Origin of the sequence: Nocardia sp. NPDC052566 (assembly GCF_044547285.1) — a bacterium.
Classification (GTDB): domain Bacteria; phylum Actinomycetota; class Actinomycetes; order Mycobacteriales; family Mycobacteriaceae; genus Nocardia.
Genome location: NZ_JBIUAF010000006.1, coordinates 876138 through 933167 on the forward strand (window position 1 = coordinate 876138; position 57030 = coordinate 933167).

The 57030-nt window shown below is 67.5% G+C and carries 52 protein-coding genes, 1 tRNA gene and 1 pseudogene; 20 read left to right on the forward strand and 34 right to left on the reverse strand.

Annotated features, from left to right (window positions below):
• Positions 1 to 32: 32 nt before the first annotated feature.
• Entirely contained in the window at positions 33 to 884 is an 852-nt protein-coding gene (locus ACIG5A_RS33955) for a hypothetical protein (protein ID WP_397247655.1), read from the reverse strand.
• A 510-nt stretch (positions 885 to 1394) separates the two neighbouring features.
• Between ACIG5A_RS33955 and ACIG5A_RS33960 the strand changes: the two genes are divergently transcribed.
• Positions 1395 to 2621 (forward strand): KasA/KasB family beta-ketoacyl-ACP synthase, encoded by a 1227-nt coding sequence (locus ACIG5A_RS33960; protein WP_397248015.1) that lies wholly within the window; start codon positions 1395 to 1397, stop codon positions 2619 to 2621.
• Here the strand turns inward: ACIG5A_RS33960 and ACIG5A_RS33965 are convergent.
• The gene (locus tag ACIG5A_RS33965) at positions 2615 to 4036 is read right to left on the reverse strand and encodes a zinc-dependent metalloprotease (RefSeq protein ID WP_397247657.1); all 1422 of its coding nucleotides are present in this window, start codon (positions 4034 to 4036) and stop codon (positions 2615 to 2617) included. The two genes, ACIG5A_RS33960 and ACIG5A_RS33965, sit on opposite strands and share 7 nt — an antisense overlap.
• A gap of 153 nt (positions 4037 to 4189) precedes the next feature.
• Between ACIG5A_RS33965 and ACIG5A_RS33970 the strand changes: the two genes are divergently transcribed.
• Positions 4190 to 5236 (forward strand): PDZ domain-containing protein, encoded by a 1047-nt coding sequence (locus ACIG5A_RS33970; RefSeq protein WP_397247659.1) that lies wholly within the window; start codon positions 4190 to 4192, stop codon positions 5234 to 5236.
• A 3-nt stretch (positions 5237 to 5239) separates the two neighbouring features.
• Here the strand turns inward: ACIG5A_RS33970 and ACIG5A_RS33975 are convergent, their stop codons facing one another.
• Positions 5240 to 5821 carry a PPA1309 family protein gene (locus tag ACIG5A_RS33975; protein WP_397247661.1) on the reverse strand — a complete coding sequence of 194 codons (582 nt, stop codon included), beginning with the start codon at positions 5819 to 5821 and terminating at the stop codon, positions 5240 to 5242.
• Between the two features lie 214 nt (positions 5822 to 6035).
• Here ACIG5A_RS33975 and ACIG5A_RS33980 point away from each other — a divergent pair, with 214 nt between their 5' ends.
• Positions 6036 to 9038, forward strand: a complete 3003-nt coding sequence (locus ACIG5A_RS33980) for a UPF0182 family protein (protein WP_397247663.1) — start codon at positions 6036 to 6038, stop codon at positions 9036 to 9038.
• A gap of 77 nt (positions 9039 to 9115) precedes the next feature.
• Here the strand turns inward: ACIG5A_RS33980 and ACIG5A_RS33985 are convergent, their stop codons facing one another.
• Entirely contained in the window at positions 9116 to 9667 is a 552-nt protein-coding gene (locus ACIG5A_RS33985) for a transglycosylase family protein (protein WP_397247665.1), read from the reverse strand.
• A 547-nt stretch (positions 9668 to 10214) separates the two neighbouring features.
• Between ACIG5A_RS33985 and ACIG5A_RS33990 the strand changes: the two genes are divergently transcribed.
• The 5 genes from ACIG5A_RS33990 (at position 10215) to ACIG5A_RS34010 (ending at position 13593) form a co-directional block, all read left to right on the forward strand.
• Positions 10215 to 10288: transfer RNA gene (locus tag ACIG5A_RS33990), tRNA-Met, on the forward strand.
• A gap of 219 nt (positions 10289 to 10507) precedes the next feature.
• On the forward strand, positions 10508 to 11044 hold the full coding sequence (locus ACIG5A_RS33995) for a Uma2 family endonuclease (RefSeq protein WP_397247667.1): 537 nt from the start codon (positions 10508 to 10510) through the stop codon (positions 11042 to 11044).
• A gap of 301 nt (positions 11045 to 11345) precedes the next feature.
• On the forward strand, positions 11346 to 11852 hold the full coding sequence (locus tag ACIG5A_RS34000) for an MspA family porin (protein WP_397247669.1): 507 nt from the start codon (positions 11346 to 11348) through the stop codon (positions 11850 to 11852).
• Positions 11853 to 11856: 4 nt separating this feature from the next.
• A complete protein-coding gene (locus ACIG5A_RS34005) occupies positions 11857 to 12177 on the forward strand; it encodes a hypothetical protein (protein WP_397247671.1) in 321 nt (106 codons plus the stop codon).
• A gap of 282 nt (positions 12178 to 12459) precedes the next feature.
• Positions 12460 to 13593, forward strand: coding sequence for a lipase family protein (locus ACIG5A_RS34010; protein WP_397247673.1), 1134 nt, complete (start codon positions 12460 to 12462; stop codon positions 13591 to 13593).
• Between the two features lie 118 nt (positions 13594 to 13711).
• On the opposite strand, the gene ACIG5A_RS34015 is transcribed toward ACIG5A_RS34010, so the two are convergent.
• Together ACIG5A_RS34015 and ACIG5A_RS34020 are read right to left on the reverse strand one after the other, a co-directional pair.
• Positions 13712 to 14254, reverse strand: a complete 543-nt coding sequence (locus ACIG5A_RS34015; protein ID WP_397247675.1) for a LysR family transcriptional regulator — start codon at positions 14252 to 14254, stop codon at positions 13712 to 13714.
• Between the two features lie 392 nt (positions 14255 to 14646).
• Positions 14647 to 15285: a TetR/AcrR family transcriptional regulator gene (locus tag ACIG5A_RS34020; RefSeq protein ID WP_397247677.1), complete on the reverse strand. Its 639-nt coding sequence runs from the start codon at positions 15283 to 15285 to the stop codon at positions 14647 to 14649.
• A 90-nt stretch (positions 15286 to 15375) separates the two neighbouring features.
• Here ACIG5A_RS34020 and ACIG5A_RS34025 point away from each other — a divergent pair, with 90 nt between their 5' ends.
• Complete coding sequence (locus ACIG5A_RS34025) at positions 15376 to 16572, forward strand: FAD-dependent oxidoreductase (RefSeq protein WP_397247679.1); 1197 nt, start codon at positions 15376 to 15378, stop codon at positions 16570 to 16572.
• A gap of 92 nt (positions 16573 to 16664) precedes the next feature.
• Positions 16665 to 17501 (forward strand): SAM-dependent methyltransferase, encoded by an 837-nt coding sequence (locus tag ACIG5A_RS34030; protein WP_397247681.1) that lies wholly within the window; start codon positions 16665 to 16667, stop codon positions 17499 to 17501.
• Here the strand turns inward: ACIG5A_RS34030 and ACIG5A_RS34035 are convergent.
• Together ACIG5A_RS34035 and ACIG5A_RS34040 are read right to left on the reverse strand one after the other, a co-directional pair.
• Positions 17482 to 18438 (reverse strand): hypothetical protein, encoded by a 957-nt coding sequence (locus tag ACIG5A_RS34035; protein WP_397247683.1) that lies wholly within the window; start codon positions 18436 to 18438, stop codon positions 17482 to 17484. The genes ACIG5A_RS34030 and ACIG5A_RS34035 overlap by 20 nt on opposite strands.
• Positions 18439 to 18552: 114 nt before the next feature.
• Positions 18553 to 20151 carry a beta-N-acetylhexosaminidase gene (locus ACIG5A_RS34040; RefSeq protein ID WP_397247685.1) on the reverse strand — a complete coding sequence of 533 codons (1599 nt, stop codon included), beginning with the start codon at positions 20149 to 20151 and terminating at the stop codon, positions 18553 to 18555.
• A 201-nt stretch (positions 20152 to 20352) separates the two neighbouring features.
• Between ACIG5A_RS34040 and ACIG5A_RS34045 the strand changes: the two genes are divergently transcribed.
• Genes ACIG5A_RS34045 through ACIG5A_RS34060 form a run of 4 tightly spaced genes read left to right on the forward strand, consistent with a single transcriptional unit; the run spans position 20353 to position 23280 of the window.
• Positions 20353 to 21090: a maleylpyruvate isomerase family mycothiol-dependent enzyme gene (locus tag ACIG5A_RS34045; protein WP_397247687.1), complete on the forward strand. Its 738-nt coding sequence runs from the start codon at positions 20353 to 20355 to the stop codon at positions 21088 to 21090.
• A gap of 47 nt (positions 21091 to 21137) precedes the next feature.
• The gene (locus ACIG5A_RS34050; protein WP_397247689.1) at positions 21138 to 21404 is read left to right on the forward strand and encodes a hypothetical protein; all 267 of its coding nucleotides are present in this window, start codon (positions 21138 to 21140) and stop codon (positions 21402 to 21404) included.
• A gap of 17 nt (positions 21405 to 21421) precedes the next feature.
• On the forward strand, positions 21422 to 22090 hold the full coding sequence (locus ACIG5A_RS34055; RefSeq protein WP_397247691.1) for a response regulator transcription factor: 669 nt from the start codon (positions 21422 to 21424) through the stop codon (positions 22088 to 22090).
• A gap of 2 nt (positions 22091 to 22092) precedes the next feature.
• Positions 22093 to 23280, forward strand: a complete 1188-nt coding sequence (locus ACIG5A_RS34060; protein WP_397247693.1) for a sensor histidine kinase — start codon at positions 22093 to 22095, stop codon at positions 23278 to 23280.
• A gap of 231 nt (positions 23281 to 23511) precedes the next feature.
• On the opposite strand, the gene ACIG5A_RS34065 is transcribed toward ACIG5A_RS34060, so the two are convergent.
• The 3 genes from ACIG5A_RS34065 to ACIG5A_RS34075 are packed head-to-tail and all read right to left on the reverse strand — an operon-like array spanning position 23512 to position 26558.
• A complete protein-coding gene (locus ACIG5A_RS34065) occupies positions 23512 to 24198 on the reverse strand; it encodes a response regulator (RefSeq protein WP_397247695.1) in 687 nt (228 codons plus the stop codon).
• Complete coding sequence (locus ACIG5A_RS34070; RefSeq protein ID WP_397247697.1) at positions 24195 to 25370, reverse strand: sensor histidine kinase; 1176 nt, start codon at positions 25368 to 25370, stop codon at positions 24195 to 24197. Before ACIG5A_RS34070 ends, ACIG5A_RS34065 begins: the two co-directional genes overlap by 4 nt.
• Positions 25371 to 25412: 42 nt before the next feature.
• Positions 25413 to 26558, reverse strand: coding sequence for an alpha/beta hydrolase family protein (locus ACIG5A_RS34075; protein WP_397247699.1), 1146 nt, complete (start codon positions 26556 to 26558; stop codon positions 25413 to 25415).
• 231 nt (positions 26559 to 26789) lie between these two features.
• Between ACIG5A_RS34075 and ACIG5A_RS34080 the strand changes: the two genes are divergently transcribed.
• Entirely contained in the window at positions 26790 to 27686 is an 897-nt protein-coding gene (locus tag ACIG5A_RS34080) for a sterol desaturase family protein (RefSeq protein ID WP_397247701.1), read from the forward strand.
• A 34-nt stretch (positions 27687 to 27720) separates the two neighbouring features.
• Here ACIG5A_RS34080 and ACIG5A_RS34085 read toward each other — a convergent pair whose 3' ends face one another.
• The 11 genes and pseudogenes from ACIG5A_RS34085 to ACIG5A_RS34135 all read right to left on the reverse strand — a co-directional run bounded on the left by ACIG5A_RS34085 (position 27721) and on the right by ACIG5A_RS34135 (position 40410).
• Complete coding sequence (locus ACIG5A_RS34085; RefSeq protein WP_397247703.1) at positions 27721 to 28575, reverse strand: nuclear transport factor 2 family protein; 855 nt, start codon at positions 28573 to 28575, stop codon at positions 27721 to 27723.
• Between the two features lie 126 nt (positions 28576 to 28701).
• On the reverse strand, positions 28702 to 30099 hold the full coding sequence (locus ACIG5A_RS34090; RefSeq protein WP_397247705.1) for a three-helix bundle dimerization domain-containing protein: 1398 nt from the start codon (positions 30097 to 30099) through the stop codon (positions 28702 to 28704).
• 284 nt (positions 30100 to 30383) lie between these two features.
• Positions 30384 to 31013, reverse strand: coding sequence for an SAM-dependent methyltransferase (locus tag ACIG5A_RS34095; RefSeq protein ID WP_397248017.1), 630 nt, complete (start codon positions 31011 to 31013; stop codon positions 30384 to 30386).
• 95 nt (positions 31014 to 31108) lie between these two features.
• Complete coding sequence (gene ctaD, locus ACIG5A_RS34100) at positions 31109 to 32863, reverse strand: cytochrome c oxidase subunit I (protein ID WP_397247707.1); 1755 nt, start codon at positions 32861 to 32863, stop codon at positions 31109 to 31111.
• Between the two features lie 57 nt (positions 32864 to 32920).
• Positions 32921 to 33625, reverse strand: coding sequence for a DoxX family protein (locus tag ACIG5A_RS34105; protein ID WP_397247709.1), 705 nt, complete (start codon positions 33623 to 33625; stop codon positions 32921 to 32923).
• 87 nt (positions 33626 to 33712) lie between these two features.
• Positions 33713 to 34585, reverse strand: a complete 873-nt coding sequence (locus ACIG5A_RS34110) for an alpha/beta fold hydrolase (RefSeq protein WP_397247711.1) — start codon at positions 34583 to 34585, stop codon at positions 33713 to 33715.
• Positions 34586 to 34683: 98 nt separating this feature from the next.
• Positions 34684 to 35025, reverse strand: a pseudogene (locus ACIG5A_RS34115) (hypothetical protein).
• 6 nt (positions 35026 to 35031) lie between these two features.
• Positions 35032 to 36720, reverse strand: a complete 1689-nt coding sequence (locus ACIG5A_RS34120; RefSeq protein ID WP_397247713.1) for a class I adenylate-forming enzyme family protein — start codon at positions 36718 to 36720, stop codon at positions 35032 to 35034.
• Between the two features lie 133 nt (positions 36721 to 36853).
• Positions 36854 to 37894, reverse strand: a complete 1041-nt coding sequence (locus ACIG5A_RS34125) for an NAD(P)-dependent alcohol dehydrogenase (protein WP_397247715.1) — start codon at positions 37892 to 37894, stop codon at positions 36854 to 36856.
• The gene (locus tag ACIG5A_RS34130) at positions 37894 to 39030 is read right to left on the reverse strand and encodes a serine hydrolase domain-containing protein (protein ID WP_397247717.1); all 1137 of its coding nucleotides are present in this window, start codon (positions 39028 to 39030) and stop codon (positions 37894 to 37896) included. The genes ACIG5A_RS34125 and ACIG5A_RS34130 overlap by 1 nt, the downstream gene beginning before the upstream one ends.
• Before the next feature lie 12 nt (positions 39031 to 39042).
• The gene (locus tag ACIG5A_RS34135) at positions 39043 to 40410 is read right to left on the reverse strand and encodes a flavin-containing monooxygenase (RefSeq protein WP_397247719.1); all 1368 of its coding nucleotides are present in this window, start codon (positions 40408 to 40410) and stop codon (positions 39043 to 39045) included.
• 159 nt (positions 40411 to 40569) lie between these two features.
• Here ACIG5A_RS34135 and ACIG5A_RS34140 point away from each other — a divergent pair, with 159 nt between their 5' ends.
• Positions 40570 to 41202 (forward strand): TetR/AcrR family transcriptional regulator, encoded by a 633-nt coding sequence (locus ACIG5A_RS34140; RefSeq protein ID WP_397247721.1) that lies wholly within the window; start codon positions 40570 to 40572, stop codon positions 41200 to 41202.
• On the opposite strand, the gene ACIG5A_RS34145 is transcribed toward ACIG5A_RS34140, so the two are convergent.
• Positions 41184 to 41573: a hypothetical protein gene (locus tag ACIG5A_RS34145; protein WP_397247723.1), complete on the reverse strand. Its 390-nt coding sequence runs from the start codon at positions 41571 to 41573 to the stop codon at positions 41184 to 41186. The genes ACIG5A_RS34140 and ACIG5A_RS34145 overlap by 19 nt on opposite strands.
• A 205-nt stretch (positions 41574 to 41778) precedes the next feature.
• On the opposite strand from ACIG5A_RS34145, the gene ACIG5A_RS34150 reads away from it, so the two are divergent.
• Positions 41779 to 42501: a DUF6319 family protein gene (locus ACIG5A_RS34150; protein ID WP_397247725.1), complete on the forward strand. Its 723-nt coding sequence runs from the start codon at positions 41779 to 41781 to the stop codon at positions 42499 to 42501.
• 15 nt (positions 42502 to 42516) lie between these two features.
• Here ACIG5A_RS34150 and ACIG5A_RS34155 read toward each other — a convergent pair whose 3' ends face one another.
• From ACIG5A_RS34155 to ACIG5A_RS34165, 3 genes are read right to left on the reverse strand one after another with little or no spacing between them, the layout of a single operon-like run.
• Positions 42517 to 44001, reverse strand: coding sequence for a diguanylate cyclase domain-containing protein (locus ACIG5A_RS34155; RefSeq protein WP_397247727.1), 1485 nt, complete (start codon positions 43999 to 44001; stop codon positions 42517 to 42519).
• Positions 44001 to 44570, reverse strand: a complete 570-nt coding sequence (locus tag ACIG5A_RS34160; RefSeq protein ID WP_397247729.1) for a hypothetical protein — start codon at positions 44568 to 44570, stop codon at positions 44001 to 44003. Before ACIG5A_RS34160 ends, ACIG5A_RS34155 begins: the two co-directional genes overlap by 1 nt.
• Positions 44567 to 45166: a pyruvoyl-dependent arginine decarboxylase gene (locus ACIG5A_RS34165; RefSeq protein WP_397247731.1), complete on the reverse strand. Its 600-nt coding sequence runs from the start codon at positions 45164 to 45166 to the stop codon at positions 44567 to 44569. Before ACIG5A_RS34165 ends, ACIG5A_RS34160 begins: the two co-directional genes overlap by 4 nt.
• 180 nt (positions 45167 to 45346) lie before the next feature.
• Here ACIG5A_RS34165 and galK point away from each other — a divergent pair, with 180 nt between their 5' ends.
• The 3 genes from galK (at position 45347) to ACIG5A_RS34180 (ending at position 48528) form a co-directional block, all read left to right on the forward strand.
• The gene (gene galK, locus ACIG5A_RS34170) at positions 45347 to 46441 is read left to right on the forward strand and encodes a galactokinase (protein WP_397247733.1); all 1095 of its coding nucleotides are present in this window, start codon (positions 45347 to 45349) and stop codon (positions 46439 to 46441) included.
• 104 nt (positions 46442 to 46545) lie between these two features.
• Positions 46546 to 48270, forward strand: a complete 1725-nt coding sequence (locus ACIG5A_RS34175) for a sodium:solute symporter family protein (protein WP_397247735.1) — start codon at positions 46546 to 46548, stop codon at positions 48268 to 48270.
• Between the two features lie 12 nt (positions 48271 to 48282).
• Entirely contained in the window at positions 48283 to 48528 is a 246-nt protein-coding gene (locus ACIG5A_RS34180; RefSeq protein WP_397247737.1) for a hypothetical protein, read from the forward strand.
• Positions 48529 to 48559: 31 nt separating this feature from the next.
• Here ACIG5A_RS34180 and ACIG5A_RS34185 read toward each other — a convergent pair whose 3' ends face one another.
• The 8 genes from ACIG5A_RS34185 to ACIG5A_RS34220 form a co-directional block, all read right to left on the reverse strand.
• On the reverse strand, positions 48560 to 49261 hold the full coding sequence (locus tag ACIG5A_RS34185) for a hypothetical protein (RefSeq protein ID WP_397247739.1): 702 nt from the start codon (positions 49259 to 49261) through the stop codon (positions 48560 to 48562).
• A 115-nt stretch (positions 49262 to 49376) separates the two neighbouring features.
• Positions 49377 to 49826 (reverse strand): type II toxin-antitoxin system VapC family toxin, encoded by a 450-nt coding sequence (locus tag ACIG5A_RS34190; protein WP_397247741.1) that lies wholly within the window; start codon positions 49824 to 49826, stop codon positions 49377 to 49379.
• Positions 49816 to 50043, reverse strand: a complete 228-nt coding sequence (locus tag ACIG5A_RS34195) for an AbrB/MazE/SpoVT family DNA-binding domain-containing protein (RefSeq protein ID WP_397247743.1) — start codon at positions 50041 to 50043, stop codon at positions 49816 to 49818. The genes ACIG5A_RS34190 and ACIG5A_RS34195 overlap by 11 nt, the downstream gene beginning before the upstream one ends.
• Positions 50044 to 50220: 177 nt before the next feature.
• Positions 50221 to 50931, reverse strand: coding sequence for a hypothetical protein (locus tag ACIG5A_RS34200; protein ID WP_397247745.1), 711 nt, complete (start codon positions 50929 to 50931; stop codon positions 50221 to 50223).
• 109 nt (positions 50932 to 51040) lie between these two features.
• The gene (locus ACIG5A_RS34205) at positions 51041 to 52531 is read right to left on the reverse strand and encodes a PepSY-associated TM helix domain-containing protein (protein WP_397247747.1); all 1491 of its coding nucleotides are present in this window, start codon (positions 52529 to 52531) and stop codon (positions 51041 to 51043) included.
• A 400-nt stretch (positions 52532 to 52931) separates the two neighbouring features.
• Positions 52932 to 53495: a hypothetical protein gene (locus ACIG5A_RS34210; RefSeq protein WP_397247749.1), complete on the reverse strand. Its 564-nt coding sequence runs from the start codon at positions 53493 to 53495 to the stop codon at positions 52932 to 52934.
• A gap of 62 nt (positions 53496 to 53557) precedes the next feature.
• Positions 53558 to 55216 carry an acyl-CoA synthetase gene (locus ACIG5A_RS34215; protein ID WP_397247751.1) on the reverse strand — a complete coding sequence of 553 codons (1659 nt, stop codon included), beginning with the start codon at positions 55214 to 55216 and terminating at the stop codon, positions 53558 to 53560.
• Between the two features lie 137 nt (positions 55217 to 55353).
• Entirely contained in the window at positions 55354 to 56976 is a 1623-nt protein-coding gene (locus ACIG5A_RS34220) for an acyl-CoA synthetase (RefSeq protein WP_397247753.1), read from the reverse strand.
• Positions 56977 to 57030 lie beyond the last annotated feature (54 nt).

Below are 57030 nucleotides of genomic sequence, written 5' to 3' on the forward strand. Positions count from 1 at the left end.
GCCCTCGGCAGTGGCAGCGCCCTTGACAGTGATCATGGCTCGCGGCGCCGAGTGAGGTGCTCGCAGCCGCAGGCGGGGTGCCGCGGCCAGCGGCGCAGTTCGATGAGGTGGGAGTCGAGGTGGAGTTCGACGGTGGTGTTCAGCGTGGTCGGTTCCCGCGCGGTGGAGCAGGCGGCGATGGTTTCGAGCTGGGTGAGGGCCAGCGCGGAGGTGGCGGCGATCCCGGCGGGGGAGGCGTAGCCGACGCGGTCGAGCAGCTGGGCGGCGAGGTGGGGCCAGGCGGCGTCGTAGTCGGCGCGGGTGAGGTCGGTGCAGCGCAGGCAGCTGGTTTCACCGGGCAGTACCAGCGGGCCGACCATGCCCTTGTTGTTGCGGATGCGCACCGGCAGGTGCGGGATCCGGTGCAGCAGTAGCTCGTTCACCAGGCGCGGATCGGGGACGAGTGCGTCGGTGAGCACGACGAGATCCGCTTTGCCCGCGGCCACGTCGGCGCCGCGCGAGCGGATCGGGCGCAATCCGGTGCGGCGCAAGCCTGCCGCGACCGCATCGGACAGCGGCCCGAATCCGTGCACCCGGACCGCGCGCAGCCCGCGCGGCGGATCGTCCGGATATTCCAGCAGCCCGGCGGCGCCGATCTCGACGAGCAGCGCGTGGGCCCGCACCGGGTCGATGTGGAATTCACCGGCCCGCCAGATGATCTGCGGCACGGTTTGCAGTCCGTCGAGCAAGCGCAGGAACGCCAGCACGGTTTCGGTGCTCAGGCCTGCGGGCCGTAGCAGCAGCGCGTCGTCGGGATCCCAGCCGAGTTGTACCTCCCCGGATGGGCGGACGAGCACGGTGACCCGCGGCTGCAGCATCGGACCCAGTAGTCGGGATGTCGCCATGCGCCGAGTATGCGCACCGCTCCGCCGGTGCCTGCCCGCGAATTCCCTGGTTATCCACAGGAATTCAGCGGACATATCGGCAGGACTTACCGCTGTCCGCACCGAGGTCCCGGCACGGGGCATGGTGTCCTGCGCGCTCGGCCGTCCGCGAACTTCGAGCCCGGCTCGGGGCAGGTCGTGGCCCGGTGTCCGCATGTTCCCGGCCCGTTTGGGGGGATCCCACAAAAACCGTTTCCGAGGTTCGTAGCTGTTGCTATCTCGCCGCTGCGCGGCGTCACTATGCTCTTCATGGTGGCGACTGGTACGAAAGACCCCCGTTTGCAGCGGATTTGGGGATCTGAAAACCGACTTACCCACCCGGAGCAGTGCTTTTGGGGTGGTGTGGTCCGGCCGGATGCGCCGTACCGTCAGTTGTGGGTTCGTACCTAGCGGACGCGGGGGAGCCCCGCGATGGCAGCGAAAACCCAGTTCGAAACAGCAACCGCCGAGCAGGCGAGTAAGGCCGAGATCATGAACTTCCCCAATGTTGTCGTCACGAGCCTGGCGGCGACCACGTCGATCGCGGGTGACGTGGATGCGACATGGAAGGGACTACTCAACGGCGAGAGCGGTATCGACACACTGCACGATTCCTTCATCGAGGAATACGACCTACCCGTCCGCATCGGCGGCAAGCTCAAGGTCAACCCCGACACCCTGCTGACCCGGGTCGAGATGCGGCGCATGGCCTATGTCGAACGCCTCGCCACCGTGCTCGGCCGTGAGGTGTGGCGCAACGCGGGCAGCCCCGAGGTCGATCCCGAGCGCCTCGGCGTCGCCATCGGCACCGGTCTCGGCGGCGGCGACGCGCTGATCGATTCGGTCGACAAGCTGAAAAGCGGTGGCTACCGCAAGATTTCGCCGCTGGCCGTGCAGATGGTCATGCCCAACGGCCCGTCCGCGGTCGTCGGCCTGGAACTGAAGGCGCGTGCGGGCGTCATCACGCCGGTCTCGGCCTGCTCGTCCGGCTCCGAGGCGATCGCCAACGCCTGGCGGATGATCGTCATGGGCGATGCCGACATGGTCGTCACCGGTGGTGTGGAGAACTACATCGACGCGGTGCCGATCGCGGCGTTCGCGATGATGCGCGCGACCAGCACCCGCAACGACGATCCCCGTGGCGCGTCGCGCCCGTTCGACAAGGATCGCGACGGCTTCGTCTTCGGCGAGGCGGGCGCGCTGATGACCATCGAGACCGAGGAGCACGCCAAGGCGCGCGGCGCCACCATCCACGCCAGGCTGCTGGGCGCAGGCGTCACCTCCGACGGCTACCACCTGGTCGCGCCGCACCCGGAGGGTAACGGCGCCGCCCGCGCCATCACCAGGGCGATGCAGACCGCGGGCCTGACCGCGAAGGACATCACCCACGTCAACGCCCACGCGACCGCCACCTCGGTCGGCGATATCGCCGAGGCCAACGCGATCACCAAGGCGCTCGGCAACCACCCCTCGGTGTACGCGCCGAAATCCGCGCTCGGTCACCCGGTCGGTGCGGCGGGCGCGCTCGAATCGATCCTCACCGTGCTCAGCATCCGCGACGGCATGGTGCCGCCGACGCTGAACCTGGACAACCAGGATCCGGAGATCGACCTCGACGTGGTGCACGGCGAAGCCAGGAATCAGGAGATCGAGTACGCGATCAACAACTCCTTCGGCTTCGGCGGGCACAACGTCGCGCTCGCCTTCGGCCGCTACTGATCGGCGCTGTCGTCCTCGGAGCCGTTGTCGCCTTCGGACGCCTGCTTGGCGGCATCGCGCTCGCGCGCTTCGGTTTCCGCGAGCTGAGCCAGCGGATCGTCGAATGCCGTTGTGCCGCCGCCGATCACCGAATCGATGAAGCCGGCGGGGGAGTCCAGGTCGGCCGAATCGGGCAGTAGATCCGGATGGGCCCATACGCCGTCGCGGGCGTCCATGCCCGCGTCGGCGGTGAGCCTGCGCCACAGCGCCGCCGCCTCGCGCAGCTTGCGCGGGCGCAGCTCCAGGCCGACCAGGGTGGCGAAGGTCTGCTCCGCGGGGCCGCCGGTGGCACGGCGGCGGCGCAGCGTCTCGGCGAGCGCACCCGCACCGGGCAGCCGGTCGCCGATCGCTTCGGTGACCACCACCTCGACCCAGCCCTCGATCAGTGCCAGCAGCATTTCCAGCCGCTCCAGCGCCTGCTTCTGCTCCGGCGTCGTCTGCGGTTCGAACGCGCCCTGGGACAGGATCTCCTCGAGCTTCGACGGATCGCTCAGCGCCATCGGATCGATGCCCTGGGCCGCCTGCTCCAGTGCGGAGAAGTCCATCTTGATGCCGCGCGCGTAATCCTCGACCGCGCCGAGCACCTGCTGGCGCAGCCACGGCACATGCCCGAACAACCGCTGATGCGCGGCCTCGCGAGCGGCCAGGAACACCATGATCTCGCTCTCCGGCTGCTCCAGCCCGGCGCTGAACTCCGAGATGGCCGCTGGCAGCAGCGCCGCGGTGCCGGTCGGGCCGAGCGGCAGGCCGATATCGGTGGAGGTCAGCACCTCCTTGGCGAGCTGGCCGAGCGCCTGGCCGAGCTGCGAGCCGAAGGCGAGCCCGCCCATCTGGCCGAGCATGCCCATCATCGGGGCCGCCATGTCCCTCGCCTCGTCCGGCAGCGTCGCGGTCCACATGCCCGAAATCTGCTGAGCCACCGGATCGCACAGGCGCTTCCAGGTCGGCAGCGTCTCCTCGATCCAATCGTTGGCGGTCCACGCCACCGTCTTGGTCGCGCCCGCGGGCAGCGTCGTCGCGCTGTCGAGCCACAGCTCGGCCAGGTGCGCGGCATCGGCGACGGCGCTCGTCGTGCTCGCGGACACCGGGGTCACGCTGGAGCCGAGCTGCTGGCGAGCCAGCCGCTTGGCCACGTCGTAGTTCACCGGACCGGCCTGCGGCCCACCGGGCTGGCCCATACCGCTGAGCATCTGGCCGAGCGAGGTCAGCATCTGGCCGAGTTGCGCGGGATCGAAACCACCGGCGCCCGGCCCGCCGAAGCCGAACGGATTGTTCGCATCGGGACCGTTCGCCTCGCCGCCCTGGCGCTCCGCGTCCTCGCGCCGCTTGCGCTCGTCGTCGTCGCGGCTCGAGAATCCGAACGGGAAGTCAGTCATATTGTCAACGTTACGCGGCAGGTGCTGTACCACTGAGCGCGGTGGGCACGAGATCGCCGGTTCGCGGGCCGTTTACGCGCAGGGCGAAATCCCTGTCCGCCAAATGCGCGCCTGGGCCGCCGACCACCGGTGCCGATCACTACTGTGGTCCAGGTGAATCGTCGGATCCTCACCTTGCTGGCCGCTCTGATCCCGGTCGTCGTGCTCGGCGTGACGGGAAGTGTGCTCACTGTGCCGTTCGTCGCACTCGGTCCCGGCCCCACCGTGAACACGCTCGGCGAGGCACGCGGCAAGCAGGTGGTCGACGTGCGCGGCGTCCAGGTGGACCCGACGACCGGCAACCTCAACATGACCACGGTGTCGGTGCGCGACGGGCTGAACATCTTCGAGGCCTTCGGTTTCTGGGCCAGCGGCAAGTACGGGCTGGTGCCGAGGGCCGAGGTGTACCCGCCCGACAAATCGCGCGAGCAGGTCGACAAGGACAACCAGCAGGACTTCCAGAACTCCGAGGGCAACGCCGAACTCGCGGTGATGCGGTACCTGAAACTGCCGACGGCGGTGCTGGTCCGCGAGGTCAGCGAGCAGGGTCCGGCCAATGACGTGCTGCGCGAAGGCGACGAATTCGTCAGCGTCGACGGCACACCGATCACCACGCCGAAGGACGTCGTCACGGCGGTGGCGGCCAAGTCGCCGGGCGATCGGCTCACTGTCGTGTTCAAGCGCGACAACATCGAGCAGACCGCGACCGTCACCCTCGGCAAGGTGCCGCGCCAGGCGGACGACAAGAAGCCGGAGGAGACCAGGGGATTCCTCGGCGTCTCGGCGGGACTCGGCGCGCGCCAGCCGATGCAGGTCTCGTTCAACCTCGCCGATATCGGCGGACCGTCGGCGGGCCTGATGTTCAGCCTCGCGCTCATCGATAAGCTCACCCCCGGTGAGCTGGATGGCGGCAAGTTCGTCGCGGGCACCGGCACCATCGACCCGGAGGGCAAGGTCGGCCCGATCGGCGGCATCCAGTACAAGATGATGGCCGCGCGCGAGGCGGGTGCGCAGACGTTCCTGGTGCCCGCGCTCAACTGCAACGAGGCCAAGCAGCGCACGCCCGAGGGGCTGCGCCTGGTGAAGGTCGAAAACCTCAGCGGCGCAGTGCAATCCCTCGACGATCTGAACGCGGGCCGGGACACCCCGAGCTGCGGGTGAGCATCACTCCAGCGTGTTGTGCAGTGCCTCGATGAGGTTCGGCGCCAGGTTGGGGTAGGTGCGCAGGTCCAGATCGCCGAATTCGTCGGAGTCGTCCTCCGGCTTCACCTGCAGCAGGCACAGCGACGCGCCCTCGCGCAGCACCGCGGCGAACAGCCGGGCCGTCCTGCGCTCCGGATGCGCCTCGGCGGCGGCGCGTGCGGCCGAATCGGCGGCGTCGTGGTCGGCCAGCAGCGGGGCGAGCGCGTCGTCGAGGGTGCTCTCCGCATCCGGCGGCAGCACCACGATCTCCTGCACCAGCACGCAGCCCTCGACCGCGGGCGGCCAGCTCGTCGTCGCGAGGAATTCGTCGAGCGCCATGGATCCGCCGGTGATGTCGTCCGGGAACGCTTCCTGGGCAATGGGAGTCAGCTCGCTGCCGTCCTCCAGCTCATCGAGCAGTCCGGGCTCGGCCGCGACCAGGTCGGCGGTCGGCACCAGGGCGAACATCTGCGGCGGACGGCCCCAGCCTTCGGCGTCGACGAACTCCGCCACCTCACGGACGCAACGGGCGAGGACGAGTTCGGCGTGCAGGTCTGCGGTCACGGGGACATCCAATCAAACGCGGGCACGCGCGCCGCACCGAGTCCGCGTCGAGCGCATTGCGCGCTGAGCGAATCGGACACGAGGGCGGCGAGGTAAATCAGACACACGCCGTAGAGTGGGCGCCAAACGGTCCGCAAGGACCTTCCCGCAACATCGGACTGCGGCGCGTCGGCAAATGAGCTCGGCGTGTCGCCGGACCCTGGAGAGTGGCATCGTGGGCATGCGGCCCCCCACCGGCTTACCTTCGCTGTCCCGACGCAGTCGCGTGCTGCTGGTGGCAGCCATCGTCCTGGCGGCGTTGCTGCTGCTCGGGCCTCGATTGACCGATACCTATACGAACTGGCTGTGGTTCGGCGAAGTCGGTTTCCGCAGCGTGTATCTCACCGTGTTGCGCACCAGGATTCTGCTGTTCCTCGCGGTCGCCGTCTTCGTCGGCGTGATCGTCTGGCTCGCGCTGCTGCTCGCCTACCGGACCAGGCCGGTGTTCGTGCCGGTCGCCGGGCCCAACGATCCGATCGCCCGCTACCGCACCACCGTGATGAGCAGGCTGCGGCTGTTCGGCATCGGCATCCCGCTGCTGCTCGGCGTGCTGTCCGGGCTGGTGGCGCAGTCGAATTGGGTGACGGTGCAGCTGTTCCTCAACGGCGGCTCGTTCGGCGAACAGGATCCACAGTTCCATCTCGACGTCGGTTTCTACGCCTTCGATCTGCCGTTCTACCGGATGGTGCTGAACTGGCTGTTCGTCACCGTGGTGATCGCGTTCTTCGCGAACCTGGTGACGCACTACGTCTTCGGCGGGCTTCGCCTGTCCGGCAGGGAAGGCACGCTCACCAGGCCCGCGCGGGTGCAGCTCGCGGTGATCGCCGGATTGTTCGTGCTGCTCAAGGCGGTCGCGTACTGGTTCGACCGCTATGAGCTGCTGTCGAGCAGTCGTAAGGAGCCCACCTTCACCGGTGGTTCGTTCACCGATATCAACGCGGTGCTGCCCGCCAAGCTGATCCTGCTGTCCATCGCGGTGATCTGCGCCATCGCCTTCTTCGCAGGCATCGTGCTTCGCGATCTGCGGGTGCCCGCGATGGCGGCGGCGCTGCTCGTGCTCTCCTCGGTCCTGGTCGGCGCGGTGTGGCCGCTTGTCGTCGAACAGTTCTCGGTGAAACCGAACGCGCAGGTCAAGGAGGCCGATTACATCGAGCGCAATATCGCCGCGACCAGGCAGGCGTTCGGCATCACCCCGGACAAGATCGACTACCAGAACTACAAGGGTGACGGCACCAAGAACCCGCGCGATGTGCCAGCGGACAAGCAGACCATCGCCAACATCCGGCTGCTCGACCCGAATGTGCTGTCCCCGACGTTCACTCAGCTGCAGCAGCTGAAGAACTTCTACGGCTTCCCCAACCCGCTCGACATCGACCGGTACTCCATCAAGGGCGAGGTCCAGGACTACATCGTCGCGGCCCGCGAGCTGGAACCGACCAGCCTGAAGGACAACCAGACCGACTGGATCAACAAGCACACCGTCTACACCCACGGCAACGGCTTCGTCGCCGCGCCCGCGAACCGGGTCAACAAGGCGGCGGCCAAGGATGCCGCCGCGGCGGCGGCATCCGGCGGTGACAGCGGCTACCCGGTGTTCGCCGACGGCCAGCTGAGCTTCATCAGCGACCTGTTCACCCCGCAGGATCGGCAGGCCATCAAGGTCGACCAGCCGCGCATCTACTTCGGCGAGCTGATCTCACAGTCCGATGCCGACTACGCCGTCGTCGGCCCGGTCAGCGGCCAGCCCGCGCGCGAGTACGACACCGACTCGGCGCAGTTCACCTACGACGGCTCCGGCGGCGTACCCATCGGATCGTGGTTCAACCGGCTGGCCTTCGCGGCCAAGTACGCCGAGCGCAACATCCTGTTCTCCGGCGCCATCGGCAAGGATTCGAAGATCATCTACAACCGCAATCCGCGCGATCGGGTGCAGAAGGTGGCGCCGTGGCTGACCACCGACGGCAATGCCTACCCGGCGGTGGTGCAGGGCCGGATCGTCTGGATCGTCGACGCGTACACCTCGCTGGACAACTATCCGTACGCGCAGAAGACCTCGCTCGAGGGTGCGGTCGAGGACAGCATCGACAAGAAGACCGGAAGGCTGTTGCCCCGCAAGGAGGTCAGCTACATCCGCAACTCGGTGAAGGCCACCGTCGACGCCTACGACGGCACGGTGACCCTGTACGAGACGGATTCGAAGGATCCGGTGCTGAAGGCGTGGCGCGGCGTGTTCCCCGGTGCGGTCAAGCCGGAGAGCGAGATCACCGCGGAGCTGCGCTCGCACTTCCGCTACCCGGAGGATCTGTTCAAGGTGCAGCGCGAGATGCTCACCAAGTATCACGTGAACGATCCGCGAGAGTTCTTCCAGAACAATGCCTTCTGGTCGGTGCCCGCCGATCCGACGGTCACCGAGGGCGGCGCCTTCAAGCAGCCGCCGTACTACGTGCTGACCGGTGACCCGAAGACGAGCAAGGCCTCGTTCAACCTGACCAGCGCGATGGTCGGCTTCAACCGTCAGTTCCTTTCGGCCTACATCTCGGTGCGCTCGGATCCGGAGAACTACGGCAAATTCACCGTGCTGCAGCTGCCGACGGAATCGCAGACACAGGGGCCGCAGCAGACGCAGAACACGATGACGATCAACGACGAGGTGTCACGAGATCGGACATTGCTGCAGGGCGCCAACAAGATTCGCTACGGCAACCTGTTGACGCTGCCGATCGCCGACGGCGGCATCCTCTACGTGGAGCCGCTGTACACCGAGCGCAACAGCGGGACGAACACCTCGACCTTCCCGCAGCTGGCCAGGGTGCTGGTGAGTTACCGCGATCCGGAAACGGGCAATGTGAAGGTGGGTTACGAGCCGACCCTCGCCGCCGCGCTGGACAAGGTCTTCCCCGGATCCGGTAGTGCCGCGACGGCGCCGGGCCAGGAGGGCACGCCGGGGCAGCAGGGCACCAACCCGCCGCCGAACCAGGGCACGATACCGCCGAACCAGGGCACCAACCCGCCGCCGCCCGGCACGCCGCCGAGCGCCAAGGACGCCGCGGTGCTCGAATTGGATTCGGCGCTGGCGAATCTGCGCGCCGCGCAGACCAGTGGTGATCTCGGCAAGCTCGGTGAGGCATTCACCCGCTTGGACACGGCGATCAAGAACTACGAGAAGGCGGGCCGCTAGCGGTTGGCCGGAATATGAAGCGGCGCTTGCCATCCCCGTTGATGGCAAGCGCCGCTTCATATTCCGCCGGTGCTCGATCAGCGACCGAGCGAGTCGATCAGTCCGCTGTTCTGCTGCAGGATCGTGTTGAACTGCGCCTCCAAGCCGTTCTGCTTGGCGAGCTCGCCCGCCGCGGACTTGGCCTGCTCGATCAGCGCCTGCTTGCTGCCCGGCGCCGGGAGCGGCGCGGCGGGAGCCGGGGCGGGGGCGGCGGGCGCGGGTTCGGGGGCGACCTCGGTGGACTGGCCCGAGGTCAGGTACTGGCCGCATACCGGCCACGCGCCGACACCCTGGGTGTTGAGCACGTTCTCGGCGACCCGGATCTGCTCTTCCTTGCTCGCGGTGTGCGCCGAGCCCTGGCCACCGTTGGCGGCCCAGGTGCCCTGCGAGAACTGCAGGCCGCCGTAGTAGCCGTTGCCGGTGTTGATCCCCCAGTTGCCACCGCTCTCGCACTGCGCGACGCCATCCCAGTTGTGGGTGGGCGCGGCCGACGCGGTGCCGGTGGAGAGTGCGAACGGGACGGCAACAAGGGCGCCGGTGATGGCGGCGAAGCCGAAGGCGCGGCTGCTGAACTTCCGGTTCTCAGTCATGTGGTTTTCCCTCCCTGCGCCCGCCGGCCCGGTGGAGCTCGATCCAGGTCCCTGTCCCCAGGTCGTCGGGGTTCTCGAACCGCGGGACAGGGTCGCCGGTGTTCGGCGGTTCGAGTTTCGGCCCTTCACGGGTTGATCCGGGCCGTGGTTCGACGGTAACGAACAAATCTCCGCCGATCACATCTTGATAACGGGAGAATTGTGTGAAGCGAATGGGCCGAATATTATCGTTTTTGCAGGTGGGTTATGACGTTGGAATGGATTCCGGACGGTCTGTTATAGTACTGTTATGTGCTCGAGATCACACGTTTATTGTGACGGGGGTCACGTTTAACGGTGCTTGACGACGGGGGTTCGGGCGGATTCCAGGATCTGGAGTCGTCTTGTCGGGACGGATTGACGCCGGATCCAGTCGACGGCCCGTACATCGGCTGCCTCGAAGATCGTCCGCGTGACCCCCGTGGCGCCCCTGCGACCTGGGTAAACGCCCTGTTCGGTAGGCGATTTGCCTTCTCCGCTTAACCGTGTGTAATGTTGTATTCACCGACGCGGGGTGGAGCAGCTCGGTAGCTCGCTGGGCTCATAACCCAGAGGTCGCAGGTTCAAATCCTGTCCCCGCTACAAATGATCAGGCCGGAGAGTCGAATGACTCTCCGGCCTGACTGTTTTCCGTGGACCAGCGCCTGACCGGCAGCCGGATCAACTCGAAGCGCAAGGGACGCCGTGTGGCAGACCTCCATAAACCCGCCGCTCGAGCTACGTTTGAGGCGAGCTGTCCGAGGATTGGAGTGATCGTCCGTGACCGTTCCTGCCATGCATCCACGCCCAGGGAACCTGCGCGTGGTCGCCGAGCAGATCGAGCGCGCCACGGGTCTGCGGGTGGAGATTCTGGGAGGAAGCCTCGTGATGTCACCGACGCCTCGTGGCAAGCATGCGGGGACGATTCGGCGGTTGCGACAGCAGCTCGAAGCTCGAATGCCCCAGGGGCTGGCGGCCTATGAGGTCTCTTCGATCTCGATGCCCGACGACGAGGACGACTACTGCACGCCCGATCTCGTCGTGCTGCCGGAGGCGTGGGACGAGGACGACGAGTGGCTGATCGAGCCCGGCGATGTCGAGCTCGCGGTCGAGGTGATCTCCAAATCCGAGAAGGCGCAGCAGATCACCGATATAAACGGTTGGTACGCTGTGGCCGGAGTGCGGGTACTCCTCGTCGTCGATCCAAGGTTCGGCAAGTGGGCCCTGTACACCTACCCGAAAGACGGCAAGTATCACGGCGCGGTCGACGGATCCTACGGTGACTCGATTCGTTTGCCGGAACCGTTCGAGTTCCCCCTCGACACCGGCTGCCTCCCGCGGTACGGCGAGGCTACTTAGCGCCGGACTTCATATGCCGGGTGCTCACCCGGGTTGATGGTCGAGTGTGGACTCAGGTGCTGCTCGGTCGTTGCCGCCGCGGTTGCACACCGGGCGAGGGTTGCGTTGCGGGTGGAACGTATTGGCTCCTATATCGTTTCAAGGTTGAAGCGATGAGGAGATTTGCAGGATGAAGAGCTCTTTGGCCGTGCCGCTATGTGTGGTGGCGGTAGGGGTGCTGAGTGTCGGCACGGCGCAGACGGCTTCGGCGGAGGGGGTGCCTGATCAGACGCGGGGGGTGATCACCGAGGATGGGTGGGAGGTGACGCTGACCAAGTCCGGGGAGACGGTGGATCGGGTGTCCAATCTGGCGGCTACACCATTCACCAGGGAAGGGTTCGTCAGTGTGCGGGCGGCCGCGGACATTACGGGTGGGGGTGGGGCCGCGGTGAATTCGGGGAGTCTCAGTCTCGGGTATCAGATCGGTTGTCAGATCGATGTTTCCAACGGGGTTTCGCTCGGGTTGACCGGGTCGTTGGGGCCGAATGTGAATGTCATGATCGCGCCAACTCCCGGTATGAGTGTCGGGGTGGGGGCTACGGCCATGCCGAGTGTTTCGACGACATTGAAGCCCGGGACCATCACTACGATTCCGTTCGGGACCAAAGCGCTTGCCGGAGCGCATGGTTCGATCACCACCGATCAGGTGCAGGTCAAAATCGATGCCTGCTTGGGGCCGGTCAGTCTGCGCTCGTATGCGATCGTGAACATCTCCACCAACAACGCGGACAACTCGGTTGCCGTGTACGGCGATCCGATCTGGTTGTGATCCCATGGCAGTGAACAGCATTCGCCGATGCGCGGCACCGATGATGCTCATCGCGGCCGGGCTGGTCGCACTGTCGGGTCAGGGTGTGGTGCAGGCGGCGCCGATCGTGCCTGCCGCGCCCTGTGATCCCGCGGATCCGGCGTGCCCCGAGGTGCCGTCGACGAAACCGCCCGCCAGGGTCGTCGTGCCGCCGTTGCCGCCGCAGGCGCCGGTCACTCCGGTTCCGCCACCGCCGCCCGCGACCAAATCCAACCCCGCCGCGGCGCTCACGCCGCCGCCGCCGGGACCGAATCAGGGCACGCCGATCGTGCCCGCCCAGCAGTGATCGGCGGCACTCGATTCCGCAGGCGCAGTGTCTTGTTCAACACAATTCGGCACTGCGCCTGAGCGTCGCACAGTCGACATATCGGACAGATCGGTCGTCGAGTAGTGGTGTCTGCCCGGCCGGTTCGAACAAGCGGCCGGGCGCACCTTTTCGCAGCTCACGGCTCCTGCGCAGGCAGGCGGGCAACGATCGAAAAGACGTCTGACCAGATTTGCCACCCCGCCGCACGACCCCAAAAACGGTGTCGGGCACCGGAGTACGTCCGCGTCTACCTTCGTCAGCGTGCGTAGGTTGATCTCGGTAGTTGTCATGTTCCTGTGCGCCGTCACGTTCGGGACGGCGGGACTCGCGGTCGCCGCGCCCGGTGCCGAGAAACCGGGTGAGCTGGTGTCGTTCACGAAGCTGCCGCCTGGATGGGGCGGCACCGACAACGGATACGAGATCACTTATCTGACAGAGGATGTCGCAGGCGGACGGGCGGCGGCGCGCGGCCTGGTATTCCTGCCCGGCGGACCGGCGCCCGAGGGTGGCTGGCCGATCGTCTCGTGGGATCACGGCACCAATGGCCTCGGAGCGTCCTGTGGTCTCACCAGTTCCAATGGCGCACCGTATGATTCGCCACTGCTGCGACGGCTCAACGAGGTCGGGTATGCGGTGGTGGCCACCGATTACCTCGGGCTGAGCAAGATTTCCGCCCAGGTGCACCCGTATCAGCATTTGCGCACAGAGGCGACGGCATCGATCGATATCGTGCGCGCGGCACGTCGCGCGGTGCCGGAACTGTCGAACGACTGGGCGGTATTCGGTGTCTCGCAAGGCGGTACCGCCGCGCTCGCGACCGGCAACCTCGCGCCCTCCTACGCACCGGAACTGAATTTCCATGGGACAGCGGCACTCGCACCGGGAACGCAGCTCGACCGGATGCTGCCGAGCTTCGGACCGGCCGTACCCAACCTCGGGCCGATCAACGGTGTCGCTTCGATTTTCGCGGCCGTCCTGTCCGGAATGGTCAGCAATCCCACCGGATTCGATATTCACCCCTATCTCACCGCGCGCGGAGAGCAAGTGCTGCGCGACCTCTCCACGCGCTGCGTGCCGGAATGGGCGGATACCCTCGGCAGCAACTCGCTCGGCTCGCTGTTGGCGCGCCCCCTGGATACCCCTGAGTTCCAGCGCTTCGCCCACAGCTACCTCGCCACCCCCGTCGCGGGCTACCGGCAGCCGATCTTCATCGGCCACGGCATCCGCGACCTAGAGGCCCCACTCCCGTTGACCCTGGCTCTGCTTCAGCAATTCGACGCCGCCGGAACCAAATACGAGTTCCAGACCTTCGACACCGATCACCAGAATGTCACCAAGGGCGCAAGCTTCGAGGCGGCCATCGCATTCCTGCGCCGAGTACTTCCGGCCGGCTAGCGCCGCGTCCAGCAACCCGCTGAACTGTTCGAGATCCGCCGAGCGCAGTCGAATGGCCCTGCGACACGCCGTAACCGGGGGCCATTCGACTGTGCTCGGCGGGCGGGTGCGCCGGGGGCTAGCTGGATGGGGGATTGGTGGGGAGGTTGAGGATGGTGAGGAAGGCGGTGGCGGCGGGGGTGCGGCCGACGGGGTTCCAGACGGCGTATTCGACGCGGGTCGGTGCGTCGGTGATCTCGAGGATGCCCTGCTCGACCTGCTCGGCGAGATCCTCACTCGCGCCAACCCGCAGGCTGATCCGCACCTGCGGATGCCGAAGGCGGAACTGACGCAGCGCGCCCGGGATATCGACCGCGGCGACGGTGGGGATCAGGCCGACCGCGAGCCGCCCGCGCACCTCGCCGACGGCCGCGGCGACCTCGGTGGCCGCGCGCTCGGCGGCATCCAGGCACTGGCGCGCGGCCGGAAGGAATGCCGCACCGGCGGGCGTCAGCCGCACACGGCGGCTCGTGCGTTCGAACAGCCGCGCACCGAGTTCCTTTTCCAGGCGCGCGATTTGGTGACTCAGGGCAGACTGCACGACCAGACAGCGCTCAGCGGCCCTGGTGAAGCTGTTCGTCTCGGCGACCGCGATCACGTAGCGCATCTGCTGAAGCTCCATGAGTCGATCTTGTAACGAGATCGATCCAGCCACAAATATGTGTCCGGCAGATTTACCGCCGCAGGGGCGCCCCGTCGCGCAGCTGGGAAGCCTACCTGTCGCGCCCGGATCTACCTCAGCCTCATCCCCGCTCCTCGGGCCCGGACCGCGCGCCGGTGAATGCGGCGGTGACGCAACCACACATTCGTCAACACCGACGACGCGCCCGGAGCTTGGCCGAACGCCACGCTAAGAACCGCATCCAGATAAGTTATTGCGCTGTCTGGTCCGGCTCGCTCGCCGAGCACAGTCGAATGGCCGTGCGACACGCCGCAATTGGGGGCCATCTGTCTGTGCTCGACGGAACTTGCTTACCGCAGAAGCCATCTGAGCGCGGCACTGGAGTAGGCAGATCACCGTCGGCGACCAGGAGCGGCTGACGTGGGCGCGCTGTGCGTCGGCCTTGCCATGGTGAAGTCCTTGACCAGCCGGGTAACTGTCAGGTTGATGCGCACGTCGACATCGGATTCGGTGCCGGCAGTGAGCACGAGGTGGTGGAATACCGCGACGAGCGCGAGGGCCAACGACTCCGGTCCGGCGGCCGCGTTGAGTCGGCCGAGTCGTTGCTCAGCGGCGAGGTAGCCGGCGGCCGCGTTCTCGATCGCCTCCAGGCCGGCAGTCTTGTCTCCGAGTACGGCGTGCACTCGTCCGGTGAGTTCCGGTCGGGCGACCAGGAGCCTGGCCAGTGTCAGGACGGTCGCCCTCGGTGCCGACAGCACCGCGTCGCACAGATTCTCGACGATGCTTCCCGTGCCCGCCCGCTCCGGCAATGCGGCGGCTCCGGCGGAAACCACGAACGCGCGGTCGACGGCGTAGGCGGCGAGGAATTCGTCGAAGTCGGCGAAGTGCGCGTAGAGCAGTCCGGTCGCGACACCGGCCTCGCTCGTGACGGCGCGGCCACTGAGCCTGCCAGGCCCATCGCGCGTGATCACGCGTTCGACGGCGGCGAACAGCTGCTGTCTGATCTCCGGGATGGCGATTCCTCTGGGCACACCCCGAGTCTACGTGCCTTGCGCTCGGTATGAACATGTGCTCATACTTGGTTTGAGCGTGTGCTCATACCTGGATCAGAGGAGCGACGAGTGGCGAATGATGCCGCGAGCAAACAAATTCGGACGCAACGGGCGATCGTCGTCGGCGCGGGTATTGCCGGCTTGGCTACCGCGCTACGACTTCATCAGGCGGGCTGGGAAGTGCTCGTGATCGAACGCGCCCCGGCGCGCCGCAGCAGCGGCTACATGGTGAATCTGATCGGACGGGGCTATGACGCCGTCGAGCGTCTCGGCCTGCTGCCCGAACTGGCCGCCCGCGATATCGGGATGTTCACGTCGATCCTCGTCAAGGCCGATGGCAGGCAGAAGTTCGTGGTGCCCGCCGCCCTCGCGCAGGCCGCTGTCGGCGCACGCGCGCTCACCGTCTTCCGCGGCGATCTGGAGTCCGCACTGTACGAGGCGGTGCACGAGCTCGTGCCGATCCGTTTCGGCACGACGGTGCAGGCGGTGATCCAGGAGGACAACAAAGTTCAGGTCACGCTGAGCGACGGTACGTCCGAGAGTGCCGAGCTCCTCGTCGGCGCCGACGGGTTGCACTCCGGCATCCGCCGGGTGGTCTTCGGTCCCGAGGCCGACTTCCGGGTGGACATGCGGCACATGGTCGGCGCGTTTCCGCTCGATCGGGTGCCGCGGGAGGTAGCGGAAGGAGCTGGCACCACCTACATCGGTCCGGGACGCACCGCGGCGGTGATCAACCTGGGAGCCGAGCGGTCCTCGGCGTTCTTCACCTACCGCACCGCCGACCCGGCGGCCGAGCTGACACAGGGACCGGCACAGGCCCTCACCGCGGCCTTCGGCGATCTGGGCGGCGGTGTGCCCGACGCGCTGCGCCAGCTCGAGGCGGCCCCGGAGAGCGCCTACTTCGACTCGGTCAGCCAAGTTCAGATGGATTCGTGGAGCCACGGCCGAGTCGTCCTGCTCGGCGACGCGGCCTGGTGCGTCACGCTGTTCGCCGGCCACGGCGCGACACTCGCGCTCACCGGCGCCGATCAGCTCGGTGCGGCGCTGACGGCACATGGTGACGACATCCCGGCGGCGCTGGCGCACTGGGAGACTCAGCTGCGTCCCGAGGTTCTGAAGCGACAGGCGTTGGCCCGCAAGGGAATGAACCAGTTCGCCCCGCCGACCAAGGCGCATGTCCTGGCGGGTGACCTGATGATCCGCGCCATCCAGCTGCCAGGGATCCGCGGCCTCACCCGGCGTGCCATCCAACGCGCGAACCAGTAGCCGTGCGTCGGAAAAGTCCCCCGGCGCTGTCCCATTGCCGCCACACTTCGAGAGGACTCAACTGAAATCCACAATCGAACAGGACAGGTCTGATGGCAGTCAGCACGGATGATGTGGCGAGCTTCTACGACGGCACCGACAAGTTCAGTCTCGCGGGCAGGATCGAGGACCTATGGGGAGCCAACCTGCATTACGGGTACTGGGACAACGACTCCGACGAGGACGGCCCGAGCGTCGAGGCGACGGACCGGCTCACCGACCTGATGATCTCGGGCCTGAACGCACAGCCCGGGCAGCGTGTGCTCGATATCGGTTGCGGCAACGGCAATCCGACGCTGCGCCTGGCCCGCGCCGGTGATGTGCACGTTGTCGGCATCACGGTCAGCAGCCAGCAGGTCGGCCTGGCGCGGGCGCGCACCGTCGAGCTCGGCCTGATCGACCGCGCCGAATTCTTGCTGGCCGACGCGATGGAGATGCCGTTCTCCGGCGCGTCTTTCGATGCCGCGTGGGCGCTGGAATCGATGCTGCACATGCCCGACCGCGGCCAGGTGCTCGCCGAGACCGCGCGCGTGCTGCGCCCCGGCGGGCGGTTGGCGATTGCCGATGTCGTCGAGCGCGGGCCCGTCGGCCCGGAGGGGAAAGAGGTGCTCGACCACATGCGGGCCACCTACAAGATCCACTCGCTCGGCACCGTCGACGAATACCGAGAGCTGTTGGGTGCGAACGATTTCGGCGAGGTGGAGATCACCGATATCACCGATAGGGTGGTGCGTACCTCGCTCGTGCTCGCCACCGTCGTGGAAAGCAAGCGCGCCGAATTCCTGGCCCACGCCACCGAACAGGAGATCGACGCGTTCATCGGCTACATGCGCCGCTCGGCGGCCACGCCGGAGATCGGCTACCTGTTCATCACCGCGACTCGCCGCTGACTCCGGCGCGACCCTCCTTGCGCGCCTTGGCCAGTCCGCGGCGGGCGAGTAAACCGTTGGCCAGCAACATGATCGTCTTGTTCGGCGGGATCTTGAAACCGGACGCGGTGTGCGGTGCGTACACCGCGCCGCCGCCGTCGACCTCCAGCCAGCCGGTGTACTGGCTGCACTCCAGGCCGATGGCCTGCGCACGGAAGGAGTGGGCGAGCAGACCCGCGCGGCGGCCGCCCTCCGGCAGGCCCGACGCACCGGTGAGGCGGACGCCGTCGGGCCCGGAGGCGGCCACTTGTACCGGGACGACAGCCGGGTAGCCGTCGGACTGACGGTAGGCCAGCAGCCGATGGGGCAGTGTCGCCGCCTTTGTGGCGGCCTTCGCCACATCGACGCGCGGCGCCGTGCCGTTGGTCGGCGCCTTCTGCGGCCGTGCCCGCTCATCGGGCAGCGGTGCGCCGAAGACCTCCGGCGTGCCCGCCGCGTCGAGGCTCGGCCAGCTGATGATCCGGGTGACCTCGATCGTCACCAGTACCCGATCGGCGTAATAGGCGCTGAGCCAGCGATCCCAGAAGGGTCCGCGCCTCGGCGGCCCCGTGTACGCCGCCGCCTGCGCGCCGAGGCGCTCCATCATCTGCGGGTTGGGCCGCGCATCGAAGCGCGCGTCACCCTGTACCAGCACGTAGCGCTGATTCGAGGTATCCCCGATGCCGTGCTCGCGCGCGTGGAACGCCAGCGCCACCTTCGGATCGCGTTCGATCCGTTCGAGTTTGCGCCCGAAGCCGAGCGAGGTGGTGAACCCGACCGTGCCGAGTTCGCGATCCCGCATTCCGATCGGCGCCACCGCGCACACGACGGCGCCGCCCGCCGGGGTGAGATAGCTCAATCCGCAGGTCAGGTCGTTGACGAGGACCGCATCGATCTCGTCCGGCCAGGAGATCGTCATACCAGCAGTTTAGGTGCCGGGAATGGCTGGCAGGGCGAGGATTTCGCTGACCGGACCACTGCGGGCACGCGAAAGATCCGGTCCATACGGACCGGATCTCTCACTGCGCGCAGGCTACTTCCAGTCCACCTGGGGTGAGCGGTAGAAGTTGATGCCCTGCGCGGCCCAGATCGGGCCTTGCTTGGCGAGCCGGGCGCGATAGTTGTCCCAGTTGTGCGTCGCGGCCGGGGACCAGCCGATCTCGGCGGCGCCCGCGAGCCGTGGGAACGCCATGAATTCGATATCGGCGCTGGTGCGCAGGGTTTCCGACCACAGCGGCGCCTCGATACCCGCGATCTGGTTCTCCGTCACGCCCTGCAGGAAGGTCGCCGGATCCCAGTTGTAGGCGTCGCGGACCTCGACGTATCCGGCCCAGTGCAGCCCGAGCGGGGTCTGCGGGTTGTACTTCATATCCAGATACGACTTGTTGGCCGGGGACATCAGGATCTTGTTACCCCGCGCGGCGGCCGCCGCCACGTCGGCATTGCTGGTGGCGGGATCCCAGTACTGCGCGACCGCCGAGGTGGGCGGGTTCGCGACGACGATGTTGTGCCAGCCCAGAATCTTCTTGTCATAGGTCGACAGCATCGGCATCACCTTCTCGAAGAAGGAGATGTAATCCGCGCGCGGCGTGCTGTGCGCCTCGTCGCCGCCGATGTGGATATACGGTCCGGGGGTGATCGCCGCGATCTCGCGAATGACGTCCTCGACGAATTTGTAGGTGGTCGGGCTCGCGATGCACAGCGAGCTGTAGCCCACCTCGATATCCGTCCGCGGCGGCACCGGCTTGCCGTCACAGTTCAATTCGCCGTACGAGGCCTGCGCGGCATTGACGTGACCGGGCATATCGATTTCCGGAACCACCGTAATATGCCGCGACGCCGCGTAATTGACGATATCGACGTACTGATCCTGGGTGTAGTAGCCGCCCGGATCACCGCCCACCGCGGTCTGCCCGCCGATTTCGGCCAGCTTGGGCCAGCTCTTGATCTCGATGCGCCACCCCTGGTCGTCGGTCAGGTGCAGGTGCAGTGTGTTGATCTTGTACTGGGCGATCTGGTCGATGTAGCGCTTGACCTGATCCGGCTTGAAGAAGTGGCGGGCCACATCGAGCATCGCACCGCGCCGCGCGTACCGGGGGAAGTCGACAACCTTCCCACCCGCTACGATCCAATCCTGTTTCTGCACAGTCGATTTGTTGATCGCGGTGGGGAAGATCTGGCGCAGCGACTGCACGCCCTGGAACAGGCCGTCGGTGGTGTTCGCCGCCAGCGTGATGCCCTTCTTGTCGACATCGAGCAGGTAGCCTTCGTCGCCGACGCGCGACCCCGCGTCGCCGAGTTGCAGTGTGATCCCCGGCTTGCCGAGGTCGTAGCGCTCCACCACGGGCAACCGGAATCCGGTCGCGGGCCGGAGCAGCCCGGCAAGATATTCGCCGACCTCCTTGGCCTGGTGCTCGGCGCGGATCACGCTGTTCTCGGTGAGCCGGAAATTCGCGTGGCGATCGGCGTTGGCCTGCACCGGAACGGGCACGATATCGGTGACGGCGCGTTCGACGCCGCGGTCGAGCTCGGGTGGGTCATCGGCGCCCGCGACACCGGCGACGCCGGGCAGGACAACCACGGTCAGCGCCGCGGCAACGCCGAATACAAAGGGAGATAAGAACTTCCGCATTGGGTACCTCCGAAAAGAACGGGCGGGAGCACACAGAAGTATGTCCACGAATCCGCCCGACCTGACTGGGGACCAACCCAACTGGGGATCCATTCTGGTTTCTCGGACCGGGCCGAGCGAATTGCGCAGCCCCAGAAAGCATTGGGTGTGAACGGGGTTCGTACTTCGTAAGATTGCCTTGCCGAGAGAAGGGTGATTCCCATGGTCGATGACGACCCGATCGATGCGCTGGCTCGCGAGCACGAGCAGTTGGACGCGGTGCTGGCCCGGCTGCCGCTGGCGACCTGGGACGCGCCGTCGGCGGCGCCGGGGTGGACGGTCACGGATGTGCTGCTGCATTTGGCGCAGTCCGAGGAGTTCGTCCCGGTGGTGGCGGCGCACGGCGAGTTCGTGCAGCGGCCGCCGGGCGTCGAGCTCGACCAGTTGATGGATATGCAGGTGGCGGGCGAACGGGGGGTGACAGGCCCCGAAGTGCTCGAGCGGTGGCGGCGGGCGTGCAAGGCCTCGGTGGCGACGCTGCGTGAGTGTCCACGCGATGCGCGGCTGCCGTGGGCCACGGTGCCGCTGTCGCCGTGGACGCTGGCAAGCACCCGGATCGCGGAGCATTGGGCGCACGCGCTGGACATCACCGAGCCGTTCGGCATCGACTACCCGGATACCGAACGGCTGTGGCATGTCGCCCGGCTCGCTCATCGCACGCTGCCGTACGCGTTCACGGTCGCGGGGGAGACCGGTGGGCCGGTGCGCTGCGAACTCGTCGGACCGAACGGCGACAGCTGGATTTTCGGTGACGCCGACGCCGAATCGGTGATCCGTGGTTCGGCGGCCGAGTTCTGCCGGGTCGGGGCGCAGCGACTGACCGCGGGCAAGAGCCTGCTGTCGGCGACCGGCCCGTACGCCGCCGCCGCGCTGCGCGTTGTGCGCAACTACGCGGTCTGACCGGTGCGTTCACGATCCCTTAAGAGCCGGGGTGCCACGGTGTTCCCATGCGAACCGCCGTGGCCGCTGAGCGTGCCGTACCGCTGAACCGCCATCGCCTGCTCGGCGTCGTCGCCGCGGGCGTTGTCGCGGCGGCGAGCGGCTATTTCGCCTGGCAACCCGGCGCGTCCGCGACGACCGTGACGCCACCGGCGCCGGTGCACCGGTGTGAGCTCGCGGTGCTCGAGGCGGCCGTCACCATCGCCCACCGAGTCCGCGGCGCCGACACCGGGTCCGGCCAGGATCAGGTGTCGCGCATGATCGCCGATCGGTGATGTGATCGACTGTGACGGTGCGTTTGCTGGTAGTCGAGGACGATGCCGGACTGGCCACGGTGCTGGTTCGTGGCCTGCGCGAGGAAGGGCACGCCGTCGATCACGCGGCAACCCTGGCCCGCGCCGACGATCTGTGCTCCTACAACGACTACGCGCTGGTCGTGCTCGACCTCGGACTCCCGGACGGTGACGGGCTCACCCTGTGCCGCAAGCTCAAGGCCGACGGCCGCACCAGGGTGCTCGTGCTCACCGCGCGCGGTAGCGCGACCGAGCGGGTGATCGGCCTCGACTCCGGCGCCGACGACTACGTCACCAAACCGTTCGACTTCGGCGAGCTGGCCGCACGGGTCCGCGCGGTGCTGCGCAGGCCGGTCACCGTCGGCGGCTCGGAGTTGCGGGTCGGCGATATCCGCCTCGATATGGCCACCCACCGGGTTTGGCGTGGCGATGTGCTGATTCCGTTGACCGCCAAGGAGTTCGCGGTGTTGCAGTACCTGATGCAGCAGTCGGGGCAGACGGTCAGCCGCACCGAACTGCTCGAGCAGGTGTGGGATCTGCACTACGAGGGCACCTCGAACATCGTCGATGTCTTCGTCTCCACCCTGCGCCGCAAGCTCGATCTGCCCACCGGCCGGGCCAGCCTCGACACCGTGCGCGGTGTCGGCTTCCACCTGAGGGAGCAATAGCCGTGCACCTCAAACGTTTTCGACTACGGCTCACCCTGTTGGTCGGGCTGACCTCGCTCCTGCTCGTCGGTGCGGTCGCGGTGTACCTGGCCGGTGTGCTCACCGAGCGCACCGAGAACGACGAGCACGCCGCGGCGGCCGAGCGCGCCGCGGTCGCCGCGGGCTGGCAGCATCTCGACACCGCGCCGGACTGGTTGCGCGCCAACGCCTGGGTCTTCGACGCCGACGGCTCGATCGAGCCGCTCGGTGAGACCGATATCGCCCCACCACTCGACGTCGCCGACGAGGCCTTGGCCGATCCCGACGGCGAGGCCGCGATCCGCGAGGTCTGGACGGCGTATATGCACTATCTCGAGGTGGCTCGCATGCGGGCGGACGGCCGCGGGGTGGTCATCGCCTGGGGGCTCGACGATGTCGACGAACAGGTGGACCGCCAGCGCCTGGTGGTCTACGCGATCGCGGCGGGCGTTGTCGCATTGCTGACCCTGGCTACCTGGCTGCTCGCCGGGCGGATGCTCGCGCCGGCACGGCGCGCGCAGCAGTCCCAGCGCGACTTCCTGGCCGACGCGGCGCACGAACTGCGCACGCCGGTCGCGGTGATCCGTGCGACGGCCAGCCAGGCCCTGTCGCGGCCACGGGAATCCGAGGAGTACGTGCGCGCGCTCAGCGAGATCAGGGACGCGACAGAGCGAGCGGGCGAAGGTGTCGTGCAACTACTCGACCTGGCCCGATTGGAGGCGGGCACGGTCGACCTGTCGAAGGTGCCGCTGCGGGTCGACCTGCTCGCCGAGGAGATCGTGGCCACCGCGGCCGCGGGCGGCGCCGCGGTCGAATTGACCACGGCCAGTGCGGCGGTCGTCGACGGCGATGACGTGCTGTTGCGTCAGGCCATCGATAATGTTGTGCGCAACGCGCTTTCGCGCGCCGAGCACGTCTGGGTCGAGGTCGAGCGGCGGGACAAGCGGGTGGTGGTCACGGTGACCGACGACGGACCCGGCTTCGATCCCGCCGTGCTGCCGCACGTGTTCCGTCGCTTCGCGCGCGGGCACGGTCAGGGGCACGGCCTCGGATTGGCTTTGGTGCGTTCGATCGTCGCGTTGCACGGCGGTGAGACCTCGGCGGCGAACCGCACGGAGGGCGGTGCGCTGGTTCGGTTGTCGTTGCCGCTGAGTGCGACTGGTTCCGGCTGAGCCGGCTATCTGTCGTGCGGGAGGATATGCAAGGTCACCGCTAGACCAGCGAGCACGCCGCCGGTGGCGGCCAATGCGGTGGTGACCGATTGTGAGAGCGCGATAACGCCGCCTGCGCAGAACAAGCAGGTCAAGAGGACCAGCACTGCGGTACCGCGCTCCAGGCCGATGATTCGGATGGTTCGGTTTCGCATGATCTTCGGTTACCCGACGCGCGCAGTTATGAAACCGTTACCATGAAGTAGGTTCCGCGCCCCGCTGTGATGTGCGTGTGACGAGCCCGTGCTGATGGGCGTAGACCACCGCGTGGATACGGTCACGGACACCGAGTTTGGCGAGCACCCGGGAGACATGGGTCTTCACCGTTTCCTCGCCGACACCCAGATCAGCCGCGATTTCGGCATTGCTGCGCGCATCGGCGAGCAGCAGCAGCACTTCCAGTTCGCGCGCGGTGAGCTGGTCGACTTCGGCGGGCGTGCGCGCCGGTGCCAGACTGCCCGCGAACCGATGCGCCAGACGGCGTGTCATCGACGGATCGATCAGCGCGTCGCCGCGCGCCGCGATGCGGATCGCGGTGACGAGCTCTTCCGGCGGCAGGCTCTTGAGCAGGAATCCGCTCGCCCCGGCTTGGAGTGCGCGATACAGGTTGGCGTCGCTGTCGTAGGTGGTGAGCACGAGCACGCGGGTCCGGCCCGCGGCGACGATGGCCTCGGTGGCCGCCAGTCCGTCCAGCTTCGGCATGCGCACGTCGAGGATCGCGACATCCGGTCGCAGCCTTGCGGTTTCGGTGATGGCGGCGCGGCCGTCGCCCACCTCGGCGACGCAGTCGAGATCGGCCTGGCTGTCGACGACGGCGCGCAACCCGGACCGGAACATGCTGTGGTCGTCGGCGATCAGCACGCGCAGTGGTGTGGTCATGCGCCGCCGATCGGGATCGCGACCGTGGTGTGCCAGCTGGTGCCCTCCGCGCCGTAGCGCAGCTCACCGTCGAAAAGCTCCGCCCGCCTGCGGATTCCGCGCAATCCGCGGGGCACCTCGGTGCGCTCGCCCGCGGCGCCGGGCGGTATCGGGTTGGTGGCCCTGATCCGAATCCGGTTCGGCCGGTATTCCACCGCGAGCCTGGCGTTTTCGCCGTTGCCGTGGCGCAGCGCGTTGGTCAGCATCTCCTGCACGATCCGGTAGAGGGTGATGTTCAAGGAGTCCGGCAGCGTGACCGCCGAACCGTGCACGGCCAGTTCGACATTCAGCCCGGCCGCGCGCACGGAGCCGAGCAGGCCGTCGATATCGGCAAGCCCGGGCTGGCGCTGGCTGTCGTCCTCGTGGCCGTGCAGTAGATCGAGCTGGCGGCGCAGATCGACCATGGCGGCCCGGCTGCTGGCTTCCACGGCGGCCAACGACCGTGTGGCCGTGGCGTTTTCGGTGTCGGCCATGGCCATGCGCGCGGCGCCGGCATGGATGCCGATGGCGCTGACGTGATGGGAGATCACATCGTGCAGATCGCGCGCGATGGCCTCACGCTCATCGGTGACCGCCCGATCGAGCGCGGCGATATGCTCCTGTTCGCGCAGCCGGTCGCGCTGTTCGAGCTCGGCGACATAGGCGCTGCGCGCCGCCGTATAGCGCCCGACCAGCCAGGACACGCCACCCGCCGAGACCGTCGCGGCCAGCAGCAGCCGCCAGTCGCGGCTGATGGTGCTGCCGACGAGCAGGTGGGTGGTGACGACGCCCGCGCACATCCCGAGCAGGGTCAGCACCGAGGGCAGCCCCGACAGCCACGCACCCGCCCGGTAGCCCGCCACCAGGAATCCGACATCGGCGAACCGTGCGGAGATGCCGTAGCTGTGCAGCACCAGGGCCGTGACCAGCCGCAGCGCCACCTGGATCATGGCGACGACGCCCGCGGTGCGCGGTGGGCCCGCCAGCGCCAGATCGGCGAGTACCACGCCGATCAGCAACAGCACGGTCTGCCACGGCGCCACCGCGAAGGTGCCGCTCATGGCGAGGATGACGCCGTCGACCAGCGCGGCGACCACCGCGACCACGATCGACTGGCGAGCCAGTGACCTGCTCACATCCAACAGCCGCGTCACCTCCCTGACAGTCGCCGACCGCGATCCGGCGCGATCCTACCTTCAGCGCTCTACCGTGATCTCCGGCTCCGACGGTGGCTGATCGAGCACCGTGCCCGAGGCGGCGCGCAGGAATTTGTCGAACATCGCCGCGACGTAGGTGCGCACGAGCGCCGAGCCGCGCTCGGCGGGCAGCGACCCGATGTAGCGCGGGGCGGCGGGCCTGGCCACCGCCGGCACGAGCAGCGGCAGGTCGGTGTAGTCGTAGTGCGCCGTATCCCGCAGCGTCAGTTGACGTTTCCAGCCGGTGCCGCGTCGCCAGAACGCGTCGAGCGAGGGGTTCGCATCACCGACCTCCTCGATCTGCTGGCTCGTCATCACCAGCACCGGCCGGTCGACGCCCTCGGTGACCGACCGCCCGAAGTCCGCGTCGACGCCGAGTTGGCCGTCGAGATCGATGGCGGCATCGATGCGCCGGTCCTCGTGCATCGACTCGACCGCGGTGTACCCGCCGGACGAATGGCCGACCATGCCGACCTTGTCGAGGTCGAGGGCGCGATCGAGGCCGGGCGGCAAGGCGCGGCGTTCGGCGTCCGGATTGCCGCCCTCGGACAGCTGGGTGAGTGCGTCGAGGACGAACCGAGTATCGGCCAGCCTGGCGGCGACGTACTTCTTCCTGATCTCGGTGTCGAAGCCGTTCGGTGGTGGCGCGGCCTTGACGATCCGGCCGCCGGGAAACTCCACCGCGGGCGCCTCATAGGTGGAGTCGACGGTCACCACGACGTAGCCGCGGCTGGCCAGATCCTCGGCCAGCCCGGTGCCGAGCAGTCGTGAGACGCCCGCGCCCGGTGAGTACAGCAGGATCGGGTGCGCGGTGTCGGCCAGCGCGGGGGCGTCGGTGTAGGAGTTGGTCAGCAGGCCGGGTAGTCCGATACCGAGGCGCTTCTCCAACTCCGGCATCACTGCGGTCGAAACATAGTGGGCGCGAGAGCTTTTCGAGATGTCGGCGGCCGGGTAGAACACCGAGACCATCAGCTCGCGGCGCCGCCCCGGCTCGAACGGATCCGGCCGTGCGGCATCGACCAGATGCAGCACTGTTTCGCCGACCGCCGAGGCGCCGCCCGGCTCGGGGAGCACGGTGCTGCCCAGTGGCGCGGCGTCGCTCGCCATCGTGTTCGCGACCACCAGCGCGCAAGCCGATATGGCCACGACGGCCGATCGTTTGAACAACATTCCCCCTCGAGGTGTGGACCCGGTAAGCGGCGAACTCGGCCGCGGGGCCAGACGCTAGCAGGCCAAAACTGTTGCCGCACCGCCGATTTGCGGTTCTACCAGCACGTATCCCCCGTGTGGGGGACACAGGATCCCTCGGCGGCGCGATGAAATGTGCCCGCCGCCACACGTAGCGTGGCACCGACGGCGGACGGTGAAGGAGACCAGATGAGCCAGGTGGAGTTGCTGAGCTACGCGATTCCGGCATTCGCGGTGCTCATGCTCGTGGAGTGGATCGCGTATCGCCGCGATCCGGATCGGCCCGCCAACGGCGGCGCGGGCCGTGACACGGTGGCCAACGTGGCGACGTTCACGGTCGGCAGGCTGATCAAGCCGCTGATGCAGTACGTGATCCCGTTCTCGTCGGTATTGGTCGCTGCCGCGGTGACCCCGCTGCACCTGTCGGCGAAATCCTGGTGGGTGTGGGTGGTCGGGCTGGTCGTCACCGATTTCTGTTACTACTGGGCGCATCGCGCCGACCACCGGGTCCGGCTGTTGTGGACCGCGCACAGCGTCCATCACTCCAGCGAGTACTTCAACCTGTCCACCGCGATCCGGCTGCCGTGGCTGCATCCGGTGGCCACGATGATGCGCGGCTTCTTCTGGGTGCCCGCCGCGCTGCTCGGCCTGGCGCCGTGGATGATCTTCCTGCTGCAGAGCATCGGGCTGCTGTACCAGTTCCCGATCCACACCCAGCGCATCACAACACTGTGGCGGCCCATCGAATTCCTGTTCAACACCCCCGCGCACCATCGCATCCACCACGGTTCGAATCAGCCGTACATCGATAAGAACTACGGCGGCATCTTCATCGTCTGGGACCGGATGTTCGGCAGCTTCGCCGCGGAGAGCGAGCCGATCCGGTACGGGCTGACGAAGAATATCGGCACCGACAACCCGCTGAAGCTGAACTACTACGAGCTCGGGACGCTGCTGCGCGATGTGCGCTACGCCAAGACCTGGCGCGGGCGCATCGGCTACATCTTCGGCCCGCCCGGCTGGACCGAGGACATGCCGCAACCGGCCGCGCCGGCCCGGGAGGGCGAACCACATCTGACGCACTGAGCGACATGCGTTGCGGCCGAGTGATACCGGCGTATCACCCGGCCGTGCCGTGCTGCCGGTGGGCGGGCATGCGCCGGTGCGCCGCGCCGGTGTCGAGGAACAGGCTGATGCCGGTGACCCGATTCGCGCCTGCGGCGAATTCGACGACGGCGACGCCCCGCGCCGCATCGATGTCGACCGTCGCGGTGACCGTCCGGCCCGCCGCGATCAGCTTGTGCCAGCGCATATTCCTGGCCCGGTTGGTGAACTCCTCCACCGAAATCGGTGTTCCCGCAGGCAGTTCGATGACGGTACCGCCACCGAGCAGTGCGCGGACGCGGCCGATATCGGTGGCCGCCGCAGCCGAGAACACCCGGGCCGCTTCACGTTTGCCCGAGCCGCCGACGCCGAGCAGCGCCCGCATCATCCCAGCGACGCCGCCGACGCCCTGGTGTGCGATCAGCTGCGGACCCAGTTTCAGCGCGGCACCGATCCCCGGCAGGCCGGTGCGCAGCAGTTGCATGATCATCGCCCCCAGCTCCCAATGGGCGGCGAGGTGCGCGATCTTCCAGACCCCGTCCTGTTCGACGAGGTCGTAGCGCAGATGCATGGGCACGGCCACGGTGGCGCCGGTCGACATGGTGGTCTCGATCGTCAAGTCGCGCAGCACGGTAGCCGGGCCGACGATGTCGCGCTCGACATGGAACGCGATGGTGTTGGGCGCGATGAAGGTGTCGTAGAACCGCTCGATGGCGGCCGTACCGATATGCGGCCGGGAGCCGACCGGATCGTTCACCACGGCGTCCGCCGTGAACAGGCCGACCCACGCGGCTTTGTCGTGCGCCGCGACGGCGCGCGGCGAGGCCTCAACCGCCGCAAGCAGCTCATCGGCGGCCGATTCCAGCGACATGACAGCCCCTTCGCAGTCGTAGCACCTCGTCGCACCCATGGTAGAACACGTTCTAGTGCGGTAGGTGCGATCCGGGGCGCCGCGATCAGCGGGCCGGGCGCGTCCGTTGCGCTCGGGCGGATTCGGTCAGTTGTAGGCCTTGGTGACTCCGTCGAGCAGGCGCTCGAGTGTGTCGTAGGTGGGGGTTTCGATGACATCGATCAGGTCGGTCGCGACCGGGACCCGGCGTTCGGCGGTGACCTTGGCGAACTGCGCGGTGTCGCCGGTGCGGAAGCCGTGTTCGGCGGCGAGGCGCTGCAGTTCGGCGTCGGTGGTGAGTAGCTTGCCGAGCCGATCGCCCGCGGCCCCGAGCGGCACCAGCGTGTGGCGCGACACCACCGTCGGCGACGGATACATCAGCACCATGTCCGGCTTGATCTGCCCGCGCAGGGTGGCCTCGACGTACTGCGCCTCGTAGATCCACACCAGCGGCGTCGGGCCCATGCCGACCGAAAGATATTGGTTGAACGGACCTTCGGTGCTGTTCTCGGTGTAGCCCTGGCCGACGAACAGGCGCGACAGCGTCGGCAGCACCGCCTGCTCGGCGGCCGGGCCCTGCACGATCGTGTGATTGTTGGCGGCGTATCCGGCGATGGCCAGGTACATGGCCGCGGAGTTCGAACTGCGCGGATCGGTGGTGGACACGAGGATGTTCTTGCGCACCGGGTAGACGGTGTTGTCGGCCAGCTGACTCCACTGGATGTCGTTGTTCACCAGGTACAGGTAGCGGCCCATGTCCAGGGTCGGCACCGGTCCCGGCCGCACGTAGCCCTGCGCGGTCAGCAGGTCGAGGATCGGCCGGAACGTCGCGATCGCCATCGGCGAGGAGAACGGCGTGTACTTGGTGCTGACGTTGCGCTGCCGCTGGATTCGTTCGGCGGCCGTTTCGCTGGACGGGAACGCGAAGTCGTACTTGCCGAGGTCGATCGAGGTGGCGATCTGGCGCGACCCGGCGGAATCGACCTCGAGCTTGATGCCTTTGCGGGCCAGGACATCGACGACCTTCGGATCCTCGAAGAATGCCATCTTCTCCGAGCCGACCACGCCGCGCACGGTGGTGACCTGTTGTGGGGCAGCGGGATTCGCGGCGGGCGCCGGTGCCGAATCGGGCTGCCGGACCGCGATCACCACCGCGATCGCGGCGATCGCGACCGCCGCCGCGACCACGAGTGGCGCGAAACCCTTGCCCGTGAACGGCATTCGGCCGAGCAGTGCGCTCGGCCGAGCGGGTTCGGGCTCCGATGGTGCTGTGGTGGCGGCCGTCCGGGGTGCCGGAGCGGGCGGCGACAATTCCTGGCGGACGATGCGTTCGACGAGAATGGGGATGAAATCCCGGATCGGGTCGCCGTCGAACCGCTGACGCACCGAGCCGACCGCGTTTTCGATATCCGACGCGGAGTGGGTTTCGGTGAAATTCTCGACCAGGCTCTCCGTCATTCGCTGCATCGCTTTTTCTTCGCGGGCAGTATCGACTTCGACTTCCACCAGTAACTCCTCGGCATCGGATCGTTCCGAAAAGCGGGACGGCACAACGGCCTTGCCCGCGCCGCGCAACCCTACCGGCAGATTCCCGGGTCCGACACCGGAGCTTCCCGGCGGTGGATAGTCGTGTCGATGGTGCCGAGGGGCATTCCGGCAGGTGGTGACCTCCGTCGAATCCTGTTCCCGCCGTTGCTGTTACGCCGAATTCAACGCATTATCGACTGTTCGACACCTGATGTTGTTTCGACGTTGGCCGCGCGTCGGCGCGGGCGCCACCGATTATGTCTTCATCGAATACGATGAATTCGCAACACATTGTCCTTACGTGTCGCGGGCTCGCCCTCGGGGCTCACCACCTCGCGCACCGCGACATCATCGGTTTCCACGCGCCAGTCGGCCGCGCCCAGTGCGAGTGCGGCGAGCACCTCGGCGGTGGTCGGGAAATACACATGGGCGGGCGGATCGATAACCCACGACGGCCATTCCGCGTGCCCGCCGATCAGCAACCGGCCGCCCGGCGCGACCGCGTCGGCCGCCCGGCGCAGCACCTTGTCGCGCTCGTCGCCGATCGCGACGGGGGAGTGGAAGAACTGCGCCGTGACCAGATCGAATCGGCCGTCCGGGAACGACTCGGCGAGGTCGTGCCGCTGCCAGTCGACGGCGTCGGCCAGCCCGTCGCGGGCCGCGCGTTCGGCGGCGCGCCCCAGTGCCGTCGCCGACACGTCGACGGCGGTCACCCGCCAGCCCTGTGCGGCCAGCCAGAGCGCGTCGGCGCCCTCGCCGCAGCCGAGATCGAGTGCGGATCCGGGCGGCAGGCCGGCGATCTCACGGACGAGCAGCGGGTTCGGCTGACCCGACCAGATCTGCTCGCGCTGCTGGTAGTGGGCCTCCCAGTAGTCCACGGTGGTCTTCGGCATTTCTTGGTGGTCGTGTGTGTCGGTCACCCCGACCACGATCCACTCGGACGCGCCGGTCCGGCAACTTTCTGTGCCGTTTCGGCAACTGCCCGCCGTCAGGTCGACGGGTCCTCCTGAGCCGGAAGCTCAGGAGTCTCGGATTTCACGGTCGCGACGTGGGTGCCGTGCTTACCGGAGAACCAGCCGACGGCCGATTCGGCGCGCATCCGCTCGACCATGTGCGGGTAGTGCACCTCGAATGCCGGACGCTCGGACCGGATGCGCGGCAGCTCGTAGAAGTTGTGCCGCGGCGGCGGGCAGGTGGTCGCCCACTCCAGCGAATTGCCGTAGCCCCACGGATCATCCACCGTGACCACTTCGCCGTAGCGGTAGCTCTTGAAGACGTTCCAGATGAACGGCAGCATCGATGCACCGAGGATGAACGCGCCGATGCTGGAGATGGTGTTCAGCGTGGTGAAGCCGTCGGACGGCAGGTAATCGGCGTAGCGGCGGGGCATCCCCTCGGCACCGACCCAGTGCTGGACGAGGAAGGTGGTGTGGAAACCGACGAGCGTGGCCCAGAAGTGCAGCTTGCCGAGCCGTTCGTCGAGCATCCGCCCGGTCATCTTGGGGAACCAGAAGTAGATGCCCGCGAAGGTGGCGAACACGATCGTGCCGAACAGGACGTAGTGGAAGTGCGCCACCACGAAATACGAGTCGGTGACATGGAAATCGAGCGGCGGGCTGGCCAGGATCACCCCGGACAGACCACCGAACAGGAAGGTCACCAGGAAGCCGACCGACCACAGCATCGGTGTCTCGAAAGTGAGCTGGCCGCGCCACATGGTGCCGACCCAGTTGAAGAACTTCACACCGGTCGGCACCGCGATGAGGAAGGTCATCAGTGAAAAGAACGGCAGTAGAACGGCTCCCGTCGCGTACATGTGATGCGCCCACACCGCGACCGACAGCGCGCCGATGGACAGCGTCGCGTACACCAGCGCGGAGTAGCCGAACAGCGGTTTGCGGCTGAACACCGGGAAGATCTCGGTGACGATGCCGAAGAACGGCAGCGCGACGATGTATACCTCGGGGTGGCCGAAGAACCAGAACAGGTGCTGCCACAGCAGGATTCCGCCGTTGGCCGGATCGTAGATCTGCGCGCCGAGATGCCGGTCGACCGCGAGCCCCATCAGCGCCGCGGTGAGAATCGGAAAGGCAAGCAGCACAAGGATACTGGTGACCAGGATATTCCAGGTGAAGATCGGCAGCCGGAACATGGTCATCCCCGGCGCGCGCAGGCAGATCACGGTGGTGATCATGTTGACGCCGCCGAGGATGGTGCCGACGCCCGAAACGGCCAGGCCCATGATCCACAGATCCGCGCCGACGCCCGGCGCGTGCTCGATCGCGCTGAGCGGGGTGTATCCGGTCCAGCCGAAATCCGCGGGGCCGCCCGGCGTGATGAATCCGGCGGTGGCCAGCGAGGCGCCGAACAGATACAGCCAGTAGCTCAGCGCGTTCAGCCGGGGAAAGGCGACATCCGGCGCGCCGATCTGCAGCGGCAGTACGCAATTGGCGAAGCCGAACACGATCGGCGTCGCGTAGAACAGCAGCATGATCGTGCCGTGCATGGTGAACAACTGATTGAACTGTTCGGGGGACAGGAACTGCAGGCCGGGCCTGGCCAGTTCGGCCCGCATCAGCAGCGCCATCAACCCGCCGATGAAGAAGAACGACATCGCCGAGAAGATGTAGAGAATCCCGAGCACCTTCGGATCGGTGGTCGTGACCGCCTTGTAGAGGAACGAGCCTTTCGGCCCCATTCGGCGTGGGTAGGGTCGAACTGCCTCGATCTGCGCAACGCTCATGGCGTCCTCCCGAATGGGATGAATCCGGTTGCCGCAGTATGGCACCGGTGCCGCCGGTCACGCAGGCGTTTGGACGGGCCCAGCGATCTTCGCGGTCTCGGCGAGTTCGGCGCCACGCTGCTTGGCGAATTCGGCCCATCCCGGACCGTGCGCCTTCGCCGCGTCCGCAAGCTCGGATCCCTTGGCCGCTGCGGTTTCCGCGAAGGCGCGAGCCTGTAGCGCGGCGTCACGCGCATGCCTGCGCAGTGTTTCCCCGACCGCGCTGTCCGAGGTGCCGATCGGCAGCACCGCCGACATCGCGGCGGCCGCGTGCTCGGCCGCGCGGCGGCCGCGCCAGCCGAGCGATGGCTTGCCCGCGGTATCCGCGCCGGCGATCATCAGGCCGCCGAGCAGACTCACGTCCTTCAGGAACGCGGCGCGCTTGGCCGCGCGTTTGTCCGGATCCGGCTCCGACCAGAAGTCCTGTTCGGTCACCGTCGAAGGGATCACCGTCGCTGCGAGCATCAGCGCCGCAAAGCGCGGCGCCTTGCCGAGCGCGAGCAGTACGCCGCCCGCCACCTGCGTGGTCGCGTTGATCCGCACCACCGTCGCCGGATCGGCGGTCAATCGCCCGCCGACCTGGTCGGGCAGCACCTGCCGTCCGCGCCGTACCAGCGAATCCGCGGCCTTCACCCTCGGCTCTGGATGCAGCAACGTATCGGTTCCGTCCACCACGAAGGCGGCCGCCAACAGCGGCCGGGCCATCCGGCGTAATACCACCATGACATCCCTTTCCTCGGCTGTTAGGGACGCCGTTCCCGCAACCGGCCGCGCCAAACACTCGGCGTGGCATGTCGCGGGAAGCGGTGGTCACTGCGCGAGCGGCGTGGCGGATCTCGGATCGGCGGGGAAGGGGCGGACGGCGTCCGCGGCAAGGAAATCGGTGATGATGCCGGTGACCCGGTCCGGATCCTCGACCATGGGAACGTGGCCGCAATCGGGCAGGACGACGCTGGTGTGCGGGCGCAGGGTGCGATCGAGCCGCGCGCCCGCGCGAGCGGACAGGATGTGGTTCTGCTTGCCCCAGATCGTGCAGATCGGCGGGAAATCCGGGCCCGGCGTGAAGGTGTCGAGCGGGCGGTAACTCGGGAAGTCCTGCACCAGCCCGTGCAGTGCGCCGAGCCGTCCGCGATCACCCCAGTGCGCGGTGAGCCGCTCGGTGCGCTGCATCCGCTGGCTGCGGCCGCGAGATCCCAACTGCTCGTTGACAATTCGCGATACCAGCGCATCGGGCAGTGTCAGCCTGTCCGCCAGCGACGCCAGCGGCAGGCGGGCGTCGAGCCAGGCCAGGCCCGCTGAGCGCCCGGCCCGCACGGTCTTCCAGGTCAACGGGCTGATCAGCACCAGGGCGCGGACATTGCCAGGATGCCGGATGGTGTAGCTCAGCGAGGTGGCCGAGCCGAGGCAGTTGCCGACGAGCACCACATCGGTGAGCCGGTGCGCGGTGAGGAAGGCGTCGAGCATGCGCATGTAGTCGGCGAGCCGGTAACCATCGGCGGGCGGGTCGGATTCGCCGTATCCGGGCAGATCGAGTGCGAACACCTCGTGGTCGCGCCGCAGTGCGGCCACCTGGTCGTCCCAGATATGCCGCTGCGCGCCCGCGTTGTGCAGCAACAGGATCGGCGGTCCGTCACCGGACCGTTCATAGACGACATTTCGGCCACGATGCTCGAAGGTCTCCACGGTGCACTCCTCGCGACGGATCGCCGGTGATCCGTCCTGACACCACGGTAACCGCCGGGTGACGGCGGCAACAGTGCCTGAGGACAACAGTGTCGTATTCAGTTCGCCCGCAGGAATCGCCCGCTCCGGCGCGTGCCGAGTCCAGGACCGGACGCACCCTCGCCGAATACGTACGCACCGCCGACGAGTACCCGCGCGCACCGCGGTGTCGTTGCGGTTCACCATCCTGGACAGATTGTCGAACTCCGCGATGGGCGCCTCGGCATAGCCCTGCACCACCCAGGCGCCCGCGACATCGATGACGCGCGGGGCAGTCCGCGGTGTTCAGCGGTGCTTTCGAGATGGTGGCGATGCGCCCTTCGCGGATGCCGAGATGGCGGACCGCGGACGGCGCGCCGGTGCCGTCGAACCAGCGCGCCCGCGACGATGGTGTCGTACATGGGATTTCATACCTCGATACCGGGGCGCACCACCTTGCCGGTGGCATTGCGCGGAAGGGGTGCTGTGGTGAGCCGCCAGCGGGCGGGCACCTTGTAGTAGGCGAGCCGCTCGGCCGCGAACGCGCGCAGTTCGTCCTCGGTGGTCGCCGCCGCGTCGTCGAGCACGACCAGCGCGGCCACCTGCTGGCCGAGATCGTCGTCGGGCACGCCGATCACCGCGGATTCGCGCACCGCGGGATGGTCGTCGAGGCACTGCTCGATCTCGGTGGGATAGACGTTCTCGCCGCCGCGCAGGATCAGATCGGAGCGCCTGCCGGACAGGCGCAGCCTGCCCTGTTCGATGATGCCGATATCGCCGGTGCGCAGCCAGCGGTCCGGGGTGATCGCGGCCGCGGTGGCCGCCTCGTCGTCCCAGTAGCCGAGCATGACATACGGTCCACGCACCCAGATCTCGCCCTCGGTGCCGTCGGGCGCCTGTGCGCCGAGCGCGTCGCGGATCTGCACGCTCGCCCCGAGTACCGGCCGTCCGACGGTATCCGGGAACGCCGCGAGCTCCGGCGGCGAGGCGAAGGTGGCCGCGGTGCTGCATTCGGTGAGGCCATAGCTGGTCACCAGCGCGGTGCGCGCGACGGGCAGCCGCTCGCGCAACTGCTGCTGCAGCGCGTTCGAGGTCGGCGCCGAGTTGATCGAGAGCTGGGTCAGCGTGGCGAGATCGTACTGCGAAAGGTCTTGCTCCAGTACCCTGCTCGCCATCGTCGGGACCGGCGCCCAGTTGGTGATCCGCTCGCTGTCGATCAACCGCAGCACCCGGTCGGCGTCGAACGAGCCCTGGTTGATCACCGTGGTGTCGCCGGTGACCAGCCGCGGGATGACCAGATTGTGCAGGCTGGCGATGTGGAACAGCGGGGAGGTGAGCAGATACCGTCTGCCGGCGGGAGCGGAACCTGCGGAGCGACCAGAAGATACAGCCAGATCATCCGTTGATCCCTTTGCGAAGGCGGCGGCGAGCGCGTCGTTGAATCGGTGGTATTCGACGACGGCGAGCACATTGCGCTGCGAGTGCACCACGCCCTTGGGCCTGCCGCTGGTACCGCTGGTGTACAGCACGACCGCCGGATCGTCCTCGGCCACCGGGGTATTCGGTACATCGCCGGCGCCGTATTCGGCGATCAGCGCGGGCAGGTCGTGCTCCATGGTCAGCACCGGGACGTCGATGCCCGCCTCGGCGGCGAGCGCGGCGCGTTTGGCGTCGGCGATCAGTACGGTGGGCGTGGTATGCCCGATGCCGTAGGCGATTTCGCGCGGCGTCCACCAGGCGTTGTAGCCGACGGCGATGGCGCCGAGCCGCTGCGCCGCCCAGAACGCCACCACCCACTCCGGCGCGTTGGCGGCCAGAATGCCGACCCGGTCGCCCTTCTGGACGCCGTAGTGGTCGCGCAGCGCCCTGGCCAGCGCGTTCACCTCGGCCGCGTGCTCGGTGAAGGTCAGCCGCCGGTCCGCGGTGACGAGGTAGTCACGTTCGCCCCACGCGGTGCCCGCGTCGAGCACCTCGGTCAGTGCGCGCTTGCGGTGCTTCATCACCGGCTCGACGGCGCCGAGCACCTTCTCCTCGACGATTTCGAACGGGCCGCCCGGCCCGGTCAGCTTGCCGATGACCTGGAGCGCGAGTGCCTGGGGATCAGTGGGATCGGTCATTGTCGGTACTTTCCTCCTTCGCCGCGAGCTGTCGCCGCGGGTCCTCGCCATGATGGATTCGCCATCGGCCCGCGCAGGGCACTTCGCGTCATCGCGGTATCACCGTGGCGCGAATTTCTCGTCATCGTGCCGCTCACGGCACCAGCACCGCGCGCCCGCCGACCAGCCCACGCTCCAGCCGATCCAGCGCGTCGCGGCCGTCGGCGAGGTCGTACTTCTCGACCTCGATCCGCAGCTTGCCCGCCTCGGCGAGGGCAACCGAGTCGATCAGGTCGGATTTGGTGCCGCCGTAGGACTTGCGCACCGAGGCGCCCCATGGCCAGCCGGGCCCGCCCGCCGGGGCGGCGGTGAGTTCCGGTGCGCCGCCGCCGAGTCCGACCATCCGATAGGCACCGTTGGGCGCCACCGATTCCACGGCGAGTTTCGCGGTCTGATCGACGCCGACGAAATCGAACACCGCCTCGGCGCCGCGGCCGTCGGTGCGGTCCAGGATCTCTCGTGCGGTATCGGCCCCGCTGAGCAGCCATTCCGCCGCACCGCAGCGGGCGGCCAGGTCCAGCTTGTCCTCGCTCACGTCCACCGCGATGATCCTGGCCGCACTGACCGCCGCGAGTATCTGCACCGCGACATGGCCGAGCCCGCCGACGCCGATCACCACCGCGGTCGAACCGGGCCGAAGCTGGTCGCGCACACCATGAATCGCGTGATAGCTGGTCAGCGCGGCATCGGCCAGCGGCGCGGCCTGCAGGAAATCCATCTCGCCGATCGGCACGAACGAGCGCGCCGGGATGCGGATGTACTCGGCCATCCCGCCGTCCGGGCCGAGGCCGGGACACGGCGGCATCGCGGTGCGTCCGGCCGCGCGGCACACATTCTCGTTGCCGCTCACACACTCCCGGCACACGCCGCACGACCAGCAGAGGTAGACGATGCCGCGCTCACCCACCGCCCGGCCGCCGACCTCACCGCCGATCGCCTCGATCGTCCCCGCGACCTCGTGGCCGAGTGTCAGCGGCTCCGCGCGCATCGTGAACGGGAGGTGCAGCACATGCAGATCCGAATGGCAGATACCGGCCGCGCCCACCCGCAGCAGCAGCTCGTCCGGTCCGATCTCGGGCACCGGCACCTCGCGCAGTTCCAGGACGCCCGGATCGGTGAGCTGGAGCGCGCGCATCACGCCACCGCCGAAAACGCCGCGCGCAGATAGGCATCCGCCCGCGCCGACCCCATGATGCCCGGCTCCATCTTGTTCATGGTGTAGGCGAAGGTGATCCGGCGATCCAGATCGTTGACCACGATCGCGCCGCCGTATCCGGCCCACCAGCAGACGCGCCCCTCGGGCACCTGCGGCTGGGTCTGCGGTTGTGGCAGCCCGTAGCCGATGCCGAATCGCAGCGGCACCATGATGGCCAGATCCACGCCGTCCGACTGCTGTTCGAAGATCAGGTCGATGGTCTTGTCCGACAGCAGCCTTCGCCCGTCCAGCTCGCCGCCGCAGGACACCAGCGACTGCACCCTGGCCACGGACCGCGCGTTGCCGTGCCCGTTCACCGCGCCGTTCTCGGCCTGCTGCCATGCGGGCGTCGCGGTTTCGGCGATATCGAGCAGCGGATTGGTGAGCGTCTTGACCAGGATGCTGTCCTGATCGAGCAGCGACATGTCGAATTCCAGTTCCGGAGCCGGGATCAGCGTCGCGATCCGCGATCGGTGCTCGGGGCCGGTGCCGATGTGGAAGTCGGCGCCGAGCGGCCCGGCCAGCTCCTCGGCGAAGAACTCGCCGAGGGTGCGTCCGGTGATCCGCTGGACCACCGTCCCGATCAGATGCCCGTAGTTCAGGCAGTGATACCCCGATGCGGTGCCCGGCTCCCACCACGGCGGTTGCGCCGCCAGCCGCGCGGCCGAGGCCTCGACGTCGTAGATATCGGCGAGCGCGATCGGCGGCTGCCAGCCCGAGACGCCGGAGGTGTGGCCGAGCAGGTGCCGAATCTCGATGTCGCCCTTGCCGTTCGCGGCGAACTCCGGCCAGTAGTGCGCGACCTTCTCGTATACGTCCAGCTCGCCGCGGTCGACGAGCAGCAGCGCGGACAGCGCGGTCATGGTCTTGGTGATGGAGAAGACGTTGGTGATCGTGTCCTCGGTCCACGGCTCGGCGCCCGCGCTGTCGCGGTGCCCGCCCCAGATATCGACGACGGGTGTGCCGTCGACGGTGACGCAGATCGATGCGCCCGCCTCGGCGCCCGAGGCGAGCTGTTTCGCCAATTCCGTTCGCACACCGGCGAATCGATCGTCACAGAATCCTTCGATAGTCATCCGGTGACCCTCTCAGACGTGCTCGAGCGTGCGTGCCGGAACGGGCAGCGCATGTCCCGCCGCCGCGGCGCGCTTGGCGCCCCTTGCCATTTCCCGCTTCATATCCCGCACGTATGCCTCGAATTCGATCTGGATGGTGTGCCGGGGCGAGTCGTAGTAGCGCCCGGATCGGCGCTGCTCGGCCTGGCGGATGACGGTGTTCATCTCGTCCTCGGTCGGTGGCAGATAGTCGCCGGTCAGATAGGCGGCGACCAGCTTGCTCTGCTGTTCGGCGAAATTGACCAGCGTCGGCAGCGGCTGGGCCAGGCCGAGGAAGAACAGGTTGTCGATGCCGGGCTTCATCATCTGCTTGAACAGCGGGAAGCGATTCCTGCTGTCCGGCACCAGGTTCGGATCGTCGAAGAACGGGAAGCTGATGTGGTATCCGGTGGCGCAGACGACGACGTCCACCTCCTCGGCGCTGCCGTCGGCGAAGCGCACCCGCGAACCCTCCAGCGCGGTGATCGCCGGCTTGAACGCGATATCGCCGCAGCCGGCTCGGTGCAGGAATTCCTCGCTGGCCGACGGATGTGCCTCGAACGGTTGGTGATCCGGCGCGGGCAGACCGTAGAACGGCATCTCGCCGCGGAACTTGCGCACGAAGCGCTGCTTCAACTTCATGCTGATTCTGCGCGGAATCCACGCGGGCACACGCTGTTTGTCGCCGACCTTGCCGTGCACGTATTTCGGCAGCACCCAGACCCCGCGCCGCGCCGACACCGTCAGCTTCGACGCGACGAACCGCTGCGACAGCTCCGAGGCGATATCGAGGCCCGAGTTGCCCATGCCGACCACCACCACGCGCTTGCCGCGCATGTCGACGGGGTCGAACGGATCGTTGTAGGCGTGGCTGTGCATCAGTACGCCGTCGAATTCGCCGGGATAATCCGGGGTCCGTGGATCCCAGTGGTGGCCGTTGCACACGATGAGCGCGTCGTAGTCGCGGGTCCGCCCGTCGTCGGCGGTGACCAGCCAGCGGCCGTCGGAATGGCGCTCGGCGCCGGTCACCCTGGTGTTGAACAGGATTCGGTCGCGGAACCCGAAATGGTCGACGTAGTCCTTGAAGTACTGGAACAGCTGTGAATGATGCGGGAAGTCAGGCCACTCCGCGGGCACCGCGTAGTCCTCGAACGCGAGCCGGAACTTGCTGGTGTCGATGTGCAGCGATTGGTAGCAGGCCGACATGCCGTTGGGGTTCTTGAAATACCAGTTGCCGCCGACCTCGTCGGAGGCCTCGAAGCAGTCGAACGGAATGCCGTGATCCTGCAGGCGTTTGGCGGTGGTGATCCCGGAGGGGCCCGCGCCGATGACGGCGACCCGGGGGAGCTTGCGTTGAGTCATTCAGTGGTTCCTCTGCCGTGACGTAGGCAACAAAGTAACACTGGCTAGACTCGGTGTCTAGTGACTGACATGGTGTCTAGTGAACGCCGCCCGGCGCTAGACTTGCACACCGGAAGTCGCACGTGATCACCAGTTTTCGCGGAAGGAACGAGGGAGCAGTTGCCCGCCAATTCGAAGCAGAGCCTGCGCGACGAACAGAAGCTGCAGACCAGGGCGAGGCTGCTCGACGCGGCCAAGGACCTGTTCGCCACCCGCGGCTACGCGGCGGTCAGGGTGGACGAGATCGCCGCGGCGGGCGGCGCCAGCCGGGCCACCTTCTATCTGCACTTCACCAGCAAGCTGGAGGTGCTGCGCGCGATCGCCGAACAGAGCACCGCGCCGAGCGCGCTGCACTTCTACGAGGATCTGGACCGGGTGCTCGACACCGGCTCGCGCGCGGAGTTCGTGGCCTGGATGACGCGCGCCATCGCCTGGTTCCACGAATACAAGGACCTGCTGCCCGCCTGGGACGAGGCCACGGCGCTGGAGCCGGAATTCCGCGAGATCGCCCGCCGCGGCATCCTGGCACTACCCAACGCCATGACCTCCTACCTGGCCCGCTGGCCCGCCGCGCGGCGGGACGAGGCCAGGCTGCGCGTGGAACTGCTTGTCGCGCAACTGGAGCGGTTCTTCACCCGATGGGCCATGCAGGGCACCATCGACGTCACCGCGGCGCAGGCCGCCGAGGTGCTCACCGATATCTGGTTTCCGGCGCTGCAAACGCCCGCACCCGCTCAGGCGGGCAGCGAGTAGCTCTGCTGCTTCCTGCTGCCGGACAGCTTGATGGTGACGACGGTGAACACGCCCGCCCGCGGATTCGACAGCTCGAGGTCGATCGGCTCCTGCTGACGCCTGCCGCCGACGCAGTGCGGCACGCACAGGTTCTTGTCGTCGATACCGGTGCCGCGCGCGCCGTCGGCATCCCAGTGCTCCCAAGTGATGTCGGTGACGAAATGGTTGGCGTCGGCACAGGTGATGGCGAGGTGCGCGGGGCGGACGTGCGGTTCGGAAAGACAGTTCATGACGGTGGTGGCCGCCGTCTGCACGGGGGCGGCCTGCGAGGCGGTACAACCTGCGGTGAGAGCGAGCGCGGAGACAGCAACGGTACAGCGGAACAACTGCATGGAACTCCTCCTGGCGATCGGCGTTGATCGGGTCGGCAGGCAATGTAGCCCACTGTTCGCTGACTTCGGCGGCGGCGGGTCCGAAGGCACCGATTTGATGGTGGCCTGCAAAAGTGTCGGTGCCGTACGGCATCATCTGTGCACGCAGCCATCCACGAATTGCTCGGAGTGCACCATGCCGTCGCCTAGAACGAAGCCACAGCCCTTGTCGGACACGGAGATTCAGCAGATCGCCACGGACATCGCCGTTGGTCGCCCGCCCATGGTGTGGTTCACCGCGGCCGCGGTCGGCGTGCCCGCGGGCAGGTCGGGAAAGGTGGTCGCGCTCGGCGACCCGTCCGACGGTGACTTCCTGCAGGTGCGACCGACCGGTTCGAAGGATGTACTGTCCTTTTCTCCGACCGAAGTGACGTTGACCAAGCCGCCGCGGGACCGGGCGGCCACCCAGCCGAAGTCGACAACCAGGAAGGACTCCACCGTGACCCAGCCGTCGACCGTGACGAGCGCGCCGACCCCGCCCCCCGCTCCCGCGCCGAGCCCGGCGAGCGTCGCCCCCTCGCCCGCGCCGCCGAAGCCCGCCGCACCGGCGGAGGATGTGGCCAAGCCCGCCGCCGCGCCCAAGCCCGCCAAGGCGCCCGGCGCCGCGCGCAAGACCGCCGCCAAGACGCCGGAGGTCACCGTGACCCTCACCGGCACCGCCGACGGCGAATGGACCGTCGACGTCGTCAACGGCAAGAAGCGCACGCTGCGTGGCCTCTCCGTGCCGAGTTCGGCTGTCGCGCAGGCGGCCAAGCTGCTGCACCCCGAGGTGGCCGACGTGGTTTCCGGCATTCTGGACGCCGCACGCGACGTGCAGCGGGCCAAAGTAGAGCAGCTGGCGGCCGAGCTGGCCGCGGCCAAGCGGCTGCTGGACGACCTCGACGACTGAGTAGGACAGACCCAGTCAGACCGCCGTCTCCCGGCGCCAGGTGTGGCGCTGGGAGTCGGCCGGTGCGTTCCGAGGCTGCGGCACCGGTGCCTGCGTCGCGTTCGCATTCGTGGCGCGGCTCGGTGGCAGGTGGCTCGGTGGCACATGGCCGTGCCGCGCGTCTTCGTGGAACGCGTAACCGAGCGAGTACTCCTTCGCGTGGTACATCGCCGAATCCGCGTCCCTGATCAGGTCGTAGATGGTCGCGTCGGAACTGCGCGGGCTGCCGCAGGCGATGCCGACGCTCGCGGTGATCGGGATCTCGCCCGCGCTCAACTCGAACGGCCGCACGAACGCCGCGAGCAGGCGCTCGGCCAGCTGCGCCGCGTCCTGTCTGCTGTGCGGTGCGAGCACCACGAATTCGTCGCCGCCGTACCTGGCGACCACATCCTCGCGCCGCACCACCCGCCGAATCCTGGAGGCGGCGTTCGCGATCAGCTCGTCGCCGACCGCGTGTCCATAGCTGTCGTTGACCATCTTGAAGCCGTCCAGGTCGATGAACAGCAACGAGAGCGGCCGCTCGGCCCACGCCTCCCGATTCCGATTGAGCGCCCGCAACAGCGCCGACCGATTCAGCAACCCGGTCAACATGTCGTGATCGGCCTGATACTGCGCCCGCCGCTCACTGCGTGCGCTGCGCACGATGGCCCGTTCGCTGCGGACGAGCACGCCGATCAGCAAGAGCGCGAACAGGGATGAGACGACCACCCGGTCGGGTGTGTCGAGGCTGGATCCGACCACCGGCACCAGTGACGCCATGATCAGCGCGATCGCGATGAAACTCGCCCGCTGCCTGGAGTGATGGGGATGTACGCGCCGCGGTTCGCCGAGCGTGGTCATGGTCGGATGTAGCGCGGCGAGCCCACCGAGGGCATAGGACACCAACAGTGGCGTGATCAACATCTCGTGCCGAATCGATGCTGTGCCAACGGTTTCCAGGCTGAAGCCGAGATCGCCAACGAGCGCCGCGATCAGCGCGAGGTGGACAAGTCGCAGCGAGATCTCCGAGCGGGCGGAAATGGCGACGGAATGCGCGACCAGAGTCAGCAGCAGGGCGTCGAGCACAGGGTAGATCGCGGCGAGCAGCGTCGTCTTGGTCGCTGCATGCGATTGCAGGATGGGAGAGATGAGGAACGTCCACGAGGCCAGCAGTGCGCCCAACCCGATCAGCGCCGAATCGAGCACAAGGTCGTAGTTTCCGCGAACTCGCCTGGGCCGTAACCAGATTAGCGCGGCGATGCCGACACATAGGTAGCCGGTGAAGGTGAGCAGATCGTCGAGCGGATGCAACGGCTCGGCAGTGCCGCGTAGTACGTTACCCCCTGCTCCTGCTAGCGCGGAGGCGGACAGCAGGTACCAGGGCAGGGGACGTGCAGGGTGGTGCCGGTACAGGCCGACGCCGATCATGGTGAGCGCGCCCGCGACGACCGCGAGCATTGCCAGCAGTGTCCCGTATTCCATCAGCCCCCCTTGGTCGCTCCAACCCCTGTGACCCGAGCCGCATAGTATGTCTGCGAATCCTCCACCACGACTTCGACATTCACCTGCCCGTCAACTGCCGCTCGAACAGCGCCCGCGAAGGAGAATTGAGTGTTGTTGTACGAGCAGATGTCCCAGCCGACTACGGCGTGATCGGCCATCACTACCTGGGCAACCGACTTGATCATGGCACGAAATGCCGGTCCCTGTCGCGCACTTGACGCAACAAGGGTGAAACCCATGTAGTAGATGGCATCGCGTGCCGCGTGCTCCGGATAGCGGGCGGTGAAGTAATCCGGGCTGATCCACGGCACCGTTTGCAGATGCTTAGTCAGCGTGGTCACACCGATGGGCTCACCCGACTCGGTGCGCGCTACGTGTTTGTGCACCCTCGGGTCGGTCATCTCCTCGTGGAACTCATGGCGGTGCAACACCTGTCGGGCGATCGCTTTGGTGCGCAGCGGGCCGAACGCGTCCTCGTAGAGGCGGTGGAACATTTCGATCTGCTCGTCGGGGATCGAGGTTTCGATGGTTACGTATAAGTCGTTCATCTCCGTCGGCCCCACGGTACCGAGTGGTACGCCGCGAGGACCAGCGCGCAGACAGGTTCACCGTGGGATCGCGCCTCGGTGATGCTCAACCGCACCGGACCGAAACCCTCCGGCCGGTTTCCGGTCATATCGGCCAGGCTCGCCCGCACCAGGTATTCCACCTCATCAGCGGTGTCCGCCTCGTGCTCGACGAAAAGCCCTGCGCCCGAATCGTCGTCGCGCAGCACCCAGCCGATGCCCGCGGCCGCCGTCTCGCCCGGTTCGCTCGCATGCTGCGCGGCGTACACGCAGTAGAGGCGATCGCCCCAGGCGATGGGCTTGCGGACCCGGTTGGTGTGCTCCAGGACCGCGCGCGGCGGAATGACCGACGACAGGCGAATCAAGTTGGCATCACCCACTCCCAGATCACGCAGTGCCGCATCGAAGGCCGACATGGCTGTCGGGCCCGCCCCGGTCGCGGCGCCGATCTCGATGGTCAACGGCAGTGGCGGGCGGAGACGATCTATCCACTGCAATCCGAGAACTCCTGCGCGCTGGGCCGTTCGGCCGCTACGCGCGGTTGCCATCAGGCCGCTGCGCGGGGTGGTGTGAATCATAGTTGCCCTCCCGGTACCACCGGCCCATTTTGCAGGCCGCTCTTGCGTCAAAATCGACTCTGCTTCACATTTGCCGTTCGCGCAGCGTTCCCCACCGAAATCAATGGTCCTGCGGCGTGTCTCGTACTGTGTGGCAGATAGCGGGCCGGGCACGACAGCGACGTCGACAGTGAGGGATCAGTGCGGACATGGGTAGCGCCGGGGCGGGTCAACATCATCGGTGAGCACACCGATTACAACGACGGATTCGTGCTGCCGATCGCACTGCCGCTGGTGACGCGGTGCGCGGCCGCGGGACGCACGGACGGCCGCGTTCAGGCGAGTTCCCGGCAGCGACCAGGCGAAACGGTGCTGGTGGCGATCACCGAGCTTGCCGCGCAACGCGATCGAGTGCCCGCTTGGGCGCGCTATCCGCTCGGCGTCGTCGCGGAGTTCGTGCGCCGTGGTCACCGGGTCGGCGGGATCGAACTCGAGCTGGACGGCGCGGTACCGATCGGCGCCGGGCTGTCCTCGTCGGCCGCGCTGTCGTGCGCGGTCGCCCTCGCGCTGCGAGACATGTTCGCGCCCAACCTCACCGATCGCGACCTCATCGAGATCGCCCGCGCCGCCGAGAACCACTACGCGGGGGCGCCGACCGGCGTGCTCGACCACTCCGCCGCGGTGCTGTGCACCGCGGGCCATGCGTTGTTCCTCGATGTTCGCCGGATGGCCTACGAGCAGATCCCGTTCGATCTCACGCATTTCGGGCTCGAGCTGTTGGTGATCGATACCGGCCAGCCGCACGCGCTGGTCGACGGCGGCTACGCCGCGCGGCGCGACCAATGCGCGGGCGCCGCGGCGGCGCTCGGCATACCCGCACTGCGCGACGCCGACACCGTCGCGGTCGAACGAATCGCCGATCCGCTACTGCGTCGCCGGGCGCGGCACGTGGTGACCGAGAATGCGCGTGTCGTCACGGTTGCCCAAATGTTGCGAGAGGGTGCGGATCCGCGTGCGATCGGGCCTGTGCTCACCGCGTCGCATACCTCGCTGCGCGACGATTTCGAGGTGTCCACCGCCGCGCTCGACGCCGCCGTCGCCGCCGCGCACACCGCGGGCGCGCACGGCGCGCGGATGGTCGGCGGCGGATTCGGTGGCAGCGTCATCGCGCTGACCGAGCGCGAGCGGACTTCCGCGGTGATCGATGCGGTGCGAGAACGCTTCGCCCGCACCGGCTTCGGCGAGCCGCGCACCTTCGCCGTTGTTCCGGCGGCGGGTGCGCACCGAGTGGACTGACCGTCCGTCCAGGTTCAATGCCGCAATATTCCCCGCGCGTACGGCACAATCACGCACAGTAGCTTCACACGAGTACCCCGGTTTTCATCGCCAGGAGGAACGCTGTGCCGCTTGCCGATCCCGCCGTCCCGACCTCCGTCCATGCCGCGGCCACCCTGCGGCTCGACGCGGCCCCGGTCGACTTTGCCCTGGTCGCACTGTATTTCGTCTTCGTGCTCGGCATCGGCTTGATGGCCAGGCGGCGGGTCTCGTCGAGTATCGACTTCTTCCTGTCCGGCCGCTCGCTGCCCGCGTGGGTGACCGGGCTCGCCTTCATCTCCGCCAACCTCGGCGCCGTCGAGATCATGGGCATGTCGGCCAACGGCGCGGAGTACGGATTCCCCACGTTCCACTACTTCTGGATCGGCGCGGTCCCCGCCATGCTGTTCCTCGGCGTGGTGATGATGCCGTTCTACTACGGGTCCAAGGTGCGCAGCGTGCCGGAGTTCATGCGCAGGCGCTTCGGCACCGGCGCGCATCTGGTGAACGCGCTGAGTTTCGCGATCGCGCAGGTGCTCATCGCCGGGGTCAACCTGTATCTGCTCGGGTCCATCCTGAACGTGCTGCTCGGCTGGCCGCTGTGGCTTTCGGTGGCGGTGGCCGCGGTGATCGTGCTCTCCTACATCACCCTCGGCGGCCTGTCCGCCGCGATCTACAACGAGGTACTGCAGTTCTTCGTCATCGTGGCCGCGCTGCTGCCGCTGACCCTGGTCGGCCTGCACAAGGCGGGCGGCTGGGAAGGGTTGCGCGACAAGGTGACCGGCTCGCCCGGTGGCGCCGAGCAGCTGGAATCCTGGCCGGGCAATGCGCTGAGCGGCTTCTCGAACAACTTCCTCTCGGTGATCGGCATCGTCTTCGGCCTCGGGTTCGTGCTGTCGTTCGGCTACTGGACCACCAACTTCGTCGAGGTGCAGCGGGCCATGGCCACGCATTCGATCGCCGCGGCGCGGCGCACCCCGATCATCGGCGCGTACCCGAAGATGTTCATCCCGCTGATCGTGGTGATCCCCGGCATGATCAGCGCGGTGCTTGTCCCGCAGATGGCCGAGTACAAGGCGGCGAAAGCGGCGAATCCGGACTTCAGCGGTGACACCACCTACAACCAGGCGCTGCTGTACCTGATGAAAGACGTGCTGCCCAACGGCCTGCTCGGTGTCGGCCTCGCCGGTCTGCTCGCGGCGTTCATGGCGGGGATGGCCGCCAACATCTCCGCGTTCAACACCGTATTCAGCTACGACCTGTGGCAGCAGTACGTGCGCAAGGATCGGTCCGACCACTACTACCTGTCCATCGGCAGGCTGGCGACGGTCGGCGCGACCGTCGCGGCGATCTTCACCGCGTTCATCGCGTCCAGCTTCTCCAACATGATGGACTACCTGCAGACGCTGTTCAGCTTCTTCAACGCGCCGCTGTTCGCGACGTTCATCCTCGGCATGTTCTGGAGGCGGATGACGCCCGCGGCGGGGTGGATCGGCCTGGTCTGCGGAACCGGTTCGGCCATCACCGTTTTCCTGCTGCACAAGGCGGGTGTGTTCGAACTGTCCGGGCAGGGTTCGAGTTTCGTCGCCGCCGGTGTCGCCTTCGTGGTCGATATCGTGGTGAGCGTCGCGGTCACCCAGGTGACGCGGCCCAAACCGGCCGCCGAACTCGTCGGGCTCGTGTACTCGGAGACGCCGAAGGAGTTGCGCACCGATCCGGACGAGGATTCCCTGCCCTGGTATCAGCGTCCGGTACTGCTCGCCGGTATCGCCCTCGTTCTAGTTATTGCACTGAATATCGTTGTGGGATAAGGAGACCGGCTGATGCTTTTCGACATCCGAACCATAGTCGGCGCCCTGCTCGGCAGCTACGGCGTCATCTTGATCATCACCGGCCTGGTCGGTGACCGGGCCGCCGAGGAGGCGAAGACCGGCGGCATCAATATCAACATCTGGGCCGGCGTCGCGATGACCGCCGTTGCCCTCGTCTTCTTGGCGTGGACGCTGTTGCGCCCGGTGCACGTCCCCGGGGAACCGGAAGCCGTGCAGCCGGACTCCGAGGACGCGTGAACGATACGAGTTCCGTTGCGGTGCGGCGGGATTACTTGGCCGGTGGGACGAACGGCTCGTTGATCGTCGTGTAGTACTGGACGACCGCGGCGATGGCGACCGGGATACCGACGACCAGGGTGCCGGTCAGCGTACCGAGACTGCCGAGCGCGATGACGCCCGCGACGCAGCCGACCAGTGCGGCGGGCAGGAACGGCCCGAGCAGGCCGATGAGCGTCGCCGAGGCCACGGCCGCGCCGCCGAGCCCGCCGAGCACGCAGCCGACCGTGGCGCCGCCGAGCCCGCCGACCAGCGCGCCGACCGAGGCGCCGAGCGCGATCGTTGTGGTCATCCGGCTGAAAGCGTCCTTCTCCCTGTCGTATTCGCTCTTCCACGGCGCCTTGTCCTGGAAGGGGAGCGCCGCGGGCCGATAGGTGGCGTGCGCCATATCGTATTGCGGCGTCAGTGTCGCGGTATTGCCGGAAATATCGGCGGCGATGGGGAATTCGAAGTCGTCGACGCGGAACCGCAGCGGCGTGCCGGTGAGCAGCGTGCCGTCGTCGTCCTTGATCTCCAAGTTGCCGTCCTCGACGACCATCGACCCCGCATCGGTGGTGATGATCGCCGACGAGTCGGCGGTGCGCGCGGTGAAGTGCACCGGCGCGGCAGGTGGGGCCGCCACGGCGTTACCCCCAGTGACCTCCAGCGCCGCGAGGAGCAGCACCGATACGGTGGCAAATTTCGTGAACAGCATCTTCAGTAGTCTTAATCAGGCTTGTTTCACTCTGATTACCGAGAACTCGGCCAATGGCCAATTTTCAGTTAACTCTGCCGCAGAACAGGACAACTCGCCCAGTACGAGGTACGCCCTACTGCCGATCGGGTGCGATCAACTCGAGGTTTGGGAAGTAGGTCCGAAAGCGTGTCGCATCGCGGGTCAGAAGCCGATAGCGCGCGACTGCGGCATGTGCACCGATGTAGAAGTCCGGTAGCGGGCTCCGCTTTTCGCCGCCACGCCGTCGATATGCGACGAATGCTTTGCTTGCCACGAACCCGGCCGCATACGGCAGGTCAACACGCTCCAACTCCGACTCCGGAAGAGCCTCGTCCAGTTCCTCGATGGTGTCGAAGCCTCCCGCGACTTCGGCGTAGATGATCGGGTTGATGACGGTCGCACCGAGGTCGCGAGCTTCGGCCAGCGCATCGTCGGACCAATCCGCCCATTTCGGATCGTTGGTGAGAATGTCCAAGAGAACACACGAATCCACCAGCGTGACTAGATGTTCCGAGACCGCTCGCAGCACGTCGCTACTCGCCACGGAACAATTCCATCAGCTCGTCTGTGCTCATCGCGGTGGTCGCGCGTCCACGCATGTGTCCGGTGAGGCGTTTCCCCCGCCGTCGCGCCCCTTCGCTGCGCACGATTCGCAGTGAGTCGCCGACCTCGATCACCTCGACCTCATCTCCCTCCTCCAGCGCGTATTTCCGGCGCAGTTCCGCGGGAATCGTGACCTGCCCCTTGCTGTTGAGCCGCATCGGGCACCTCTTCTCATACGTATTACGTCAGATACGTAATACTACCTGGACGTGGAGAGTCGGGCGGCGGGATCCGACCCGAGCTGTGCTCGGGGCTGCCGCCCGAGTACGCCGCCCTCCCCACATACGAGAACCCGCCCGATGAGATCGGGCGGGTTCCGTTGTGGCGCAGTGGTTCTACTTGGCCGGGGCGACGAAGGGCTGGTTGATGGTGGTGAAGTACTGGACGACGGCGGCGATCGCCACCGGGGCGGTGACCAGGATCTGACCGGCCAGCACGCCGATCGCACCGATGGCGGCGATACCGCCGAGGCAGCCGAGGACGGCCGCGGGAACGAAGAGGCCGAACAGGCCGACGATGGCCGCGGCCGCCGCGCCCGCGCCGACGATGCCGCCGAGCACGCAGCCGACGGCGCCGCCGCCGATGCCGCCGACCAGGGTGCCGATCGAGGCGCCCATGCCGATGGTGCTGGTCATCCGGCTCCAGGCCGCCTGCTCACGGTCGTATTCGGTCTTCCACGGCGCCTTGTCCTCGAACGGCAGGGCGACCGGCTTGTAGGCGGCGTGCTGCATGTCGAGCTGCGGGGTCATGGTGGCGGTGCGGCCGGAAATCTGTGCGGCGATGGGGAATTCGAACTCGTCGATGCGGAACTTCAGCGGGGTGCCCGCGACGACGGTGCCGTCGGCGGCCTTGATCTTCAGGATCTCGTCCTCGACCACGATCGAGCCCGCGTCGACGGTGACGATCGACTGGGTGTCGGTGGCGTGCGCGGTGTAACCGACGGCCGCCGGTGTGGATGCGGCCGGTGTGGCCGAGCTCGCGCCTGCGGCAATGCCGACCGCGGTGGTCATGAACGCGGCGGCCATGGCGAACTTCGAGATCTTCATCAGGTGATTCCTTGCTGTCTGGGGGCATGAAGGGACAACGGCCATACCCATGACGTTTCGGTAGGTCGTGAGGTAACGCCGGGGCGGGCGCCCCGGCGATTTCAGTGCGTTATGCGGTCTTGCCGCGCAGCCGGCCCGCGAGGCCGAGCAGCACGTCGATGACCAGGAAGGCGAGCAGGCTCAGCCCGACGAGCGGGACGAACCAGCCGACGACCAGCGCGGCCGCCACGATCGGCACGGCGAGCCACGGCGAGGTGTTGCGCACCGCGCCACGGCGCGGCGCCCGGCCGAGCGCGATCCGCGAATTGCCGCGGGTCGGGCGCCGCCGCCACCACAGCAGGTAGCCGCGCACGATCACGGTGATCAGGCCGATCATCACGGCGAGCAGCAGCAACTGGTTGAGCAGCCCGAACATCAGCCCCATGTGGAACTGGATGCCCCAGTTGGTGAGCTTGGCCATCAGCGGCCAATCGGCGTACGCGAGCTTGTCGGTGACCGCGCCGGTGGCGCCGTCGACCGCGATCGAGTCGACGGTGTAGGTGCCGGGCATCCGCCGTTCCTTCACCGTGAAGGCCTTGTCCGGCTTGGCCGGGACGGCGATCTCGACGGGCTGGGTCACCCCGTTGGCCATGGCCACCTCGTACACCCGATCGATCTGCGCGATCCGATCGGAGACGTTCGCCGGTGCGGGCGCCGCGGCGGGCGCGCCGTGTCCGCTGTGCTCGCCGCCACCCGAATCATGCGCTGGGGCAGCGGTTCCCGGCAGCTTGGCGCTCACCGCGGGGGTGGTCCAGCTCATCTGCTTGCGCAGTTCGGTGATGTTCTCGCCCGCGTAGGTGGACCAGGTCATACCGGTCACCGAGAGCAGCAGCACTACCGGCAGGATCCAGACACCGACCGAGCCGTGCCAATTCAGCGTGCGGCCACGTCCGCCCTGCGAACGATCCGGCGCGAGCAGCCATTTCGCCGAGTTGCGGGTGCGGCGGCCGCGCACGCGCCGCCACCACAGCACCAGACCGGCCAGCGCGATCACCCACAGCCAGGAGGCCGCGAGTTCGGAGTAGAGCCTGCCGGTTTCGCCGAGATGCAGATCGCGGTGCAGCTGATCGATCCAGGTGCGCAACGGCAGCGCGCCCGAGCTGCCGTAGACCACGGACTCACCGACGGGTTCGGCGGTGTAGGGGTTCACGAATACCGCGCGCCGCTCGGATGCGCCGAGCGACGGATCGTTGAAGATCACCCGGGTGGTCTGGCCCGCCTCCGGCGCGGGGGCGACGGCAACCAGCGCCAGTTTCGGCTGGGTCGCGACGGCGGCGTTGATCTGTGCCGACAGTGGTTTTTCGGCGCCGCTCTGCTCGACCTGGAGCAGATCGCGGGAGACGAAGTTTTCCAGCGTGGGGGAGATGGCGTAGAGCGCGCCGGTGACGGCGGCGATCAGAATGAACGGGGCGACGAAGATGCCCGCGTAGAAATGCAGCCGCATCGCCAGCGGGTAGAGGCCGTTGCGTGTGCGCTTGCGTGCCGATGTCGCGGCCGGTGGGGATGCCTGCGGTGGCGCCGTCGATTCGGCGTCCGCCGGACTGATGTCGGTGATGCTCATGGGTCGATTCGTTTCTGGAGTACGGGAGAACCCGGTTCGTCGGCCAACTGTCGGTGCGGCTCAGGTCGTTCCGGTGTGGGAATCCGGTGTTGCGCCTATGGATCCGGCATGTGTGTGATGCCGGATGACCACGGCGGGATGGCGAGTTCTGCCGCGATAGGTGCTCATCCATCTGACGGGTGATTCGCCGTCCGACCGGTGGCTTCCGGGGTGACGGACGACTCGCCGGGTGTGGAGGTGCGACCTGTGCGACAGGTGTCCTGCCCGGACCACGTGGATGCCGGGCTCTCGCCGGAATGACGGGTCGGGCCGCGATGACAGGGGTGGCTCGTCCATCGGCGATCAACTCGCGGATGGCGGCGACGCACGAGCAGGCAGCTCGCGCACCGGGGTGAAGGAGTCAGGCGCAGGCTGGGCGCGGAGGAGCGCGGGTGCGCAGTGATTCGGTCGCGAAGATCCGCAGGATGACGCGGTCGCGGTGGGTCAGGCGCAGGGGAGCGGGGCCCGCGATGGCGGGCGGGCGGTGGCGCATCGGCAGCACCAGGAAGAGCACTGCGCTGCCGATTCGGTACGCGGCCTCCGCGCCACGGATCAGGATGGCGGCCACCACCGCGGCGACCACGTGCGCCGTCACCATGGTCGGCGTGAGCTGGGCATCGCCGTGATGCATATGCCCGGAGCTCCAGCCCATGGTCACGTGGCCGAGCAGCTGACCGGCGACCAGCGCCGCGACCAGTCCGGTCGAGGTGTTGCGCAGCGGCGCGAGCCCGGCGACCAGCGCGCCGATCACCGCGGACCCGGCCGCGAGTAGCGCGAGGGTGGCATGACTCGGCGCCATGCCGCCGGACGCCCAGCCGTGTGCCGCAACGGAAATCGCCCCCGAGATCGATCCGGCCGCCGCGCCGCGCAACCGCGCGACGGCGTCGCGATGACCCGCGACGGTACGGCCGAATTCGTTACTCACCCGCTGATGATAGCCGACGAATCACCCGCCGAATTCCCCAGAAACAGGGTTGTACCTGCAATTCAGCTCGCCTCGATCTCCATCTCGATCAGCGGCTTGCGCAGCAGTTTGCCGGTCGCGTTGCGCGGCAGCTCGTCGAGGAAGATCACCTCGCGCGGCACCTTGTAGCGCGCCAGGTTCGCCTTCACGTAGTCCTTGATCTCCTGCACGTCGCGCGTGGACTCCGGACCGGGAACGACGAAGGCGCGCAGCCGCTTTCCGAACTCGCGGTCGTCGACGCCGACCACCGCGGCCTCCAGCACGTCGTGCCGGTTGGACAGCAGGTGCTCGACCTCCTGCGGAAAGACGTTCTCGCCGCCGGAGACGATCATGTCGTCGTCGCGGCCGTCGATGAACAGCAGGCCGTCCTCGTCGAAGTGCCCGACGTCGCCGCTGGACATCATCCCGTCGACCCGCTCCTTGGTGCGGCCGTCGGTGTAGGCGTTGAAGGAGTGCGCGTTATCGATGAAGATCGTGCCGGTGACGCCGGGCTCGGTGATCAGCGCGCGCTTGTCGTCGTAGAGCGCCAGCCTGATGCCGACCGGCGGGCGGCCCGCGGTGCTCGGCGCCTTGCGCAGATCCTCCGGGGTGGCCACGGTGATCACCGCGCATTCGGTGGAGCCGTACAGGTTGTAGAGCACGTCGCCGAAGTATTCGGCGGTGCGCACCACCACGTCCGGCGGGATCGCCGAGCCCGCTGCGAAGATCACCCGCAGGCTGGACATGTCGTACTTTGCCAGCGTCTCGGCGGGCAGGTCGAGGATGCGCTGCAACATCGTCGGCACCACAACCAGCGAATCCGCCCGGTACTTCACGATATTGGCGAGGGTGAGCTCGGGATCGAAGCGGCGCTGCTGGAAGATCACCCGGTTGCCGAGCGCGAATCCCAGGGTGAACTGGGACAAGCCGGTGCCGTGGAAGATCGGCGCAGCCATCACCATGGTGCCGTCGGCGGGCAGCGGCACCCGGTCGAGGAACTGGGCCGACATGAACGGGCTCACCTTGTCGCGCGGCGCGCCCTTCGGTGTGCCGGTGGTGCCGCTGGTGAGGATCACCATGCCGCCCGGCTTGGCCGGTGGGCTGTACGGGGCGGTGGACTGGCCTGCCGAGAGCGATTCGATGGTCGGGATCGATGGATCCGCGTTGTCTTTCTCGTCGACCCAGGTGAGCACCCGCGGGATCTCGGCGGGGATGGCGCTCATCAGATCGAAGAATTCGCTGTCGTGCAGCACCGCCTTGATCTTCTCGCGGGCGGCGACATCGGCGAACTGCGGCTTGGCGAAGCCGGTGTTCATCAGCACCGCGCGGACACCGAGCTTGCCGGTGGCGAGCAGGCTGAGCACCATGCCGCGATGATCGCGGGCCAGCACGGCGACCACATCGCCCGGTTTGATGCCGAGATCGGTGAGGCCGCGGGCGAACGCGCTGGACTGCTCGTTGAGCTGGCCGAAGGTCAGCTCGCCGCGTTCGTCGACGATGGCGGCGGAATTCGGGCGGGTCTGCGCGGCGTGCAGTGCGACGCCGGCGAACGGGCCGTACTTGAGCACGTTCAGCGCGGACTGCACGGCATGGTCGGGGCGCAGCGGGTTGAACAGTCGCCGCTTCATCAAGATGTTCACGCCGAGGGCCAGGTCACCGACCTTGCGGACGGAGCTGCTCAGTGCAGGCAGAGCCAGAGACATCGACAACAACCTTCCGCGGTCCCACCCGGTGGGACGCCGGGTGGTATGGACCGCAACTTCGAGATCCAGTGCTGCCGCTAACAATAGCAAGCGATAGTGGAACCGCTGTGTCTCGGATCTCACTTCTCGGCAATTGTTCAGGAAATCTCGTACTCCATCAGGGTGCGGCGCACGAGTTTGCCCGTCGCGTTGCGCGGCAGGTCGTCGAGGAAGATCACTTCGCGGGGCACCTTGTAGCGGGCCAGGTTGTTCTTGACGTAGGCCTTGATCTCCTCGCCGTCCGGTGTGTGACCGGGCTCGGGCACCACGAACGCGCGCAGCCGCTTGCCGAATTCCGCGTCGTCGACGCCGATCACCGCCGCGTCGAAGATGTCGGCGCGCTCCACCAGCAGGTTCTCCACCTCCTGCGGGAAGACGTTCTCACCGCCGGAGACGATCATGTCGTCGTCGCGGCCGTCGACCATGAGCAGGCCGTGCTCGTCGAAATGGCCGACGTCGCCGCTGGACATGAACCCGTCGATGATCTGCTTGTGCCTGCCGTCGGTGTAGCCCTCGAACGAGAGCATGCTGCGCACGAAGATCCGCCCGGTCACGCCCGCCTCGGTGATCTGCCTGTCGTTGTCGTCGTAGAGGCGCACCTCGCAGGTGATGGGGGCGCGCCCGGCGGTGCCGGGGGCCAATGCGAGATCTTCCGGGGTGGCCACGGTCGCGACCGCGACCTCGGTGGACCCGTACAGGTTGTGCAGTACCGGCCCGAATATCTGCGCGGTCTTGATGCTCAGTTCGGGGGAGAGGGCCGATCCGGCGATCAGGATGCACTTCAGCGAGGAGGTGTCGTACTTCGCCCTGATCTCCGGTGCGAGTTCGACCATCCGGTGCAGCATGGTCGGCACCGCGACGAGCATCTGCGCCTTGTGGTCGGCGACCATCCGCAGCGTCGCCTCCGCGTCGAATCGCCTGCGCAGCACCGTCTTGTTGCTGAGCAGGCTGGCCACCACCCAGCAGGTGAGGCCGGTGCTGTGGAAGATGGGCGACACGATCACCGCGGTCCCGCCCTTCGGGAACGGGATTCGATCGACGATCTGCGCGGTGGCCATCGGGGTCACCTTGGTGCGCGGTGCTCCCTTGGGCAGTCCGGTGGTACCGCTGGTCAGGATGATGAAGCCGCCGGGCTTGCTCGGCGTCGGCGGCCGGGTGGCCGGGCTGCCCGCGATCAATTCGTCGAGCGTCTTCGTGCCTTCGGGCAGTGTCGTCCCCTCGTCGACCCAGGTCAGGTAGCGCGGCAGGTCGGCGGGCAGCGCGTCGAGCAGGCCGAGGAATTCGCTGTCGTGCAGCACCGCCTTCACGCCCTCGCGCGCGCACACCTCGGCGAATTGCGGTTTGGCGAATCCGGTGTTCATCAGCGCGATCCGCACGCCGATCTTGTTCGCGGCGATCATGCTCAGCAGCAGGCCGCGGTGGTCGCGGGCGAGCACCGCCACCACGGTGCCCTCGGTGATGCCTGCCGCGCGCAGTCCGTTGGCGAGCGCGTTGCTCTGCTCGTCCAGCTCGCGATAGGTGAGTTCGCCGCGCTCATCGGCCAGCGCCGGGGCGTTCGGGGCGACCCGCGCCGAGTGCTGCGACATCGCCGCCTGCGGGCCGAGTTGCCGCGATTCCTTCAGGGTGCGCAGCGTTTCCAGCGGCTTGGTCGGATCGCTCGCTCCTCGGGCGCGCAGCACTCCCAGCGCCTTGACAGTCTCCAGCGCATGCGCCAGCTTCACGTCGAACACCTCCACAGGAATCTCGCGTCGGCACTCGACCTAGCGAACTCGTAC

Bases quoted from the DNA above. Each gene is read 5' to 3' on its own strand.
- ACIG5A_RS33955 (WP_397247655.1), bottom strand. From the start codon at position 884: ATGGCGACATCCCGACTACTGGGTCCGATGCTGCAGCCGCGGGTCACC.
- ACIG5A_RS33960 (WP_397248015.1), top strand. From the start codon at position 1,395: ATGAACTTCCCCAATGTTGTCGTCACGAGCCTGGCGGCGACCACGTCG.
- ACIG5A_RS33965 (WP_397247657.1), bottom strand. From the start codon at position 4,036: ATGACTGACTTCCCGTTCGGATTCTCGAGCCGCGACGACGACGAGCGC.
- ACIG5A_RS33985 (WP_397247665.1), bottom strand. From the start codon at position 9,667: ATGACTGAGAACCGGAAGTTCAGCAGCCGCGCCTTCGGCTTCGCCGCC.
- ACIG5A_RS34005 (WP_397247671.1), top strand. From the start codon at position 11,857: ATGGCAGTGAACAGCATTCGCCGATGCGCGGCACCGATGATGCTCATC.
- ACIG5A_RS34015 (WP_397247675.1), bottom strand. From the start codon at position 14,254: ATGGAGCTTCAGCAGATGCGCTACGTGATCGCGGTCGCCGAGACGAAC.
- ACIG5A_RS34030 (WP_397247681.1), top strand. From the start codon at position 16,665: ATGGCAGTCAGCACGGATGATGTGGCGAGCTTCTACGACGGCACCGAC.
- ACIG5A_RS34035 (WP_397247683.1), bottom strand. From the start codon at position 18,438: ATGACGATCTCCTGGCCGGACGAGATCGATGCGGTCCTCGTCAACGAC.
- ACIG5A_RS34040 (WP_397247685.1), bottom strand. From the start codon at position 20,151: ATGCGGAAGTTCTTATCTCCCTTTGTATTCGGCGTTGCCGCGGCGCTG.
- ACIG5A_RS34045 (WP_397247687.1), top strand. From the start codon at position 20,353: ATGGTCGATGACGACCCGATCGATGCGCTGGCTCGCGAGCACGAGCAG.
- ACIG5A_RS34050 (WP_397247689.1), top strand. From the start codon at position 21,138: ATGCGAACCGCCGTGGCCGCTGAGCGTGCCGTACCGCTGAACCGCCAT.
- ACIG5A_RS34065 (WP_397247695.1), bottom strand. From the start codon at position 24,198: ATGACCACACCACTGCGCGTGCTGATCGCCGACGACCACAGCATGTTC.
- ACIG5A_RS34080 (WP_397247701.1), top strand. From the start codon at position 26,790: ATGAGCCAGGTGGAGTTGCTGAGCTACGCGATTCCGGCATTCGCGGTG.
- ACIG5A_RS34085 (WP_397247703.1), bottom strand. From the start codon at position 28,575: ATGTCGCTGGAATCGGCCGCCGATGAGCTGCTTGCGGCGGTTGAGGCC.
- ACIG5A_RS34095 (WP_397248017.1), bottom strand. From the start codon at position 31,013: ATGCCGAAGACCACCGTGGACTACTGGGAGGCCCACTACCAGCAGCGC.
- ctaD (WP_397247707.1), bottom strand. From the start codon at position 32,863: ATGAGCGTTGCGCAGATCGAGGCAGTTCGACCCTACCCACGCCGAATG.
- ACIG5A_RS34105 (WP_397247709.1), bottom strand. From the start codon at position 33,625: ATGGTGGTATTACGCCGGATGGCCCGGCCGCTGTTGGCGGCCGCCTTC.
- ACIG5A_RS34120 (WP_397247713.1), bottom strand. From the start codon at position 36,720: ATGACCGATCCCACTGATCCCCAGGCACTCGCGCTCCAGGTCATCGGC.
- ACIG5A_RS34125 (WP_397247715.1), bottom strand. From the start codon at position 37,894: ATGCGCGCGCTCCAGCTCACCGATCCGGGCGTCCTGGAACTGCGCGAG.
- ACIG5A_RS34130 (WP_397247717.1), bottom strand. From the start codon at position 39,030: ATGACTATCGAAGGATTCTGTGACGATCGATTCGCCGGTGTGCGAACG.
- ACIG5A_RS34135 (WP_397247719.1), bottom strand. From the start codon at position 40,410: ATGACTCAACGCAAGCTCCCCCGGGTCGCCGTCATCGGCGCGGGCCCC.
- ACIG5A_RS34145 (WP_397247723.1), bottom strand. From the start codon at position 41,573: ATGCAGTTGTTCCGCTGTACCGTTGCTGTCTCCGCGCTCGCTCTCACC.
- ACIG5A_RS34155 (WP_397247727.1), bottom strand. From the start codon at position 44,001: ATGGAATACGGGACACTGCTGGCAATGCTCGCGGTCGTCGCGGGCGCG.
- ACIG5A_RS34160 (WP_397247729.1), bottom strand. From the start codon at position 44,570: ATGAACGACTTATACGTAACCATCGAAACCTCGATCCCCGACGAGCAG.
- ACIG5A_RS34165 (WP_397247731.1), bottom strand. From the start codon at position 45,166: ATGATTCACACCACCCCGCGCAGCGGCCTGATGGCAACCGCGCGTAGC.
- ACIG5A_RS34180 (WP_397247737.1), top strand. From the start codon at position 48,283: ATGCTTTTCGACATCCGAACCATAGTCGGCGCCCTGCTCGGCAGCTAC.
- ACIG5A_RS34185 (WP_397247739.1), bottom strand. From the start codon at position 49,261: ATGCTGTTCACGAAATTTGCCACCGTATCGGTGCTGCTCCTCGCGGCG.
- ACIG5A_RS34195 (WP_397247743.1), bottom strand. From the start codon at position 50,043: ATGCGGCTCAACAGCAAGGGGCAGGTCACGATTCCCGCGGAACTGCGC.
- ACIG5A_RS34200 (WP_397247745.1), bottom strand. From the start codon at position 50,931: ATGAAGATCTCGAAGTTCGCCATGGCCGCCGCGTTCATGACCACCGCG.
- ACIG5A_RS34205 (WP_397247747.1), bottom strand. From the start codon at position 52,531: ATGAGCATCACCGACATCAGTCCGGCGGACGCCGAATCGACGGCGCCA.
- ACIG5A_RS34215 (WP_397247751.1), bottom strand. From the start codon at position 55,216: ATGTCTCTGGCTCTGCCTGCACTGAGCAGCTCCGTCCGCAAGGTCGGT.